The organism is Streptomyces sp. NPDC001848, from assembly GCF_042891915.1.
In the GTDB taxonomy this organism is placed as follows: domain Bacteria; phylum Actinomycetota; class Actinomycetes; order Streptomycetales; family Streptomycetaceae; genus Streptomyces.
Map to the genome: position 1 here is coordinate 330,423 of NZ_JBIATP010000009.1, position 44,237 is coordinate 374,659.

Genomic DNA, 44,237 nt, shown 5'->3' on the forward strand with positions numbered 1-44,237 from the left:
CCCCGGCGGCGGCCCTGCTCGTGGCATCGGCGATCGTGGCGGGCCGGCTGCTGCGGCGGCGGCGCTGAGGGCCACGGGCAGGCCCCCGAGCCACCGCACGCCACCTTGATCCGCCCAGTAGGGTCGGGCTCGTGAGTAACGACGAGATCACGTTGGCCGCGGGAGACGCGGAAGTCGTGCTGGCGCCGGGGAACGGCGGGCGCGTACGGAGTCTGCGCATCGGCGGGACGGAACTGCTGCGGCAGGGGGAACGGTTCGGCTGCTTCCCCATGGCCCCCTGGTGCGGTCGCATCCGGGACGGCAGGTTCCGCGACGGCGGCACCGTCCAGCAGATGCCCCTGAACGCCGCGCCCCACGCCATCCACGGCACCGTCCGCGACGGCGTCTGGCGCGTCGCCCGCGCCGAGCCCACCGAGGCCGTCCTCACCTACGACCTGGTCGCCCCCTGGCCCTACGCCGGCCGCGTCACCCAGCTGGCCACGCTCACCGGGGACGCCCTCACGCTGACCATGTCCGTGGAGACGTACGACGACTCCTTCCCGGCCCAGATCGGCTGGCACCCCTGGTTCCACCGCAACCTCGGCGGCGAGGACGTCCGTATCGACTTCGAACCCGCCTGGCAGGAGGAGCGCGGCGACGACCACCTGCCCACCGGCAACCGCATCGACCCCAAGCCCGGCCCCTGGGACGACTGCTTCGGCATGCCCGGCGGGGTCGACGTCACCCTCACCTGGCCCGGGCAGCTGGAGCTGAAGGTCACCAGCCGTGAGGAGTGGGTCGTGGTCTACGACGAGCAGTCCGAGGCGGTGTGCGTGGAACCGCAGACCGGCCCCCCGAACGGCCTCAACACCCTTCCGCGCCTGGTCACCCCCATCGAGCCGCTCGAGGCCGCGACCACGTGGACCTGGCGCCGCATCTAAGCTGGCTGCCATGAGCGACGTTCGCGGCGAGCTGCTGCAGCAGATCAAGGACAAGGCCGTGGTGCACGGCAAGGTGACCCTGTCGTCGGGCAAGGAAGCCGACTACTACGTCGACCTCCGCCGCATCACCCTCGACGGCGTGGCCGCCCCCCTGGTCGGTCAGGTCATGCTCGACCTGACCGCCGACCTGGACTACGAGGCGGTCGGCGGCCTGACTCTGGGCGCCGACCCGGTGGCGACCGCGATGCTGCACGCCTCCGCCGCGCACGGGAAGACGCTCGACGCCTTCGTCGTCCGCAAGGCGGGCAAGGCGCACGGCCTGCAGCGCAGGATCGAGGGCACGGAGGTCGCGGGCCGTCGCGTGCTGGCCGTCGAGGACACCTCCACCACCGGCGGCTCGGTGCTCACCGCCGTCGAGGCGCTGCGGGAGGCCGGCGCCGAGGTCGTCGCGGTCGCGACGATCGTGGACCGGGCGACGGGTGCTGCCGAGGCGATCGCCGAAAAGGCCGGTGTTCCCTACCTGTTCGCGTATTCGAAGGACGACCTGGGTCTGGACTAGGACACGGGGTTATCCACAGGCTGGACAGGGTGTCCGAAGCATCCGGTCACGTCTGGAAAGATGGGGCCGACGAGGACGTCACTCCCTAGGTCAGGGCCGTAAGTACGCAGAACGCAACCCGCACAACAAGGAGCGGACAGATGCCCATCGCAACCCCCGAGGTCTACAACGAGATGCTCGACCGGGCGAAGGCAGGCAAGTTCGCCTACCCGGCCATCAACGTGACCTCCTCCCAGACCCTGCACGCGGCCCTGCGCGGCTTCGCGGAGGCGGAGAGCGACGGCATCGTCCAGATCTCGACGGGTGGCGCCGAGTTCCTGGGCGGCCAGTACAGCAAGGACATGGTCACCGGCGCGGTGGCCCTGGCCGAGTTCGCCCACATCGTCGCCGAGAAGTACCCGGTCAACATCGCGCTGCACACGGACCACTGCCCGAAGGACAAGCTCGACGGCTACGTACGTCCGCTGCTGGCGATCTCCGAGGAGCGCGTGAAGGCCGGCCAGAACCCGCTGTTCCAGTCGCACATGTGGGACGGCTCCGCCGAGACCCTGGCCGACAACCTGGCGATCGCCCAGGAACTGCTCGCCCGCACCGCCGCCGCCAAGATCATCCTTGAGGTGGAGATCACCCCGACGGGCGGCGAGGAGGACGGCGTCACCCACGAGATCAACGACAAGCTGTACACCACGGTCGACGACGCGGTCCGCACCGCCGAGGCCCTGGGCCTGGGTGAGAAGGGCCGCTACCTGCTGGCCGCGTCGTTCGGCAACGTGCACGGCGTGTACAAGCCGGGCAACGTCGTGCTCCGCCCCGAGCTGCTGAAGGAGCTGAACGAGGGCGTGGCCGAGCGGTTCGGCAAGGAGTCGCCGTTCGACTTCGTCTTCCACGGCGGTTCCGGCTCCACGGAGCAGGAGATCCTGACGGCGCTGGAGAACGGCGTGGTCAAGATGAACATCGACACGGACACGCAGTACGCCTTCACGCGCCCGGTCGCCGACCACATGTTCAAGAACTACGACGGCGTCCTGAAGGTCGACGGCGAGGTCGGCTCCAAGAAGACCTACGACCCGCGCACCTGGGGCAAGCTGGCGGAGGCGTCGATGTCGAAGCGAGTGCTGGAGGCCTGCCAGAACCTCCGCTCGACCGGCACGAAGATCAAGTAACACCGGTCGGCGGGGTGCCGGCAGCGGCACCCCGCCGGCGCCGGGTCGCGCGACCCCACCCGCGGGCAACCCCGGCTCCAGGCACCGCAAACCTGGATCGAACGCACCCGACGCGGGATGATCCCAGCATGGCGGCTACCGCGCAGCAGACCCCCGTCGTGAGGCTCGCCTCCCCGCAGGGGAAGTGGATCCTCCTGACCACGGTGCTCGGCTCCAGCATGGCCCTGCTGGACTCCACCGTCGTCAACGTCGCCCTGCCCCGCATCGGCCGCGCCCTCGACGCGAGCCTCTCCGCCCTCCAGTGGACCGTCAACGCGTACATGCTCACGCTCGCCGGTCTCATCCTCCTCGGCGGCGCCCTCGGCGACCGCTACGGCCGCCGAAGGATCTTCGTCCTCGGTGTCCTGTGGTTCGCCACCGCCTCCCTCCTGTGCGGCCTTGCGCCCACCGCGGGCGTCCTCATCGTCGCCCGCGCCCTCCAAGGCGTCGGCGGCGCCCTCCTCACCCCCGGGTCGCTCGCCCTCATCCAGGCCACCTTCCACCCCGACGACCGCGCCAAGGCGGTCGGTCTGTGGTCCGGCTTCGGCGGCATCGGCGCCGCCGTCGGCCCGTTCCTCGGCGGCTGGCTGGTGGCCGGCCCCGGCTGGCGCTGGGTCTTCCTCCTGAACGTCCCGCTGGCCCTCCTCTGCGCCCCCATCGCCGTACGCCACGTCCCCGAGTCCGCCGCCGGCGGTGCCCACAGCCGTCGCTTCGACGCCCTGGGTGCCACCCTCGGCGCCCTCTCCCTCGCCCTGGTGACGTACGCCCTCATCGAGGCCCACGGCGGCTCGCTCCCGGTGGCCCTCACCGCGGTCGCGGGCCTCGCCGCCGGCGTCGCCTTCGTCCACGTCGAACGGCACCGCCCCGACCCGATGATGCCGGTGGACATCTTCGCCTCCCGCCAGTTCACGGCGGTCAACCTGGTGACCCTGTGCGTGTACGCGGCCTTCGGCGGCTTCTTCTTCCTCACCGCCCTCCAGCTCCAGGTCGTCTCCGGCTACTCGCCCCTGCAGGCCGGTGTCGCCCTGCTGCCCACCACCGTCCTGATGCTGCTGTTCTCGGCCCGCTCAGGCGCCCTGGCCGAGCGCATCGGACCTCGTGTACCACTCACCGTCGGCCCCCTGCTGTGCGCGGTCGGCATGCTGCTGATGCTGCGCGTCGGCAAGGGCGCCTCGTACGTCGTCGACGTCCTGCCCGCCGTGCTGGTCATGGGCGCGGGCATGGTCACCCTGGTGGCGCCGCTGACCGCCGGAGTGCTCGCCTCGGTGGACACCGACCGGGCCGGCCTGGCCAGCGGCATCAACAACGCGGCGGCCCGCGCGGCCGGTCTGATCGCCGTGGCCGCGCTGCCCCTGCTCACCGGGATGGGCCCGGAGGCGTACCGCGTGCCGGGCGCGTTCGACGCCGCCTTCCGCCGGGCGATGCCGCTGTGCGCGGGCGTCCTGGTGGCGGGCGCGGCGCTCGCCTTCGCGACCGTGCGCCGTCCGGCCCCGGAGGGCCGCCACCCCGAGTGCCGCATGCACTGCTCCGTGACCGCCCCACCGCTCGAGCCGCCGCGCGGTTCGACGGGGTCCGGGGCCGGTCCGGCCTCCTGAGCAGGTACCGAGGGCGGGCGACCTGCGGGCACGGTCGATGGCGCACACTGAACCCATGACCCTTCACGAGAACCTTCTCGGGGGCCCGCCCCCGACGCACCTCCCCGACGACCCGGAGCCGCGCGAGCTCCTGGCGAGCGGCACGGCGCCCGCCGAGGTCGCCGCCCGGTACCCCGCCTCCTCGCTCGCCTGGGCGCAGCTCGCCGACGACGCGTTCGAGCGGGGCGCGGTCGTCGAGTCGTACGCGTACGCCCGTACGGGCTACCACCGCGGCCTGGACGCCCTGCGCCGCAACGGCTGGAAGGGCCACGGACCCGTCCCCTGGGAGCACGAGCCCAACCGTGGGTTCCTGCGCGCCCTGCACGCCCTCGCGCGCGCCGCTCAGGGCATCGGCGAGCAGGAGGAGTACGAGCGCTGCACCCAGTTCCTGAAGGACTCCTCGCCGACGGCCGCCCAGACCCTGGGCTAGCCCCGACGCGTGGTCAGGCCCGCCTGTGACCAGGCGGGCCTTGCGGTGTCCGGGGGTATTGCGCAGGATGCCTGTGGGGACCGGGGCCCCCGTGCCGGCATCGGCAGGGGCGGACCGCTACCCGGAGTAATACAGGAGACAGCGATGTCCCAACAGGCTCACCAGGCCCCTCGCACCGCCGAGGCTCATGAGCCCGAGACCCCGCATCTCGCCCCGAAAATCGATTGGAGCCGGGGCACGACCCCGTACGAGGACTACGTCAAGGCGGACGTGCTCACCCACCTCCAGCACACCCTCTCCGACGACCCCGGAGAGATGGTCTTCCTGGTCACGACCCAGGTGATGGAGCTGTGGTTCACCGTCATCGTCCACGAGTGGGAGACCGCGGCGCGCGCCCTGCGCGAGGACCGGGTGCCGGTGGCGATCGACGCGCTGAAGAGGTCCGTACGGGAGCTGCAGGCGCTGAACGCGTCCTGGCGGCCCCTGGCGCAGCTGACGCCCGCCCAGTTCAACTCCTACCGTTCCGCCCTCGGCGAGGGCTCCGGCTTCCAGTCGGCGATGTACCGCCGAATGGAGTTCCTGCTCGGCGAGAAGTCCGCGTCCATGCTGGTCCCGCACCGCGGCGCGCCCCGCGTCCACGCCGAACTGGAGAAGGCGCTGCACGAGCCGTGCCTGTACGACGAGGTGCTGCGGCTCCTCGCCCGGCGCGGGCACCCCGTCCCGGACGCGGTGCTGCGGCGCGACGTCGCGCAGCGCTACGAGCCGTCGGAGGAGGTCGAGGCGGTCTGGGCGGCCGTCTACTCGGGTGACCCGGACGACGAACTCGCCCGGCTGGGCGAGGTGTTGACCGATGTGGCGGAACTGGTGTGGCGCTGGCGCAACGACCATCTCGTCGCCACCCGGCGCGCGATGGGCGCCAAGCCCGGCACGGGCGGCTCGGCCGGGGTGGCCTGGCTGGAGAAGCGGGCCCAGAAGAACGTGTTCCCCGAGCTGTGGACGGCGCGATCCCATGTCTGAACTGTCGGAACTCGCCGTCAAAGCACAGAAGTTGGACGCGTCCGACGAACTCGCTCCGAAACGCGCGGAGTTCGTGCTCGACGAGGTGGTCTACCTGGACGGCAACTCGCTGGGCGCGTTGCCCGCCGCCGTGGCGGACCGCATGGGGGACGTCGTGCGCAGGCAGTGGGGACGCCTGCGGATCCGGTCCTGGGACGAGAGCGGCTGGTGGACGGCGCCGGAGCGGATCGGCGACCGGATCGCGCCGCTGGTCGGGGCCGTGCCCGGGCAGATCGTGGTGGGCGACTCGACCAGCGTCAACGTCTTCAAGGCGCTGGTGGCGGCGGTGCGGATGGCCCGGGGGACGGACGCCGGCCGGGACGAGATCGTGGTCGACGCGACGACGTTCCCGACGGACGGGTACATCGCCGCATCGGCGGCGCGGATGACGGGCTGCACACTGCGTCCGGTGGCCCCGGCGGAGGTGCCCGGGGCGCTGTCCGGCCGTACGGCGGCCGTGCTGCTGAACCACGTCGACTACCGCACCGGCCGGCTGCACGACCTGCCCGGGCTGACGGCCGCCGTGCACGCGGCGGGCGCGGTCGCGGTCTGGGACCTGTGCCACAGCGCGGGCGCGCTGCCCGTGGGCCTGGACGAACACGGGGTCGACCTGGCGGTCGGCTGCACCTACAAGTACCTCAACGGAGGGCCCGGTTCACCGGCGTACCTGTATGTGCGGCGGGAGCTGCAGGACCGCTTCGACTCACCGCTGCCGGGCTGGAACTCGCACGCGGAACCCTTCGGCATGCGGACCGACTACGAACCGGCCCCCGGTGCCCTGCGCGGTCGCGTCGGCACCCCGGACATCCTGTCCATGCTCGCCCTGGAGGCGGCGTTGGAGGTGTGGGACGGCGTCTCGATCGACGCGGTCCGCGCCAAGTCGCTGGCGCTGACGGACTTCTTCCTCGAGTGCGTGACGGCCTACGTCCCGCCCGGCACGGTCGAGTCCCTGACCCCGGTCGCGCACGACGAGCGGGGCAGCCAGATCGCGCTGCGCTGTCCGGACGCCGGGGACGTGATGAAGCGGCTCATCGCCGCCGGGGTGGTCGGCGACTTCCGGCCGCCGGACGTGCTGCGGTTCGGGTTCACACCGCTGTACGTGGGGTTCGGGGACGTGGAGCGGGCGGCTCGGGTGCTGGCGGAGGTGGTGGCCTGACCGGCGGTTCCACGGGGGCGGGGCCCGTCGGGGCGCCCGCCCCGCCCACCGCAGGGAACAGCAGAACCGTTTGCTCCTCACCGAGCGTGACAACCCCCTGCTGACGCACGTCACCCGCCTGGTACCGTCCCCGCGAGGCCGGTACCCTTCGGCCGCCGCGCACGAATCCCGTTCTGCCGCTGAGAGGTTGGAGCATGCCGGACGACGCCGCCCCCCGCGATGCCGCCGAAGAGGCGTCCGCCTTCTCGCACCCGCCGGTGGACCCCGACTCCACCGCCGGCTACGGCGACCACCCGGACCAGGTGATCGACTTCTACGCCCCGCGGCAGCCCGAGCCGGCCGGTGCCGCGGGCGCCCCCGGACTCGCCCCCCTGGTCGTCCTGCTGCACGGCGGCGCGTGGCGTGCGCCGTACGACCGCCGGCACGTCTCACCGTTCGCGGACTTCCTGGCTCGCCGGGGCTTCGCCGTGGCGAGCGTCGAGTACCGCCGGGGCGCCCTCATCCCGTCCCAGGCCGACGGGTCCGCCGACCCGGGCGGCGGTACGGGGCCGGTGGCGGGCCGCTGGCCGGACACGTTCGACGACGTGGCGGCGGCGTTGGACGCGCTTTCCGGGCTGGTGCGCGAGGCGCTGCCGCAGGCGGATCCGCGCCGCACGGTGATCACCGGGCACTCGGCGGGAGGCCACCTGGCGCTGTGGGCCGCGGCCCGGCACGTCCTGCCGCCGGACTGCCCGTGGCGCACGGACCGCCCGGCCCCGCTGCGCGGTGTCGTGGCGCTCGCCCCGATCGCGGACTTCCACGTCGCCGAGAAGCTGGAGGTGTGCGCCGGCGCGGCGGTCCAGTTCCTCGGCGGCCGGGACCGGTTCGAGGAGCGCCGACCGTACGCGGACCCGGCGCTGCTGCTGCCCACCGGTATCGCCACGACCCTGGTCCAGGGCCGGACGGACGTCGTGGTCCCGCAGGCGGTCGCCGAGGCGTACGCGGAGGCGGCGGCGAAGGCGGGTGAGGTCGTCGGCCTCACGCTCCTCGAGGACGTCGGCCACTTCCCCCTGATCGACCCGGCGGCGGACGCGTGCGCGGTGGTGGTGGAGGAGATCGCCCAGCTGGCGTGGTAGCCGCAGCGCCGCGCCCCGCGCCGTCCCTTGAGCCGCCTTTTGCGCCGTCCTCGGCTGTACCCGGTCATACCCGTAGTACCTGAGAGCTGGCTCCCAAGTGAGCTCCGCGGCATGACGCCGACGACGGGTGACGCTCCGTAACTTCCTTTCCGTGATGGCCCGATCCGGCCGCGCGGACGAGAGCCGGCCCGCCCCGTAGTACCTGAGAAGGATTCCCGGGAACCCCTCTCACTGGTGACGACCGCGCCCCCGTCCCGGGCCTACCTTTTCCCCGTGACCGAGACGACCCAGACGCAGACGCCGCCGGACGGCGCGTATGCCCCGTACACGCCGCGCAGCCCGGAGTACCGGGCGGCCGTGGACGCCCTGCGCGGGATGCGGCAGGACCTGTTCCACGGCGCCTTCGCCTACCGCCCGCTGCCCCGCATGAGCGTCGACGGCCCCCTGACCGGGCGGCTGTCCGGGCGCCTGCGGGAGTACGCGGCCTGGACCCCGCACGCCGTGGTGGCCGGGGCCGGCCTGCTGGCCATGCTGGTCGCCACGGGGAACGGCGGCGGCGGACTGACGGACCTGCTGTGTGGCTTCTTCGCCCTCGCCCCGGTGCTGTTGACGCTGGTCCGCCCGGTCGGAGCCTTCTGGCTGTCGTTCGCGGGGACCGCGGCCTCGACGGTCCTGGGTTCCTACTGGAGCGCCTGGCCGTGGACGCCCGGCAGCTTCATCTCCCATCTGACGGTGCTGACGGTCGTGGCGATACGCACCCGGCCGCGTACGGCGGCATGGATGTGGGTGGCCACCGCGGCCTACGCCTTCTTCGCCGAGACCGTCTTCGGCTGGAACCACTACGACGGCGACGCCCCGGCCATGCTCGTCGTCTCCGCCCTCGTGCTCCTCGCGGTCACCGTCCGGCACATACGCCGTGCCGCCGAGCAGGAGGTCACCGCCCAGCAGACCGAGACCGCGCACGAGCGTTCCCGGCGCACCCTGCTGGAGGAGCGCACGACGATCGCCCGCGAGCTGCACGATGTGGTCGCCCACCACATGTCGGTGGTGGCGATCCAGGCGGAGGCCGCGCCCTACCGCGTGGAGAACCCGCCGCCGGAACTGGAGAAGGCCTTCGCCACGATCCGGGAGAACGCGGTGGCGGCCCTGACCGAGCTGCGCCGTGTCCTCGGCGTCGTCCGGGCGGAGGACTACGAGGCCCCGGACGCACCCCAGCCCACCCTGGCCGACCTGGACGCCCTGCTGGCGAACGTGCGCGAGGCGGGACTGAACGTGGAGAAGGCGGTCACGGGCGCGGTGCGGGAACTCCCGCAGGGCGTCGAGCTGTCGGCGTACCGCATCGTCCAGGAGGCCCTCAGCAACACACTGCGGCACGCGCCGGGCGCCACGGCACGGGTGGAGATCGGCTATGTGCTCGGCGGGCTGGGCCTGCGCGTGGTCAACGGCCCGGCGCCGCATGTCACGCTGACCAAGTCGACGCACGGCGCGGGACACGGCCTGACGGGCATGCGGGAGCGGGTCTCGATGCTGGGCGGGGAGATGACGGCGGGGGAGACGGACGACGGAGGCTATGAGGTGACGGTGTTCCTGCCGGTGACCACCGCGGAGGCCACCGCGTGACGGAGAGCGCCATCCGGGTACTGATCGCCGACGACCAGATGATGGTCCGCGAGGGCTTCTCGGTGCTGCTCGGGGCCATGCCGGACATCGAGGTGGTCGGGGAGGCGGTCAACGGGAGGGAGGCCGTCGAGCGGGTCCGCGAACTCGGCCCCGACGTCGTGCTGATGGACATCCGGATGCCGGAGCTGAACGGCATAGAGGCGACCCGGGAGATCGTCGCCGCGGACGGTTCGGCGAAGGTACTGGTGCTGACCACGTTCGACCTCGACGAGTACGTGTACCAGGCGCTGCGGGCGGGAGCCTCCGGCTTTCTGCTCAAGGACGCGTCGGCGCGGCAGCTCGCCGACGGGGTGAGGGTGGTGGCGGCCGGGGAGGCCCTGCTGGCGCCCTCGGTCACCCGGCGGCTGATCACGGAGTTCTCCCGCCTGGCGGACCGGCCGGCGCTCCTGCCGACGGCCCGGGCGGCGTACGGGGACCTGACGGAACGGGAGACCGAGGTGCTGGTCCTGATCGCCCAGGGGCTGTCGAACGCGGAGATCGCGGAGCGGCTGGTGGTCGCCGAGTCCACGATCAAGACGCACGTCAGCCGCATCCTGGTGAAGCTGGGCCTGCGCGACCGCACCCAGGCGGCGGTGTTCGCGTACGAGGCCAGACTGGTGACCCCGGGGTGAGCCGCCCTTCGGGGTGAGACACCCTGGTCAGCGGGCGTCCGCTCGGTTAGCGTCCCGGCATGGCAGCTGCATCCGACCTCGCGTTCGACCCCTGGGACCCGGCGTTCGTGGCCGACCCCTACCCCGCGTACGCCGAACTGCGCGCGCGGGGCCGCGTGCACTGGTTCGAGCCCACCGGCCAGTGGCTGGTGCCGCACCACGCGGACGTGTCGGCGTTGCTGCGGGACAGGCGGCTGGGCCGGACGTACCAGCACCGGTTCACGCACGAGGACTTCGGCCGGACGGCGCCGCCGCCCGAGCAGGAGCCGTTCCACACACTCAACGACCACGGCATGCTCGACCTGGAGCCGCCGGACCACACCCGCATCCGGCGCCTGGTGTCGAAGGCGTTCACGCCGCGGACGGTGGAGCAGCTGAAGCCGTATGTGCACGGGCTCGCCGGCGAGCTGGTGGCGCGGCTGGTGGAGGCGGGCGGCGGCGATCTGCTGACGGACGTCGCCGAACCGCTGCCGGTCGCGGTGATCGCCGAGATGCTGGGCATCCCGGAGGCGGACCGCGGACAGCTGCGCCCCTGGTCGGCGGACATCTGCGGGATGTACGAGCTGAACCCGTCGGAGGAGACGGCACGCAAGGCGGTGCGGGCGTCGGTGGAGTTCTCGGAGTACCTCCGGGAGCTGATCGCCGAGCGCCGCACGGAGCCGGGCGAGGACCTGATCTCGGGTCTGATCGCCGCGTACGACGAGGGCGACCGGCTCACCGAGCAGGAGATGATCTCCACCTGTGTGCTGCTGCTGAACGCGGGCCACGAGGCCACGGTGAACGCGACCGTGAACGGCTGGTGGGCGCTGTTCCGCCACCCGGACCAGCTGGCGGCCCTGCGCGCCGACCACGCGCTCGTCCCGTCCGCCGTGGAGGAGCTGATGCGCTACGACACCCCGCTGCAGCTCTTCGAACGCTGGGTGCTGGACGAGATCGAGATCGACGGGACGGCGATCCCACGGGGTGCGGAGATCGCGATGCTGTTCGGCTCCGCGAACCACGACCCCGCGGTGTTCGACGCCCCGGAGAAGCTGGACCTGACGCGCAGGGACAACCCGCACATCTCCTTCAGCGCGGGCATCCACTACTGCATCGGCGCCCCTTTGGCCCGTATCGAGCTGGCGGCGTCCATGTCGGCGTTGCTGGAGAGGGCGCCGACGCTGCGACCGACGGCGGAGCCGGAGCGGAAGCCGAACTTCGTGATCCGGGGTCTGAAGGGGCTGAGCGTGGAGATCGGCTGACCACCGCGCCCTCACCTTCCGGGAGGGCGGGCCGCAGGCAACGTGAGCCCCCAGGCCCCCTCCCGCACCACCCACGTCCGCGTCCGCACCGGCCCCGACACCACCGCATCCGCGCGGTACCGGAAATCGGCCCCGGACACCGTCACCCGGCGCCCCACCGCCAGCAGCGGCGACGCCTCCGCGCCCACCGAGACCGGCCGTACCTCCACCTCGGCCACCCCCGGATCCCCCGGCGTCACGGACACCGCCTCCACCGGCTGGTCCAGGTCCACCAGCGTCTTGCCGTCCACCTCCACCCGCAGCCGGGACGGCCCCGGTCCCGGGCGGGGTGACGGCAGGCGCGTGGGACGCACCGCCAACGTCCGTACCAGCGACTGACACGTCCGCAGCCACGGACGCCCCGAGCTCGCCGACGAGGCCGGCACCGGCTCGGCCCCCGCCGTCTCCAGCGCCGGAAGCGGAGGGATCCGCAGATCCCCGAGCACCACGCCGTCACTGTCGTCCACCAGCAGGTCCAGCCGTCGCTCCACCCCGTCCAGAACGGCCCGTGCCGCCGCCACCGCCCCCGTCGGCACCCCCAGCGACCGCGCCAGTGACTGGGCGGCGCCCACCGGTACCAGCGACAGGGCCGTCGTGCCCAGCTCACGGCGCCGGTGCAGGAACCTCACCGCCCGCAGCAGCGCCCGGTCGTCACCGACCACCACCGGCCGGCGCGACCCCCGGCGGTCCAGCGCCCGGGCGAATTCCTCCGGCCCGTCCGGGAGGCACACCTTGGTCGCCGCGCCCGCGCTGAGCACGTCTTTCGCGATCCGTACCGACTCCCCGTCGCTGTGACGGGCGACCGGGTCGATGACCACCAGGAGCTGGTCGGAAGTCGCCACCTCGGTCCTGCCTCACTTCCTCGGGTAGCATCTCTGTGCAAGAGCCCCTTGCGCTATTGCGTCAGGGGCTTCGTCTATTCCGGGGCATCCGGTCGACGGTTTGCGGCCAACGACGGTCGCGTGCACGCGGCGGTGGACCCTCCGCGTACGCCCCCGACCCTGGACATGCCCCGCCCGGAAGGGGTGTACGCGCGTGCCCGCACTTGTGCTGCTCGGTGCTCAGTGGGGTGACGAAGGCAAGGGAAAGGCCACCGACCTGCTCGGTGGCTCGGTGGACTATGTGGTGCGCTACCAAGGCGGCAACAACGCCGGCCACACGGTGGTCGTGGGTGACCAGAAGTATGCGCTCCACCTCCTCCCTTCCGGAATCCTGTCGCCCGGATGTACGCCCGTCATCGGCAACGGCGTCGTCGTCGACCCGTCGGTCCTGCTCTCCGAGCTGAGCGGTCTGAACGAGCGCGGTGTCGACACGTCCAAGCTGCTGATCAGCGGCAACGCCCACATCATCACGCCGTACAACGTCACCGTCGACAAGGTGACGGAACGCTTCCTCGGAAAGCGCAAGATCGGCACGACCGGCCGCGGCATCGGCCCGACCTATGCCGACAAGATCAACCGTGTCGGCATCCGGGTCCAGGACCTGTACGACGAGTCGATCCTGACCCAGAAGGTCGAGGCGGCCCTCGACGTCAAGAACCAGATCCTCACCAAGCTGTACAACCGGCGCGCGATCGCCGTGAACCAGGTGGTCGAGGAGCTGCTGGGCTACGCCGAGAAGATCGAGCCGTACGTCGCCGACACGGTCCTGATCCTCAACCAGGCCCTGGAGGAGAACAAGGTCGTCCTGTTCGAGGGCGGTCAGGGCACGCTGCTGGACATCGACCACGGCACGTACCCCTTCGTGACCTCGTCCAACCCGACCGCGGGCGGTGCCTGCACCGGCGCCGGCGTCGGCCCGACGAAGATCAGTCGCGTCATCGGCATCCTCAAGGCCTACACGACCCGCGTCGGCTCGGGCCCCTTCCCGACCGAGCTGTTCGACGAGGACGGCGAGGCGCTGCGCCGGATCGGCGGCGAGCGGGGTGTGACGACGGGCCGCGACCGCCGCTGCGGCTGGTTCGACGCGGTGATCGCCCGCTACGCGACCCGGGTCAACGGCCTGACCGACTTCTTCCTCACCAAGCTCGACGTGCTCACCGGCTGGGAGCAGATCCCGGTCTGTGTCGCGTACGAGATCGACGGCAAGCGGGTCGAGGAGCTCCCGTACTCCCAGACGGACTTCCACCACGCGAAGCCGGTGTACGAGATGCTGCCGGGCTGGCAGGAGGACATCACGAAGGCCAAGACCTTCGCGGACCTCCCGAAGAACGCCCAGAACTACGTCAAGGCCCTGGAGGAGATGTCCGGCGCCCCGATCTCCGCGATCGGCGTGGGCCCGGGCCGCGACGAGACCATCGAGATCAACTCGTTCCTGTAAGTCCCTTACATCCCCGTCCAGTTGGGCCGGTCATGGACATCCTTGACCGGCCCATGGGCTGCTCCTGGTTCCGCGCAGACGGAGGGACCGGAACTATCTACGCGGGTAGTGCCGTCTCTCTCCGCTCTCCAGACCAGGAGCCCCGTATGCCCGTCAGCCCCATGAACAGACGCGAGTTCATGCAGAAGTCGGCCGTCACCGGTGCGGCGGCCGCCGTCGCGGGAGCGGTCGGCACCGGTACCGCCGAGGCCGCCGACGACAGGCCCGAGAGGACGCCGCGCACCTGGTCGTTCTCCATCCTCGGCACCACCGACCTGCACAGCCACGTCTTCGACTGGGACTATTACAAGGACGCCGCCTACCGCGACAAGGCAGGCAACTCCGTCGGTGTCGCGCGTGTCGCCACGCTCATCAAGCAGCAGCGCGAGGCCAAGGGCGAGGACCGGGTGCTGCTCGTCGACGCGGGCGACATCATCCAGGGGACCTCGCTGGCGTACTACTTCGCCCGCGTCGACCCGATCACCGGCGAGGACGGGCCCAAGCACCCCATGGCCGTCGCCATGAACGCCATGCGATACGACGCCGCCGCGCTCGGCAACCACGAGTTCAACTACGGCATCGACGTGCTGCGCAAGTTCGAGAGCCAGTGTCACTTCCCGCTGCTCGGTGCCAACGCCCTCGACGCCAAGACCCTGCGCCCCGCGTTCCGCCCGTACACCGTGAAGCGCATCCGCGTCCCCGGCGCCCCCGACATCAAGGTCGGCATCCTCGGGCTCACCAACCCCGGTATCGCGCTGTGGGACAAGGACAACGTCAGCGGGAAGATGGTGTTCCCGGGCCTGGTCGAGCAGGCGAAGAAGTACGTGCCGCGACTGCGCGCGCTGGGCTGTGACGTGGTGTTCCTGACGGACCACTCCGGCCTCGACGGCTCCTCCTCGTACGGAGACGAACTCCCGTACGTGGAGAACGCGTCGAACCTGGTCGCCGAGCAGGTGCCGGGCATCGACGCGATCCTGGTCGGCCACACCCACGTCGAGGTTCCCTCCTACACGGTCAAGAACGAGGAGACCGGCGAGGAAGTCCTCCTCTCCGAGCCCTACTGCTGGGGCTACCGCCTGAGCGTCTTCGACTTCGAGCTCGAACTGCACTGCGGCCGCTGGAAGGTGACCAGCAAGACGGCCCGGACCCTCAACCCCAACACGGTCGACGAGGACCCGGAGATCAAGCGGCTCCTTCAGGCCGACCACGAGCTGGTGGTGAAGTACGTCAACACGCCCGTGGGCACCTGCACGGCGGACCTGTCGGCGGCGGAGTCCTGCTGGAAGGACGTCCCCATCATGGACTTCATCCACCAGGTGCAGATGGCGACGGTCGCCTCCGGGCTGTCCTCCGCCGACGCCGCGCTGCCGCTGATCTCCGTCGCCGCGCCGTTCAGCCGTACCGCCGACATCCCCGCGGGCAGCGTGACGATCAAGGACATCGCCGGCCTCTACATCTACGACAACACCCTGTACGGCAAGAAGCTCACCGGCGCTCAGCTCAAGGACTATCTGGAGTACGCGGCGAAGTACTACCACCAGGTCCCGTCCGGCACGAAGGTCGACACCGCGACCCTCACCAACGCCAACAACTTCTGGGACTACATGTACGACACCGCCGCCGGGGTCGACTACGAGATCGACATCGCGCAGCCCGAGGGCTCGCGCATCAAGAACCTCTCCTACAAGGGCGCACCGGTCGCCGACGACCAGGTCTTCGTCGTCGCCGTCAACAACTACCGCGCCAACGGCGGCTCCGGTTACCCGCACATCGCGTCCGCCGCCATCGCCTACAGCTCCACCAACGAGATCCGCCAGCTGATGATCGACTACGTGACGTCCAAGGGAACCCTGAACCCGGCGGACTTCGCGGACGTCAACTGGAAGCTGACGCAGGACGGGACGCCGGTGTTCTAGGCGCCCGCCTTCTTCCTGGCGGGGCCATTCACTCGCTCCGCCAGGAACGCCGGTCCGGCCAGGTCGGGGACCAGGCGGGCCGGTTCGCCGAGCGTCAGCTCCACGAGCCGGGCGGCCACCTCCCGCGCGTCGACCTGCCCGACGGCCCGGGGATCAGCTGAACGCGCTCGCGTGTCCTTCGTCCGCTGTGCCCTGACCGAGAGGCGTGTCCGCACAGTCGGGGCAGGCGGGCGGGAGGCCGAGGCAGGCGTGCAGAGCGAGGCTCAGCCTGCGGTCGACGGCCTCGCGCTCGGCGGCGTGATCCGGGACCTCGGGCGGTGGTGTCAGCGCGTAGGGCAGGGCGGTGGCGAGGACGGCGAGTGTGACCGTGTCCCGGGTGGTGCCCCTGGGCAGGTACCCGGTCACGTGCCGGTGCAGCCAGTCCCAGGCGGTGCGGTGCCAGACGGTTGCCGGACGCAGCACGGCGGCGTGCACCAGCTCCGGGGCGGTCAGGGCCATGGTCCTCACCACGGGGTGCTCACGCAGCAGGCGCGCCGCACGCACCACGACGCGGACGGCGAGACACCGTGGCGGTGGCAGCGGGCCGGGTACCTCGCGGGCCACATGCAGCAGGCGCTGGAGCTCGGCCAGTGTGGCGTCCCGGATCAGGACCTGCGGGCCGGCCCAGTTCCGGTAGAGGTAGGAGCGGTTGCAGCGGGCCAGGCGGGCGACGTGGGTCACGCCGACCCGCCGTGGGCCGTACTGGGCCAGCGCGTCCAGGGTCGCGCGGTACACCGTGCCCGTCCCGGGCTGCCAGACGGAGGAGGTCGATCGGCTCACGCCGGGCAGCATGGCAAGGGAGGGGTGGTACCAGGTCGGAAAAGTGCGACAGAAGTGGAGAAAGTTTTGCGGTTTTTCCGGCTATTGGGTGAGGGGGCGGCAGGCGTCCCCGTGGTCAGCAGCCGGTCGTCCAGGTGTGCGAGGCGCCCTGGTCGTTCGCGGCGGCGTTGTAGCCGACCTCCTGTCCCGGAGCGAGGCAGATCGTCACGTGGCCCAGCAGCTCACGCGCGGAGTACACCTTGACGTGGTCCTTGACGCCCGGACCGGAGATGCCGTGGTTCGCCCACGAGGAGTCGTGCCAGGCCATGTCCCCCTCCCACCAGTGGTCGTCCCCGCTGTGCTCGATCTTCAGGCCCTGGAAGTTCGCTTCCGTCCACACACAGAAGTTGCCGCTGCCACAGGGCACCGCCTGCGCGGAGGCGGAGCCGGCGAGCACGGCCCCGGCGGACAGGGCGGCGGCGGCGAGAAGGGCGGCGAGGCGCTTGTTCATGCTGACGGATTTCCTTTCGCGGTGAGGAGAGAGATGGCCTCGGCGAGGGCATGGGCACGCAGCCGCTGCCACTCGGCGATCTCGGCGCGGTGCCGGGAACGGACCTCGGCCAGGGAACGGTGGGTCTTATCGGCCTCGGGCTGAAGGTTGTTCACGATCACCGACGTACGGAACCACCGGCGCTGGTCGCCGTAGAGCCGCTGCTGGGCCGCCGCGAGGCAGCCGTCGGTGTGGGCGCGGACCACATAGCCCGTGGGGAGGCGAAGGGACAGTTCTGCCGTGTCCGCGCCGAACAGGGCGTCGGAGACACGCCGTTGCTCGGCAGCCGGAGGCGTGGGCTGCCCCGGGCGGGGCGGCGCCAGGCCCTGACGGGCGAGGCAGTCGCCGGTGAGCTTCTCAGTGGCGGCCTTGATGACATCGTCGGGGGATGGACTGGGTGGTGCGTTCCCCGTTGCCGTACAGGCGGTGAGGAACAGGCCGGAAACGAGGAGTGCGGCAACGGCCGTCGTACGCGGGAACATCTGCGTTCACCCGGGCTGGCACCCCATCGTGGTGTCGCTGACCCCGTCGAACTTGGTCGCCCACTCCCAGTTGTTGGAGTAGTCGTCCGGGTAGATCGCGCGGTACAGGCAGCTGCCGGGCTGGTAGCTGATCGCGTACACGGTCACGGAGGCACGCGAGTCGAAGGAGTACGCGTGCCGCTTCACCCGGGTATCCGCTTCCCGATACCCGGGCGGCGCGTAGTCCCAGGCGCCGCCGGGTCCCATCTGGTTCGGGTCCGGCCAGAAGTACACATGCCCGGGAGGCACTGCGGCAGCGGCGTGCATGGGCGGGGCGGAGACCGGGCCGAGGGCAGCCAAAAGGGCAGAGGCGATGACGAGGTGACGCATGGCCGGGGCATGCCCGTGGGCTTCCGCCCGTATGCGGTGCGTGTGTCCGGTTCACCCCTTCCGGGGATCAAGGGGTACGAACACCCTTGAGGAATGCGCCCCATGCGCCGGGGGAGGCGGTGACGACGGGGCCGCCGGGCTTCTTGGAGTCGCGAACGCGGATAGCGTTGGCGCAGGCGGCGACCTCCACGCATTGACCGCCGCTGTCGTTGCTGTAGCTCGACTTGAACCACCGCAGTGTGCTGATCATCGCTGCTCTTCTCCTGCCAACCGCTGGATGAGGCTCAGGGAGTCGTCCGGGCTCAGAGCCTGTGTGCGGATCTTCGCATAGCGGTGCGAGAGTTGGGCCACCTTGGCGGGATCACTGACCAGCACGCTCTCGTCCTCGATCTCCATGTAGACCACGTGGTGGTGCTCCTTCGTCTCCACCAGGACCATGTCACCGCGCGTGCCCGCGTGGGCGCCGCGCAGACCGCGTTCCAATGGCAGCACTTGGATGCTGACGTTGTCCCGCTCCGCGGCCTCTGCGAGCCAGCGCAGTTGCTCGCGCAGCACCTCCCAGCTGCTGAACGGCCGCCGTAACACCGACTCGTCGAGGATCAGCTCGATCATGGCGGTGGGATCCCGATCGAAGAGCGCCTTGCGAGCCATACGCGCCTCCACCAGCTCTTCCACCTTGTCGTCGGCGAGCTTCGGGTAGCCGCCGCCGATCAGAGCTCGGGCGTAGCTCTCAGTCTGGAAGAGACCGTCGACCACGTACGTCTGGTACGAGGACAGGGTCACGGCCTCCGCCTCCATCAGGGCGAAGTTCTTGAACTGTGGCGGGTACTTGTCGAGCAGTACGTACTTGCGCGCCTTCTCGAAGACGCCCAGTCCCCCGCCGAGCGCCTCCTCCAATTTGACGAGCATCTTGTCGCTCGCCGGCTGGGCACACGTCTCCATCGCGCTGACCGCCGACCCGGTGTAGCCGATCTTCCTTCCCAACTCCTCCTGCGAGAGCCGCTGTTGCTCGCGCAGCGCCTTGGCCAGGGCAGCGACCAGATGCGCCGTCCCGCCCGCCTCCACCTTGTTCACAGCCCGCGCCATTGCGGTCACCCCCGAACTCAACCGAACTCAACCGGTCGCAAGCAGCCCTGGCCGGTTCCCGACCGTTGTCACCGGTCGACACAGAGTTATGGAAGACGCTAGCCCGGCCCGCCGAAAATGGCCGCGTGAATACGCAAAGTGACCTGGACTGGATCCCCACCACCGGCATCCAACTCCGCAAGGCCGGCGTCCGGTTCGACGCCCTCCGTATCGACGGCGACCGGGGCCGCTCCCTCGCCGACCGCCTCGCCCGCATGACGGGCGGAGCCCCGGGTCCCGTCATCGAGGAGGACAACGGAAGACGTGCCGTCTACTTCCTCGTTCCGGTCGGCAGCACCTCCCACCGCTCCTGGCCCGACGGAGTCACCCGCCTCACCGCCGGTCCGAACCGCATCTCGTACATCCCGATCCCGGCCCTCGACGGCCTGACCTGGCCCCTGAGTTGGCGCTACCGGCCGACGGCGTCGGGTGACCTCGTCCACACGCTGCTCCTGCGCTCGGCGCTGGATGGCGGGGGGTGAGGCTACGCCTCGGACGTTGTCATGCGTACAGGTCGGGATCGGGCGTGATCTGCCAGATGGTGACCAGCTCCGCGTGCTTCGCGCCCTCGTCGACGTCCTGGTAGGCGGGACCGTGGAGGTAGAGGGCTTCGGCTGCCCTGACCAGTTCGTCGGCCTTCTTCTCAACTTCGTCGAGGAAGGTGAGCGGCGCACCGGCTGTCACCGTCTCCTCGTCCGGAACGTACTCCCACGTCCAGCTCACGCGGCGCGCACCGCCCTGGCGGCGTCGCGGTAGATACTGCTCGCTGTGATCAGGTGTCCCCGCGCCTCGTCCGGTGTGTTCGCGGTCCGGGCAAGGTATTCGGCGCGATGGTAGGCCTTCGCCGTCTCGGGGTGCCGCTCGATCTCGATCAAAGCGGCCCAGTGGCTCAGGTAGGCGTGGAGGGGCTTGATCGAGTCGTGTTCAAGCGCCTCCGCGAGTGCCTGTTCCTTGGCCTGGTCGTAGGCGGCGAGGAGGTGAGGTGCCACGACGGCGCAGGCCGCGCGCAGGGCCGCCGGAGTGCGGTCCGGGCGGGGGATCACCGGAGTCTCACCGTACTCGGCGTGCTGTGCGCTCACGCTGCTGGCCCCTTCGCGTCTCGGATACGGGCCCGGACCCGTAGGGAGGGCCGGGACATACCGGGACTCTAGCGCGCCTTGCGCTGCGGGAGGCCGGTGAATCCGCCGCGGGAGCCGTGGGAACGGGGGCGCACTGGCGTGGGCACTGCTGCGGGGCAGGCCGCGCGCTCATGGCTGACACCACGATCAAGGTCGACCCCGCCGTTCGAGACCGTCTCCAGGAGCTGGCACGGGATCGCGGGATGAGCATGCGGGACCTCGTGGCGGAGCCGGCCGGGACCACACCCACCAAGGAAGAGCTGCGCGGTGGAGTGGCCGCGCGGCCGTCCCGTCCTGACCAGGACACCCACCCGGTACCGAGGCACGGGTATTCGCACCATCCGCATCGTCGAGAGCTGACGACGAGCCGGCGAGGGGCGCCCACCCGGGAGCCTCTCCCGGCCTCAGCTGAACACGATCATCGACCCCTGCGCCAGGCTCCGGGTGGCCGCCGCGTGCAGGCCCAGCCAGACGTGGCGTTCGCGGGCGAACGGGCTCGGGTCGTACGGGGCCGGAAGGGCGGGTTCCTCCAGGGCCGTGGGGGCGAGCGGGGGCTCCGGGGCGGCCGGGGGGTTCGCCGGGTCGATGCCGATCGACGGGGCCACGAGTTCCAGCTCGCGGAGCAGCGCCTGGGCGGATCCCAGCGGTCCACCGCCGGCGAGGAGTTCGTCGTTCGACAGGGGCTGCGGGAAGTCCACCGGGACGTAGGCGCCCGCGTGGTCGTAGTGCCACACCAGGTGCGACTGCTGGGCCGTCGACTCGAACATCTCCAGCAGCTGTTCGTAGTCGCCGCCCAGCTCGTCGACCGGGGTCACGGCGAGGCCGCACACCTGGAGCAGATAGGCGCGGCGCAGGAAGTGCAGCGCGTCGTAGTCGAAGCCCGCGACCGGGGCCACCTCGCCGGTCAGGCCCGGCATGTACTGGTACACCGGCACCGGCGGCAGTCCGGCCTCGCCCAGCACCTTGTCGTAGAGGGCGAGTTCCTCGGCGAACGGGTTGTCGGGGGTGTGGCACAACACGTCGACGAGCGGGACCAGCCACAGGTCACAGGCCAACAGTAAGCTCCTCGGGTTATCGGTGTGGTGCAGGAAGCGTAATGGGCGTGCGGGCGGCCGGTCGCGCTCAGCCGTGCAAGCCGTGCAGGTCCCATACCCATACCCCGCCCACCCACTTACCGGGCCGACCCACCAGCTTGTCCACGGTCTGACGCAACGGGTCCTGGTACTCCTGCGGCGGCAGCACCAGCACCCCCGCCTGCCAGTACGCGAAGTCGGCGCGGGCCTGCGCCCGCCAGTTGTCGCCGATGGTGGGCTTCACGCCGGTGAAGCTGATGTCCCGCAGCATTGCGGAGGTGAAGCGGGGCTTGGCGCCGTAGATGCCGATGCGCTCGGTGCCCCAGGGGCCGTTGAAGTACCCGCCGGGCAGTGTGAACGCGAAGTGGGCCGCGGTCTGCCAGTGCAGCGCCTCCGCGTTGCCCGAGTCGGGCAGCGGGACGGGCACCAGCGTCTCGTCCCCGTGGACGTACGACTTCCATGCGCCGTCCGTGATGAAGGCCGGTACGGGCGCGCGTTCCACCGCCGGCAGCGGGGCCGGGACGATCGGGATGAGCGCGGCGGCGACCGCCGTGAGGCCGAGGAACTGGTTGCCGGGGTGCGGTGTCCGTGCCAGCCGCTCGATCGCCACCGCCAGCAGCAGGCCGAGCGCCGGCGCGCAGATCATGGCGACCCGGCCCTCGATGACGGACTCGAACAGCGGCAGGTGCGCGAACAGCGCCCAGGGGCCGGGGGCCGTGGTGTGTGACAGGGGGAACCGGAAGCGCGGGCCGAGGGACAGGAAGGCGGCGGCGAAAGCGGTGAAGCCGAGCGCCTTCACCAGGGCGTGCTCCCACAGCCGTACGACGATCGCGAAGGCGAGGGCCACCAGCGGCCAGCCGTAGAAGGCGTTCTGCTCGGTCGTGTTCAGGGCGAGGGCGGTCGCCGTGTCCTCGTCGCCCGCGACCAGCGAGTCCTTGGCGAAGGCGAGCAGCGAGAGGGGGCTGTTGCCCGTGAAGCGGCCGTGGAAGACGTTCCGGTAGCTCTGCGGGCCGAAGAACTGCCAGTACAGGGGGAGTGCCACCAGCGGCAGGGACACCGCTGCGGCGACCGCCAGGCCCTTCAGCAGCGGGCGCCAGGCCGCCTTCGCCACGTCCCGGCGCGCCACCGCGTACGCGCCGGCGAACAGCCCCATGCCGAGGGAGGCGAGCAGCAGCGGCTCCTCGCCGAGGAAGATCTGGTACGTCGCCATCAGGCCGAGGACCACCCCGTCCCGCACCACCCGCGCGCCCGTGCACAGCCGCAGCACGCGTTCGATCATCAGCGGGATCACGAACAGGACGACGAAGTTGGGGTGCGCGGCGGCGTGGCTGACCATCGGGGGCGCGAACGCGGCGAGCGCGGCGCCGGTGAAGGCCGCGCCCCGGTGCCGTACCACCCGTCGCACGATCAGCCGGTACCAGGCGGCGGCCGTGGCGGCCAGCCCGAGCGTCATCACCAGGGCGAGGGCGACCGCGGGGCCGACGAGCAGGGTGAGCGGCGTGAGCGGAACGGTCAGGCCGAACATGACCGTGTTGGCCATGAGGTTCACCCCGTCGGGGAAGCCCTGGAGGGTGGTGAAGAGGGGATTGCGCAGATGGGCCACGTTGTGGGCCGTCACCGCGAAGAACCACTCCCACTGGTTCTGGTCCTGCATCGAGTCCGGCAGATAGCGGTGGTCCGGGTCCACCCAGCGGCCCGCGTACAGGCCCACGGCCATCAGCAGGAACACGACGACCGCGAGGACGTCGGCCGGGCGGACGGAACGCGCCCTGAGCAGGGCCAGCTCGCCCGCCGTGCGGACGTAGTCGAGGGGGAGGACCTTGGAGCCCGGCTGGTGCGCCCAGCGCACCGGTACCTCGGTCACCGGCCACTCCGAGCGCCGGAAGTGCCGGAGTATCTCCACGTCGATGCCCCAGCCGTGCAGCCGGGAGGCGGCGAACGCCTCGCGGGCGCGGTCGCCGTCGTACAGCTTGAAACCGCACTGCGTGTCCCGTACGCCCGGTACGGCCGTCCGGCGTATGAGCACGTTCCCGGCGCGGCCGAGCAGCCGGCGCGTACGGCTCTGGGGCCGCTCGATGACGGCGCCCGGCACCGCGCGGGAGCCGATCGCCGCCGCGTACCCCTCGGCCAGCGCCTTGTCGAGGACCTCCAGCTCCTCGATCGGGGCGGCCAGGTCGGCGTCCGTGACCAGCACCCGGCGGCCGGAGGTGGCGAGGACGCCCAGGCGCAGGGCGTGGCCCTTGCCGCGGTTGCGGTCGCCGGCGACGAGCCGCACGCGGTCATCGCCGACGCCGACGGCGATGACGAGGTCCCGGGTGCCGTCGGTGGAGCCGTCGTCGACCACGACGACCTCCCACGTCCCGAAGCGGCTCTCGTTGGCGCGCAGGTACGCGGTGATCGCGGCGAGCGTGGGCCCGAGCCGCTGCTCCTCGTTGTGGGCGGGGACGACGACGGACAGGTCGATGGAGAAGGCCGGCATGTCCTCTAAGACGTCCGTGGCCTGCGCTGTGCTCATCCGGCGGCCAGGCGCTCGAGGAGCGCGAGCGAGTGCGCGTTGTACGCGGCGACCACGGCGTGTGCGGCGACGGGGTCGCGGCGGGCGAGGGCGTCGACGAGTTCGGTGTGCCCGGCCCACAGCCGGCCCTTCAGATCGGTGACCCGGCGCAGGTGCTGCACCGTGCACACCCAGGACTGCACGCGCAGCCGGTGCAGGAAGTCGGCGAGGTAGGGATTGCCGTACAGGGCGCTCAACTCGCGCCAGAAGCGCAGGTCGTAGCCGATGAGGACGTTCAGGTCGCCGGCGGTGGCGGCGCGCGCGGCCTCCTCGCCGCGGCGGCGCACCGTGGCGAGGGCGGTGGTGCGGTGCGGCTCGTCCGCCGCGGTGCCGCAGTCGCCGCCGCCGTGGACGAGGCGGTGGAAGATGCCGTCGGTGACCAGGCTGCGGGCCTCGATCATGTCGCGGTAGTCGTCCAGGGAGTAGGCGCGGACCTCGAAACCCCGGTGCTGGACGGCGTCCACGAGACCCTGCGCCGACAGGTCCACCAGCGCCTCGCGGACGGGGGTCGCGGAGACGCCGTACTGCTCGGCGATCTCCTTCACCGTGAACTCCTGCCCGGGCTGCAACCGGCCGGCCAGCACCTCGTCGCGGAGCGCGTCCGCGATCTGTTGCCGCAGGGTGCTACGAGTGACGGCGCCATTGCCGGGCATCGTTGTCTGGGTCCCCCCATCCGCGTACGGGTGCGTGTTCCTGCCGGAGACACGTCACCTTACGCGGTGGGGGACCCATGAGCGTCCCACGTGCGGTGGAGGCCGCTCAGACCGTGTACTCGTCGGCCACCGACAGCGCCGCGTCCAGGGCGGCGAGGCCCTCCTTCGCCTCCGCCTCGGTGATCGTGCAGGGCGGGACGACATGGGTGCGGTTCATGTTGATGAAGGGCCACAGGCCGTGCGCCTTCGCGGCGGCGGCGAAGGCGGCCATGGGGGCGTTCGCCTCACCGGCCGCGTTGTAGGGCACCAGCGGTTCCCTGGTCTCGCGGTTCCGGACCAGTTCCAAGGCCCAGAACATGCCGACGCCGCGCACCTCGCCCACCGACGGGTGCCGCTCGGCCAGCGCGCGCAGCCCCGGCTCGATGACCTGCGCGCCGACCACGGCGGCGTTCGCGACGACGCCCTCCTCGGCCATCACGTTGATCGTGGCGACCGCGGCGGCGCAGGCCAGCGGGTGACCGGAGTAGGTCAGACCGCCCGGATAGGGGCGCCTGCCGAAGGTCTCGGCGATCCGCTGGGAGATGGCGACACCGCCGAGCGGCACATAGCCGGAGTTCACGCCCTTGGCGAAGGTCATCAGGTCGGGGACCACGTCGAACAGATCGGCCGCGAACCATTCTCCGGTGCGCCCGAAACCGGCCATCACCTCGTCCAGGACGAAGACGATCCCGTACTTGTCGCACAGTTCGCGCACGCCCGCGAGGTAGCCGCGCGGCGGGACCATGATTCCGGCGGTGCCCGGGATGGTCTCCAACACGATCGCGGCGATCGTGCCGGGACCCTCGAAGGCGATGGTCGTCTCCAGGTGCTCCAGCGCCCGCTCGCACTCCTGCTGCTCGGTCTCGGCGTAGAACCGCGAGCGGTACAGGAACGGCGCCCAGAAGTGCACCACGCCCGCCGCACCGCTGTCGGAGGCCCAGCGGCGCGGGTCGCCGGTGATGTTCACGGCCTGCTGGGTGCCGCCGTGGTAGGAGCGGTAGGCGGACAGCACCTTGGGCCGGCCGGTGTGCAGGCGCGCCATGCGCACGGCGTGCTCCACCGCGTCGGCGCCACCGTTGGTGAAGAAGATCTTGTCGAGGTCGCCCGGGGTGCGCCGGGCGACCAGCCGGGCGGCCTCCGAGCGGGCCTCGACGGCGAAGGCGGGCGCGAACGTGGCCAGGGTCGCGGCCTGCTCCTGGATCGCGGCGACGACCTTGGGGTGCTGGTAGCCGATGTTGGTGAAGACGAGCCCGCTGGTGAAGTCGAGGTAGCGATTGCCGTCGTAGTCCCAGAAGTACGACCCCTCCGCACCGGCGACGGCGAGCGGGTCGATGAGCTCCTGCGCTGACCACGAGTGGAAGACGTGCGCACGGTCCGCGGCCTTGACGGCGGCGCCTGCCTGGGGGTCGGTCCGAGGGATCATGCGGCGAGGCTAGGAGCGGGGGAGGCCGGCCGAACATGGGCGGGATGTCTGCGGTGGAGGGGATTCCGCGACAGGTTGTCGGGTGCCGGGCGCCTCACCGCGGCCCGTTACGGAACCGTGGGCACCGCTGCTGCCGACTCCTCCTGCGGCGGCACTATTCTCTGGCTGTCGCACGCACAGGGGGGCAGGTGAGGCGGCGATGGAACGGCTGGGGGCCGGGGATCCACAGAGAGTCGGGGCCTATCGGTTGCTGGCGCGGCTCGGGGCCGGCGGTATGGGGAGCGTGTATCTGGCCCGGTCCGACCGGGGCCGCACGGTCGCGGTGAAACTCGTGCGGCGGGAGCTGGCCGAGCAGGAGGAGTTCCGGGCCCGCTTCCGGCAGGAGGTGCAGGCCGCGCGGCGGGTCGGCGGCTACTGGACCGCGCCCGTCCTCGACGCCGACACCGAGGCCGACATCCCCTGGGTGGCCACCGGGTACGTCGCCGGGCCGACCCTCCAGACCGTCGTCTCGCAGGACCACGGTGCCCTGCCGGAGCGCTCCGTGCGCGTACTGGCCGCCGGGCTCGCCCACGCCCTGCAGGACATCCACGCCGCCGGGCTGATCCACCGCGACCTGAAACCGTCCAACATCCTGGTGACCATCGACGGCCCCCGGGTCATCGACTTCGGCATCGCCCGCGCGCTGGAGACCCTCACCGGCGCCGGGTTCACGCGCACCGGGGCCCTCGTGGGGTCGCCCGGGTTCATGGCACCCGAGCAGGTGCGGGGCGACCGCATCACGCCCGCGTGCGACGTCTTCTGCCTGGGCTCCGTGCTCGCGTACGCGGCCACCGGCACCCTTCCCTTCGGGAGTACGAACAGCGGGGTGCATGCCCTGATGTTCCGCATCGCACAGGAGGACCCGGACCTGGGGGGCATGCCGGAGGGGCTGGCCGACCTGGTACGGGGCTGCCTGCGCAAGGACCCGGCCGCGCGGCCGACCCCCGCGCAGATCCTGGACCGCACGGGCGCCGACGACACGCTCAGCGAGGGCCGCAGCCGCGAGCCGTGGCTGCCGGGCGCCCTGGTCGTCCAGCTGGGGCGCCACGCGGTGCGGTTGCTGGAGACGGAGGATCCGGAGCCCCCGGAGGGCCTGAAGGGCTCAGAGGGCTCAGAGGGTCCCAGGGGCTCAGAGGGTCCTGAGGGTCTCAGGAGCTTGGGAGATCCTGAGGGTCCCAGGAGCTTGGAAGGTCCCTTGGGTCCGGAGGGCTCGGAGGGCTCGGAGGGTCTTGAGGGTCTCGGGGGCTTGGAAGGTCGCTTGGGTCCGGAGGGCTCGGAGGGCTCGGAGGGTCTTGAGGGTCCTGGGGGCTTGGGAGGTCCGTTGGGTCCGGAGGGCTCGGAGGGCTCGGAGGGTTCGGAGGGCTCGGAGGGTCTTGAGGGTCCTGGGGGCTTGGGAGGTCCGTTGGGTCCGGAGGGCTCGGAGGGTTCGGAGGGCTCGGAGGGTCTTGAGGGTCCCGGGGGCTTGGAAGGTCCGTTGGGTCCTGAGCGCTCTAAGGGCTTGGAGGGCCTGGAGGGTCCTCAGGGCCTGGAGGGTTCGAAGGGTTCGAAGGGTTCGAAGGGTTCGAAGGGTCCGGAGGCTCCGGGGGGCTCGGAGGCTCCGGAGGAGGAGGGAGCCGGGGCTCCGAAGGCCGTCGATGCGCCCACGGCTCCGGCAGCCCTGGCAGCCACCACGATCCCGGGGCCCGCCCCCGCCTCCGGCGCCCCCCACGACGCGGTACCGCCACCGCCCGGCGTCTTCGGGCCGCCGCAGCAACACCCCCGGCCGCCCGCCCTCGGAGGCTGGGGCGCGCCGCCGTACGGTCCGCCGCCGTACGGCGACCCGGCGCCCGCGCGGCGCAGCGACCGTTTCACCGTCGCGCTGATCGTCGTCGCCCTGGTCGTCGCGCTCGGCGCGGGCGGTTCGGTGTACGCCGTGCTGCGTGGGGACGGGACCGCAACCACCGGCGGCGGCAGCCCCTCCCGGGCCTCCGCCACGCCCACGGCCCCCGGCCGGAGCACGCCCGGGCAGTCGTCCCCGTCGGCCGTGGCGTCGGCGCCGGCTTCGGCCGGCCCCGGCTCCCCGGGCGCCGTCCCCGGCGCCTACCTCGGCACCTGGACCGCGACGATCGACAACGGCACCGGGCACAACTCCCGGCGCCTGGTCATCCAGCAGGGCGAGGTGGGCGACACGGTGCTGTCGCTGACCGCCGACGGCGACACGTACCACTGCGTCTTCCGGGCCGAGCTGGCCGAGAAGCCGACCCCGAACGGCCCGTTGAGGATCGGCGCGTCCACGGTCACCACCGGTCGGCCGACGTCGTCGTGCGCCCCCGGCGGCGCGACGGAGCTGACGCTGCTCCCGGACGGCCGCCTCAAGCGGGTGAACACGGCCAACGGGGAGGCCCTGACCTACACGAAGGCCGGGTAGCCACCGGGCCCGGTGGGCACAGGGCCGGTCACCGGGCCTCCGGTGGCCGCTGCCGCGGCATGTTGGGCCGTGCGCCCGGCGGCGGGAACCTCCCGGGCAGGGTGCCCTCCTGGCGAGGTGCCGTCGCCCCCGACGACTGCATCGCCAGCGGCGCCGAGCCCGTGCGGAACTCGGCCATCCAGTCCGCCGTCTCCGCCCGCACCAGCTCCGTCACGTCCTCGGAGAACCGCCGCAGCACCGACAGGCACCGCTCCGCCGCCTCCGCCGCGGTTCCCTCCGTCGGCCCCAGCACCTCCCGCACGCTCTCCGACGCCCAGTCGAACTGCAGCGCCTGCAGCCGCCGCCCGACCGCCTGTGCCGTCGCGACGTCGCGCATCCACCCGGACGTCACCCCGAAGTAGCGGTCCGCGGCCACACACGCCACCCCCACCAGCAGCGACAGATACGCCCACGGCGCCACCCCGTCCGCCACCCCGGTCAGATCCAGCAGCGGCAGCGCGGCCCCGCACACGGCCCCCAGCGCCGCGCCCGCGCGCAGCGCCTGCGCCCCCCGCCGCTTCCACACCCGGTTCGCGAGGTACCAGGCCGCCGTCTCCAGCGCCCGCCGCTCCACCCACCGGTACAGCTCGTCGAGCCGCTGCGCGGGCTCCCCCCAGTCGCCGTGCGGGAACGGCCGGCCGATGAGGTCGCCGGGGGCACCGGGGTCGCCCGCGTCACCCGGCCGCAGCCCCGCCGCTCCGTCGCCCCGCCCGTCCTGGAGCGGACCCTCGGGCTGCATCTCCGGCTGACTCACCCGGCACTCCCTACCTACGGCTATGACGTTCCGCGATGCACATTCCCCTGCACGTCCCGCGGTACGTGCGCTGCTCACTTCGTGCACCCCCGCAGTGTGCTCGTGACGCATGGTGCTGAAGCGCCGCACCCTTCCTACCGCCGGGCGGGTGGCGGACGACCGGGTTTCGGGGCTTTTCCGCCCGGAAGGGGGCCTTGGTCGGGTATACGACGCTCGGCAAACTCACTCGAAAGAGTGCCTCCGTGGGCGGGAACCGAGTCCGGACGGGCTACCTCGGCGCGCGCCCCGGTGACCACGTAGGCTCGTGCCGAGGCGGCAAACCCCGCCCTGACATCCGTACGCACACACGCACATCCGAAGCCGAACCGTACGAAGGCAGGAGCTGATCGTGTTTCCCGGTGGTGGCCAGCCCAACATGCAGCAGTTGCTCCAGCAGGCCCAGAAGATGCAGCAGGACCTCGCCAACGCGCAGGAGGAGCTGGCGAGGACCGAGGTCGACGGTCAGGCGGGCGGCGGCCTGGTGAAGGCCACGGTCACCGGCGCCGGCGAGCTGCGCGCCCTGGTCATCGACCCCAAAGCGGTGGACCCGGAGGACACCGAGACCCTCGCCGACCTGATCGTCGCGGCCGTCCAGGCGGCCAACGAGAACGCTCAGGCCCTCCAGCAGCAGAAGCTCGGCCCGCTGGCCCAGGGCCTCGGCGGCGGCATCCCCGGCCTGCCGTTCTGAGCCCACCGGGCGGCCGAGCCCGGGGAAGGGCGTCCACCGACCCGTCCCTTCTGCGAAAGGCAAGGGCCAACTACCGTACGTACGAGGAAACCGAGCCCGGCTACCGTACGTACCGAAGCTCTTCAGGAAAGGCAGTCCGTTGTACGAAGGCGTGGTCCAGGACCTCATCGACGAGCTGGGGCGGCTGCCCGGCGTCGGTCCCAAGAGCGCGCAGCGGATCGCCTTCCACATCCTGCAGGCCGAGCCGACGGACGTGCGCCGCCTCGCCCAGGCGCTGCTCGAGGTGAAGGCGAAGGTCCGCTTCTGCGCGACCTGTGGCAACGTCGCACAGGAGGAGCTGTGCGGCATCTGCCGCGACGCCCGCCGCGACCCGTCGGTGATCTGCGTGGTGGAGGAGCCGAAGGACGTCGTCGCGATCGAGCGGACCCGCGAGTTCCGGGGCCGCTACCACGTGCTCGGCGGCGCGATCAGCCCCATCGAGGGCGTGGGCCCGGACGATCTGCGCATCCGTGAACTGCTCGCCCGACTGGCCGACGGCACGGTCACCGAGCTGATCCTGGCCACGGACCCGAACCTGGAGGGCGAGGCCACGGCCACGTACCTCGCCAGGATGATCAAACCCATGGGCCTGAAGGTCACCCGCCTGGCCAGCGGCCTCCCGGTGGGTGGCGACCTGGAATACGCGGACGAGGTCACCCTCGGCCGCGCCTTCGAGGGGAGACGACTCCTAGATGTCTGACGCCACGCTGCACGCGACGACGCAGGACCCGGACGACTTCGCCGTCCAGATCGCGGACCAGATCGAGAGCTTCCTGGTCGCCGTGACGGAGGTCGCGAAGGGCGACGAGCCGGACTCGGCCGTGCCGTTCCTCCTGCTGGAGGTCTCCCAGCTGCTGCTGGCCGGGGGCCGCCTCGGCGCGCACGAGGACATCGTCCCCGACGAGCGCTACGAGCCGGACCCGGGCCCCGAGCCGGACGTGGACGAGCTGCGCGAACGGCTCGCCGCCATGCTGGACCCGGTCGACGTCTACTCGGAGGTCTTCGACCCGTACGAGCCGCGCAAGGCCCCGGTGCCGGCCCGTATCTCCGACGACCTGGCGGACGTGATCACGGACCTGCGCCACGGCATGGTCCACTACCGGGCCGGCCGCACCACGGAGGCCCTGTGGTGGTGGCAGTTCTCGTACTTCTCCAACTGGGGCGCCACCGCCTCCGCCACGCTCCGGGCCCTGCAGTCCGTGGTCGCGCACGTCCGCCTGAACCAGCCCCTGGAGGAACTGGACGGCCTCGACACCGACCAGGACCTCGGCGACGAGACCCTCGCGGAGGAGGCCGGCCGGGTCATGGCCAAGGAGATCGCGGACCCGCTGGGGCTGCGGCCGGTGAAGTAGCCCGGCGGGCCACGGGCCGGGCGCTCACACGAGCCCGGCGACACCCTTTCCGAGGGTGCTCAGACCTCCGGCCAGCGCGAGCAGCAGGACGAGTGCCCGGGCGCGCCGCTCGGGCACGCGTCCGGCGAGCGCCCTGCCGATCAGGGCACCTGCCGCCAGGGCGAGGACGGCGAAGACCCAGACGGGCGCGGTGAGCCGGGGCGGGCCGTTGGACGCCACGGACACCGCGTTCACGACGACGCCGTAGAACTGCGCGTTCGGCACGAACTCCCGCACCTTCCAGTCCGCGTTCAGGGCGTACAGGGAGACGGGTGGTCCACCGACCCCGGCGGCCGAGTTCATGAACCCGCCGAGGCCTCCGGCGACGACGGCTCCCCGGCCGCCGCGCAGGGCGGGCACCCGCAGGCCCCGCATGACCAGCACCACCGCGACGGTCACGAGCGCCCCCATGGATGCCAGCAGCAGAGGTTCCGGCAGCCGCCGGGCCACCCACGTCCCGGCGGGCACGGTGATCACGGCGGCGACGCACAACGGCGCCATCACCGGGGCCCGCACCCTGCGCCACCCGTCGGCGATGCCGACGACACTGATGGCGCCGGCGGCGCAGTTGGCGAGCACGACGCCCTCGGCGGGACCGAGCAGCAGCACGAGCGCGGGCACGGCGACGAGAGCGAACCCCATCCCGGTCAGCCACTGCACACACCCGCCGAGCAGCACGATCCCGGCCAGCAGCACGTCTCCGGCCCACCCATGTGTCACAGGTCGGCATCCTCGCGCCCCGGCGTCACGGTGTCCATGACACGGTGGATCGAGAGGTACGGCGTTCCCACGCCCGTGCTGTGACTCGCGGCACGTTGCGCGTACCGGCTCGGCGCTGGGGCAGGTGCCGTGCTGAGCGGCCTGGGGCGGCGGCGGAAAGCGGCGGTGAAAAACCGCCGTACGGCCGTCGTACGTCCGAAGAAAACCGGGATGATCCGCCTATGAGCGGGACATCTCACCATGCGGTATCCCGGAAGGGAAATACGGCCGCTCGATAGACTGAGCCGACCGCACCTGCGTCTCGCAGGCGCGGGAAAGAGACGGACTGAGCGAGGAGCGCACGTGGGCCTTGTCGTGCAGAAGTACGGAGGCTCCTCCGTAGCCGATGCCGAAGGCATCAAGCGCGTCGCCAAGCGGATCGTGGAAGCGAAGAAGAACGGCAACCAGGTGGTTGTCGTGGTTTCCGCGATGGGCGACACGACGGACGAGCTGATCGATCTCGCCGAGCAGGTTTCCCCGATCCCTGCCGGGCGCGAGCTCGACATGCTGCTGACCGCCGGAGAGCGGATCTCCATGGCGCTGCTGGCCATGGCGATCAAAAACCTGGGTCACGAGGCCCAGTCGTTCACCGGCAGCCAGGCAGGTGTCATCACCGACTCGGTCCACAACAAAGCCCGGATCATCGACGTCACGCCGGGTCGCATCCGGACCGCGCTGGACGAGGGCAACATCTGCATCGTCGCCGGTTTCCAGGGCGTCAGCCAGGACAAGAAGGACATCACCACGCTGGGCCGTGGCGGCTCGGACACCACGGCGGTGGCCCTCGCGGCCGCCCTCGACGCCGAGGTGTGCGAGATCTACACCGACGTCGACGGCGTGTTCACCGCGGACCCCCGGGTGGTGAAGAAGGCCCGGAAGATCGACTGGATCTCCTTCGAGGACATGCTGGAACTGGCTTCCTCCGGGTCCAAGGTGTTGCTCCACCGCTGTGTGGAGTACGCCCGCCGCTACAACATCCCGATCCACGTCCGCTCCTCCTTCAGCGGGCTGCAGGGCACGTGGGTCAGCAGCGAGCCAGTCGTTCAGAAGACACAGCAGCAAGGGGAAACGAAGGTGGAGCAGGCCATCATCTCCGGTGTCGCGCACGACACCTCCGAGGCCAAGATCACGGTCGTCGGCGTGCCGGACAAGCCGGGCGAGGCCGCCTCGATCTTCCGCGCCATCGCCGACGCCGAGATCAACATCGACATGGTCGTGCAGAACGTGTCGGCCGCGTCGACGGGCCTGACGGACATCTCCTTCACGCTCCCGAAGAGCGAGGGACGCAAGGCGATCGACGCCCTGGAGAAGGCGAAGACCGCGATCGGCTTCGACTCCCTGCGCTACGACGACCAGATCGGCAAGATCTCCCTCGTCGGCGCCGGGATGAAGACCAACCCGGGCGTCACGGCGGACTTCTTCACCGCGCTGTCCGACGCGGGCGTGAACATCGAGCTGATCTCGACCTCCGAGATCCGCATCTCGGTCGTCACGCGCAAGGACGACGTGCCCGAGGCGGTCCGTGCGGTGCACACCGCGTTCGGTCTGGACTCCGAGAGCGACGAGGCGGTCGTCTACGGAGGCACCGGGCGATGACCGGGCTCCCCCGTGGGGGGACGAAGCCGACGCTCGCGGTCGTGGGTGCGACCGGGGCCGTCGGTTCGGTCATGCTCCAGATCCTGTCCCAGCACGCGGACATCTGGGGCGAGATCCGTCTGCTCGCCTCGCCGCGCTCGGCCGGCCGCAAGCTGGCCGTGCGCGGCGAGGAGGTCGAGGTCGTGGCGCTCTCCGAGGAGACGCTGCTCGGCGTCGACGTGGCGATGTTCGACGTGCCGGACGAGGTCGCGGCCCACTGGGCGCCCGTCGCCGCCTCGCTGGGCGCGACCGTGGTGGACAATTCGGGCGCGTTCCGCATGGACCCCGATGTCCCGCTGGTGGTGCCGGAGGTCAACCCGCATGCCGCCCGGGTGCGTCCGCGCGGCATCATCGCCAACCCCAACTGCACGACACTGTCGATGATCGTGGCCCTCGGCGCCCTGCACGCCGAGTTCGGGCTGCGTGAGCTGGTCGTCTCCTCGTACCAGGCCGTCAGCGGCGCGGGCCGCGCGGGCATCGACACCCTGCGCCAGCAGCTGTCGCTGGTCGCGGGCACCGAGCTGGGCACCAAGCCCGGTGACGTGCGGCGCGTGGTGGGCGACAACACCGGGCCCTTCCCGGAGCCCGTCGCGCTGAACGTCGTGCCGTGGGCCGGGTCGCCGCGCGAGGACGGGTGGTCCTCGGAGGAGATGAAGGTCCGCGACGAGTCCCGCAAGATCCTGGGGCTGCCCCAGCTGCGCGTGGCCGTCACCTGTGTCCGGGTGCCGGTGGTCACCACGCACTCGCTGACCGTCCACGCCTGCTTCGAGGGCGAGGTCACGGTGGACCGGGCGCGCGAGATCCTCGCCACAGCGCCCGGCGTCGTGCTGTTCGACAATCCGGAGGCGGGCGAATTCCCCACACCCGCGGACGTGGTGGGCACCGACCCCACATGGGTCGGCCGGGTCCGGCGGGCCCTGGACGACCCGACGGCGCTCGAACTCTTCGTGTGCGGCGACAACTTGCGCAAGGGCGCCGCACTGAACACCGCGCAGATCGCCGAACTGGTGGCGGAGGAGCTGGGCGCCACCGCGTAGTGCCCCGACAGGCGGCCGACGGCCTGAAACCGGTGGCCGTTGGCTGAAACGTTTGTAGGATCTGTGTGGGTTGCACGGACCATCCCGTGGTCCGGACCTTGAATCGAACCCTTTCGGCGTTCGAAGATTTCACTCCCCGCCCTCGCAACCGTGCGCAGGGCGGGGAGCGTCTTTGCGGTCGCCTTCGGGGGCTGAGCACCACCACACACGGGGCATAGGGGAAGAGCTGGTACGCATGAGGGCACTTGACGCACGGTCCGGTGTGCTGGGGGGCGCAGGAAGGGGCGTGCACAGGGACGTGCTGCGTGGCGCGAACGTGATGCCTGTCGCGTACAACCCTGGTGGGGGCAGACGTGTCCAACTGGCGTGGCAGAGGTACTCGAATTCACCGCGGTACAGGCGAGGGGCCCGGCTCTCCGTCCGCCCCGCATGCCCGGCGCGCCCGGCGGCATGCCGGTGATCGCCCCCATGCCCGCAGCGCGGCCCGCCCGCATACCGAACCAGCGCGAGGACGCCGAGGAGACGGCGGTCGCCGGCACCACGGTCGACCATCTCACCGAGACCTACCGCGCCCACTACCGCTCCCTGCTGGGTCTGGCGGCGCTCCTCCTCGACGACACCGCGTCCTGCGAGGACGTCGTCCAGGAGGCGTTCATCCGTGTGCACTCCGCGCGCAAGCGCGTGCGCGACCCGGAGAAGACGCTCGCGTACCTCCGCCAGACCGTCGTCAACCTCTCGCGCTCCACGCTGCGCCGCCGCATCCTCGGCCTGAAGCTGCTGACGAAGCCGATGCCGGACATGGCGAGCGCGGAGGAGGGCGCGTACGACCAGTTGGAGCGCGACTCGCTGATCAAGGCGATGAAGGGCCTGCAGCGCCGTCAGCGCGAGGTCCTGGTACTGCGCTACTTCGCCGACATGACCGAGGCTCAGGTGGCTCAGACGCTGGGGATATCGCTGGGTTCGGTGAAGGCGTACGGCTCGCGCGGCATCGCGGCGCTCCGTGTCGCCATGGGGGCACCGGCATGAGCAAGTACGAGGAGCGGCGCGCCGCCCCCTGGGGGCGCGACTCCCACGAACGACACGAACCGTACGAGTGGCACGAGCCGACGGACCGGCCCGGGCCACTCGAGGCCGACCACGAGCAGCACGCTGGGAACGGAACCGTGAACCACCGCCCCGACGACCAGGCCCGTGCGGACACCGGGCGGGACCGCGCCGCCGCGGACCACCTCTTGGAAGCCTTCGGCAGGGACGCGGACGGTACCGGCGACGGCCTCGGGGCCGGGCGGGACCGGCTCCTGGCGGCGCTCGGGGGCGGCGGGGCCGGGTCGGGCTCGGGCGGCGGGGGCGAGGACCTGCCCGGGGACGGCGACGGGACGCCCGAGGGGCTCGGCTCGGACGAACTGGCGCTGCGGCGGATGCTGCACCAGGCCGTGGGCGACATCGAACCGCGTGAGGGCAGCCTCGACCATCTGCGGCGTGCGGTACCCGCCCGGCGGGCCCGCAAGCGGCAGGCCGTGGTCGGCATGGCGGCCGCTGCCCTGTTCATCGGCACCGCGATCCCGGCCCTCGTCCATGTCTCGAACGCCACCGGTTCGAACGCCGACCCGTCCATCGCCGGCCAGGCCTCCGAGGCCCAGGGCGGCGCCGGCCAGGGCAAGGGACCGGACGGCGGCTCCAGCGGCTCGGCCGGCTCCGCCGGGACGTCCAAGGAGACCGGCAAGGGGAGCCAGAAGGGCAAGGAGGACAAGGGCAAGGGGGTGTCCGACGGGGCCACCGGCGGGACGAACCCGTCGGCCTCCGCGCAGACCGCACCTCCGTGTACCGCTGCCCAGCTCAGCCAGGTGACCGCCACGGCGGGCACCCCGGACTCCACCGGCGCGGTCTACGGCACGTTCCGCATCACCAACACCTCCACCACGAGCTGTACCGCCTCGGGCAGCGACAACGTCACCGCAGCGCCCCAGGGCGCGGCGGATCCCACCAAGATCACCGTGGTGAAGCACGTGACCGGCGACCCGGCCACCAACCTGCCCGACCCCGGGCAGGAAGTCACCTCCCTCGTGCTCAAGCCCGGAGCGGCGTACGAGGTCAGGTTCGCCTGGGTTCCCTCGGAGACCTGCCCGACCGCGGGCAGCGGCACCGGGGGCGGCACGGGCGCCTCACCCGACCCCAGCCCCACGCAGAGCACGAGCACGAGCGGCGGCGGCTCAAGCCCGGACAGCAGCGGCGCGGCACCGCAGCTCATGACGGAGGACGGCGTGGCCGACGGCAGCGTGACCGTCTCCCTCACGCCGGGCACCGGTTCCGCGACCTCCTCGACGACCGTCGCGAACGCCTGCGCCGGCACGGTCTACCGGACGGGGATGCTGGCGGGGTCCTGACCTCCGCTACCACAGGAACCGGCTCGGCCCGAGGCCGGTCGGCCCCGCGTCAGGCCTTGACGGTCGGCGAGGGCGCGGCCTCGGGCGCCCGGCCGGTGTCCGGGCCTTCTGGTACGAGGCCAAGCTGTGCGTCGCGGGCGTACTCCACCTCGCGGCGCAGCAGGCGGAACCACATGAAGAGGGTGAAGCCGGCGAAGACGAACCACTCCCCGGTGTAACCCAGGTTCTGGAACGCCTTCAGGTCGAGTCCGCTGCCCGCCGGCGCAGTCGCCGGTACCGCCTTCATCCCGCTGTCGGCCTTGGTGAGGGTGATCCACGCGTCGTACAGGTCGTACGGCACCAGGTTCACCAGCGTCGCCGTGCTGATCGCTCCGGTCTGGCCGGCGGGCAGTCCGCCTGCCGCGCCGACCCCGTTCGCCCCGGGGCTCTCCGAGGCCTGCAGGGCACCCGTGACGGTGACCTCGCCGGCCGGCGGCGCCGGGGCCTTCGCGGGGTCGGCGTCACCCGGCAGCCAGCCCCGCACCACCGGCAGCGCCTTGCCCCCGTCGGTCCGCAGCATGGTCAGCACGTAGAACCCGCGCCTGCCGTCCAGCTCCCGGCCCGGCACCAGCAGCTGCTGCCCGTACCGCCCGGTGGCCGTGGCCTGCTTCCCCGACGTCCTCTGGGTCACCGGCAACAGCTCGCGCAGCGGCCGGGCCGGCTCCTTGCGGGCCGCGGAGGCCTGCTCGCTCGCCAACCGGTGGTCCTGCACGCGGGCCTCGAACCGGCTCAGCTGCCACGACCCCATGAAGATACAGAAGGGGATGGCGAGCAGGACGAAGACGTTGATCCCCCACCAGCGGGGCGTCAGCAGAAACCGGTACACGCCATCAACGGTACGGTGCCGCCACCGGGCCCCCGCCCGTGGGGCCCGCCGTCAGGCCGCCGCATCACCCCCCAGATGCCGCGCCGCGAAGTCCAGCTCCAGCCGGACCTGCTTGATCCGCTCGTCGACCACCAGTGAGCCGTGCCCCGCGTCGTACCGGTACACCTCGTGCACCGCGCCTCGCGCGGCGAGCCGGTTCACATAGTTCTCGACCTGGCGGATCGGGCAGCGCGGGTCGTTCACCCCCGCCGAGATGTACACCGGTGCCTTCACCGCGTCGACGTACGTCAGCGGCGACGACGCCTCGAACCGCTCCGGCACCTCCTCGGGCGTGCCCCCGAGGAGCGTGCGGTCCATCGCCTTCAGCGCCTCCATCTCGTCGTGGTACGCCGTGACGTAGTCCGCGACCGGAACCGCCGCGATCCCGATCGTCCACAGGTCCGGCTGGGTGCCGAGGCCGAGCAGCGTCAGGTAGCCGCCCCACGAGCCGCCCGTCAGCACCAGCCGCTCGGGGTCCGCGAGCCCCGACGACACCGCCCACTCCCGGACCGCCGCGATGTCCTCCAGCTCGATCAGCCCGACCCGGTGCTTGAGCGCGTCCGTCCACTCGCGCCCGTACCCCGTCGAACCGCGGTAGTTGACCCGCACCACCGCGTACCCGTGGTCCACCCAGGCCGCCGGGCCCGCGGCGAACGAGTCGCTGTCGTGCCAGGTCGGACCGCCGTGGATGTCGAACACCGTCGGCAGCGGGCCTCGCGCTCCCGGCGGCCTCTGCACCAGCGCGTGGATACGGCCGCCCGGCCCGTCCACCCACACGTCCTCCACCGGCACCGACCCGGGCGCCTTGAACCCGGGAGGATCCAGCACCACCCTGCCGGAGGTGGACCGGACCACCGGGGGCTCGGCCGCGGACGACCACAGGTACTCCACGGTCCCGTCGGGCCGGGCCGTCGCCCCGGACACCGTGCCCGGCGGTGTCGGCACCCGTACCAGCTCGCGGGTGGCCAGGTCGTAGCGGAACAGCTCGCTGCGCGCCTCGAAACCGTGCACGATCAGCAGCGCGGAGCCGTCCGGATACCACTCCGCGGCCACGTCCCCCGGCAGGTCCAGCTGCAGGTCCGTCTCCTCGCCGGAGGCGACGTCCCACACCAGCGGCTCCCACCGGCCGCGCCGCTGGTGCCCGATGAGCAGCCGGGTGTCCCCGTCGACGGGCGCGAAGCCCAGGACCTCCAGGCCCAGCTCGACCGTGCCGCCCTTGGTGTCGTCCAGTTCCGCGACCGTCGAACCGTCCGGCCGCAGCACACGCAGCGCGGAGTGCATGGCGTCGCCGTGCTCGGTGTGCTCGATGGCGATCAGCGAGCCGTCATGGGAGAGGTCGCCCACCCCGGCCGACTCGCGGTGCCGGTAGATCTCCACCGGATCCCGGCCCGCCCGCACCAGATGGATCGTGGAACCGTCCTGGTCGGTGGAGCGGCCCACGACCGCCGTCCGCCCGTCCCGCGCGATCGCGAGACCCGCCGGATACGACGGTTGGAGTCCGGGAGCCGCCGGCTCATCCGTCCCGGCACCCGCACCGGAGTCACCGGGCAGGAAGCGCTGGCGTCTCCAGATCCCGAACTCGTCGCCGTCCGTGTCGTCGAACCACCAGATCCACTCGCCGTCCGGCGAGAGCACGCCCTCCGTCGTGCCGTTCGCCCGGTCCGTGACCTGGCGTTGCTCGCCCGTGACGCGGTCCCAGGCGTACAGCTCGTACGTCCCCGTCGCGTTGGAGACGAACAGCGAGCGGTGCGGCGCGTCCTCCGCCCAGTCCGGCAGCGACACCCGCGGCGCCCGGAAGCGCTTCTCCCAGTCCGGCATGTCCCCGCCGCGCTCGGGCGAGGTGGACCCGTTGCTCTCAGTCATGGCCCCATAGTGCCTGGCCGGGCCGACTTCCCGCGGGCGAGGTCCCCAGCCTGTGGATAACCCCGCTCCACACCCGCGTCAGGCCGGGGGTGTCGAGCAGACCCGGTCGGCCCGGGCCGGGATCAGGCCCCGGCCGGGATCAGGCCCCGGCCGGCTCCCGGCGCCTGCGTCCCAGCAGGTCCGCGAGACCCCGCCGCGTCGCCGCCAGCACCACCCGGTCCTCCGCGCGCAGGACGTAGGTGGGCGGCAGGTCCCAGACCAGGCCCGAGGCGCGGTCCGGCGTGCCCGTCTCCGGGTTCGGCGGCTGGTCGCGCTCCTCCGGCCCCGAGGTGTCCAGGGCGAGCACCCGCCACGCCCCGGCGCGGAACGCCTCGGCGACCGTCTTCCCCTCCAGCTGCGGATGCCCGGCCACGTCCACGGCGGCGAACAGCAGCACCCGCCGCTCCACCGGGATCGCCCCGAGGATCTGCCGGCCCAGCATGGCCCCGGCGAACGCGGGGGCGGCCAGGTGGGACACGCTGCGGCTGCGTGTCTGTGCGTGCGGGTGCGCGGCACGCAGGGTGCGGTAGACGGCCGTGGCGAAGTCGTCGTCGTACAGGCGCAGGACGACCCGCAGGTCGGGCCGTACCGAGCGGGCGTACAGGACGGCCTCGAGGTTCGTCGTGTCGGAGCTGGTCAGGGCGAGCAGCGCGTGCGCCCGGTGGATCTTGGCGGCTTCCAGCACGCCTTCCTGAGTCACGTCCCCGAGCACGACCGGCACCCGCAGCCGCCGGGCCGTCGCCAGGCCCCGCGCCTCCGGGTCGCCCTCCACGCACACCACCGGGATCCTCAGTTCCCGCAGCCGGGTCATGACCCGGGTGCCGATCTTGCCGACGCCGAGCAGCACCACGTGTCCGGACAGCCCGCGCGGCGGTCTGCGCAGCGCGGTTCCGCTGCGGAAGGTGCCGAGGGCTTCCAGTACGGCCGCCAGCAGCACCGGCAGCAGCAGCAACCCGACGAGTGAGGACAGCAGTTGCAGGATCTGCCGTCCGACGGGCTCCCCGATGGCCGGGTTGTCGATCGCGAACAGGTCCAGCAGCGTCAGGTAGGTGGCCCGCAGCGGAGGTTCGCCGGTGACCGCCATCGACGCGATCGCGAGCCCGACCACACAGCCCACCAGTCCCGCGACCGACCAGCGCAGCCGCCGTGACAGCAGCGAGCCGAGCGGTACGACGCTGCGGCCGGCGGCCAGCGCCGGACCGGTGTAGGAGACGGTCTCCAGGACGATGGTGCCGCGTCCGGTGGCCTCCCGCACCGTCCTTTCGTCGGGCAGGAGTTGCGGTCCCTGGTCGCCGCCGGCCTCGGAACCGTCGGCCCCGGCACGGTCGTTGTCGGACAGCAGCGCCAGGGTGCACAGCCCGGGGTCGGTGACCTGACCCGGCCGCGGCGGCGGGCGCTCGACGGCCCGCAGCATCAGCCCGTCCGTCTGCACCACTTTCGTGGTGCCGGCGACGGCGCTCGCGGCCAGGGCGGGGGCGGCGGTGTCGGCGTCGGACAGCACGGTCGTGGACGCGTCGAACGCCTCGGGGTCGCCGGTTCCGCCGGACGCCAGGGCCGCCGCCTGGTCGAGGAGTGCCTCGATGTGCTGCCCGAGCCGCCGGTTGTACAGGCGCAGCACGAGCCGCAGCCGCGGGTTGAGGCGGCGGGCGGTGAGCGCGGCGCGGATGTTGGTCTCATCGTCGTCATAGACGAGCGCCAGTGCCGCCGCCCGGTCCACGCCGGCCTCCGCGAGCACGGCCTCGGACGCCTCGGCGGCCTCGATCATCCGCAGGGAGCCGGAGGGTTCGGCGCTGCGGCCGCCGCCGGATCCGGTGCTGCGCCCGTCGGTACCGTTGCCGTTGCCGTTGCCCGCCGCGCGCGTGACGGCGGCGGAGACCCGGTCGAGCAGCGCCGAGGCACGGGCCCGGCCCACCACCGGCTGCGGCGCGACCCGGAGGGCGGGCGGGACCACGAGCGTCACCTGCTCGCCGTAGGCCCCGCGCAACTCGGCGGCCAACCGGTGCGCGAGCCCGTCGTCCCCGCACACCACCATGTGCGGGACCCCGTCACCCGACCCGTTCTGCTGCGGAATCCCTGCCCCCACGAGGAGGAAGACTGCCCTACGGGGCGCGCTGGTTCCACAGGGGCACCTGAGGCGGCGGCATCCGGGACGGTGACTCATTCGCCCGCACGGGTGACCCCCTCATCCGTGCAGGTGACGGCGGCGACGGTGAAGAGCGGGGCTGCTGTCCTTGAGTCATACTCGTGGTGAGCTCGACCGGCGTCCTCGACCGCGCCCGCGGGACGAGCCGTCACCGGCCTGACCAGTCCCCGAGGGGGCCATCATGGCTGTGGAAATCCCGCCCTTGGTCAAACCCTCCCGCCTCAGGCGCCGAGGGGGTCTACTCGGCGAATGCCTCGCGGAGTTCCTGGGGACGCTCGTCCTCATCGCGTTCGGATGCGGTTCGGGCGCCGTGGCCGTCGCCGCGCTGCCGGGATCCGGCCGTACCGCGGGACCCACCACCTTCTTCCTGAGCTCCGGCGACTGGCTCCTGATCACCTGGGGCTGGGGCCTGGCCGTCACGTTCGGCGTCTACGTCGCGGGTGGCGTCAGCGGCGCCCACATCAATCCGGCGGTCACGCTGGCCTTCGCGGTGCGCCGCCGGTTCCCCTGGGCCCGGGTGGTCCCGTACTGGTTCGCGCAGTTGGCCGGCGCGTTCGTGGGGGCGGCGCTGGTGTACGCCGTCTACCACGACGCGATCAACACCTTCGACCACGCCATGACCGGCCCGAAGACGAACGGGCACACCCTCGCCACCTTCTCGATCTTCGGTACGTTCCCCGCGCCGTTCTTCCACGGCGGCACATGGGGCCCGCTCGTGGACCAGATCGTCGGCACGGCCTTCCTGGTCATGTTCGTCGTGGCGGTCATCGACCTGCGCAACACGGGCGTGCGGGCCAACCTGGGGCCCTTCGTGATCGGCCTCGCGGTCACCGCCATCGGCATCTCCTACGGCGCGAACGCCGGGTACGCCATCAACCCCGCCCGGGACTTCGGACCGCGCCTGTTCACCTGGCTGGCGGGCTGGCAGAGCCTCGCGCTGCCCGGCACGCTGCCCGGCGCCTTCAGGGACTACTGGTGGATCCCGATCGTCGGTCCTCTCGTCGGCGGTGTGGTCGGGGTCCTGGTCTACGACCTGTTCATCAGCGACGTGCTGCACATCCGGGCACAGCGCGCCGAGCCGCCGGAACCCGGGCGGACCCGTCCGGTGGAGACGACGGACGAGGAGTGACCGACCGGCGGACGGAAATGACCTGGCGATCGCCACCTCGACCCGACTCCGCCACCTCAGCCGGACTCAGCCGGAGGCCGGATGCCCACCGGTCGCCCGCAGCAGGAGGACGGCGATGTCGTCGGTGTGCCGACCGGTGGGCCAGATGTGGCGGACCAGGCCGTCGATCAGCTCATCCAGCGCGTTGTCGCGGACGTCGGCCAGGTACCGGGCCAGGGCCGCGGTGGTCCTGCCGGTGTCGGTGCCGGGGACTTCGACGAGGCCGTCGGTGAAGAAGGCCAGCAGGGCGTCGGCGGGCAGCGGCACCCGGGTGACGGGGTAGTCGAAGTGGATGTCGACACCGAGCAGCGGCCCGGGCTCCACCTCCAGCAGGCGGACGTCGTCGGGGCCCTGGCACAGCAGCGGCGGAACGTGACCGGCGCTGGCGAGAGCGATCTCCCGGCGGGCCAGGTCGAGATGGGCGTAGAGGCAGGAGACGAGCAGGTCGGAGTTCAGGTCGGTCAGGAGCCGGTTGGTGCAGGCCAGGACCTCGTCCGGAGCCGCCCCGGCGGTGGCGTGGGCGTGGATGGCGGTCCGCACCTGGCCCATGAGGGCGGCCGCAGCCATGCTGTGACCCTCCACGTCGCCGATGACGGCGGCCGCGGTGGTGGCGTCAAGGCGCAGCAGGTCGTAGAAGTCGCCGCCGACCTCCACTCCGCGGGTCGCGGGCAGGTTATTGGAGTACGCGCAGGTTCCCCCGGCCCCGCCTGACGCCTCATAGCCGCATTTCAGCAGGCAGATGGCACTCTCAGCCCCGTTCACTCGATGG

General features: G+C 71.8%; 43 protein-coding genes. 23 read left to right on the forward strand and 20 right to left on the reverse strand.

Annotated elements, in window-relative coordinates:
• Window positions 1–131: 131 nt before the first annotated feature.
• From ACFYZJ_RS20895 to ACFYZJ_RS20945, 11 genes are all read left to right on the forward strand, one after another.
• Complete coding sequence (locus tag ACFYZJ_RS20895) at window positions 132–920, forward strand: aldose 1-epimerase (RefSeq protein ID WP_388570198.1); 789 nt, start codon at window positions 132–134, stop codon at window positions 918–920.
• A 10-nt stretch (window positions 921–930) separates the two neighbouring features.
• The gene (gene pyrE / locus ACFYZJ_RS20900; RefSeq protein ID WP_388570200.1) at window positions 931–1,479 is read left to right on the forward strand and encodes an orotate phosphoribosyltransferase; all 549 of its coding nucleotides are present in this window, start codon (window positions 931–933) and stop codon (window positions 1,477–1,479) included.
• A 140-nt stretch (window positions 1,480–1,619) separates the two neighbouring features.
• A complete protein-coding gene (gene fbaA / locus ACFYZJ_RS20905; protein ID WP_388570203.1) occupies window positions 1,620–2,642 on the forward strand; it encodes a class II fructose-bisphosphate aldolase in 1,023 nt (340 codons plus the stop codon).
• A 128-nt stretch (window positions 2,643–2,770) separates the two neighbouring features.
• Window positions 2,771–4,276, forward strand: a complete 1,506-nt coding sequence (locus ACFYZJ_RS20910; protein ID WP_388570206.1) for an MFS transporter — start codon at window positions 2,771–2,773, stop codon at window positions 4,274–4,276.
• A 55-nt stretch (window positions 4,277–4,331) separates the two neighbouring features.
• Complete coding sequence (locus ACFYZJ_RS20915) at window positions 4,332–4,745, forward strand: DUF3151 domain-containing protein (protein WP_388570208.1); 414 nt, start codon at window positions 4,332–4,334, stop codon at window positions 4,743–4,745.
• Between the two features lie 144 nt (window positions 4,746–4,889).
• Window positions 4,890–5,762: a tryptophan 2,3-dioxygenase family protein gene (locus ACFYZJ_RS20920; RefSeq protein WP_388570210.1), complete on the forward strand. Its 873-nt coding sequence runs from the start codon at window positions 4,890–4,892 to the stop codon at window positions 5,760–5,762.
• A 1-nt stretch (window position 5,763) separates the two neighbouring features.
• On the forward strand, window positions 5,764–6,957 hold the full coding sequence (kynU, locus tag ACFYZJ_RS20925) for a kynureninase (protein ID WP_388570324.1): 1,194 nt from the start codon (window positions 5,764–5,766) through the stop codon (window positions 6,955–6,957).
• A gap of 194 nt (window positions 6,958–7,151) precedes the next feature.
• Window positions 7,152–8,072 carry an alpha/beta hydrolase family protein gene (locus tag ACFYZJ_RS20930; protein ID WP_388570213.1) on the forward strand — a complete coding sequence of 307 codons (921 nt, stop codon included), beginning with the start codon at window positions 7,152–7,154 and terminating at the stop codon, window positions 8,070–8,072.
• A gap of 273 nt (window positions 8,073–8,345) precedes the next feature.
• Window positions 8,346–9,692 (forward strand): sensor histidine kinase, encoded by a 1,347-nt coding sequence (locus tag ACFYZJ_RS20935; protein ID WP_388570216.1) that lies wholly within the window; start codon window positions 8,346–8,348, stop codon window positions 9,690–9,692.
• Entirely contained in the window at window positions 9,689–10,363 is a 675-nt protein-coding gene (locus ACFYZJ_RS20940; RefSeq protein WP_388570219.1) for a response regulator, read from the forward strand. Before ACFYZJ_RS20935 ends, ACFYZJ_RS20940 begins: the two co-directional genes overlap by 4 nt.
• 59 nt (window positions 10,364–10,422) lie before the next feature.
• Window positions 10,423–11,643, forward strand: coding sequence for a cytochrome P450 (locus ACFYZJ_RS20945; protein WP_388570222.1), 1,221 nt, complete (start codon window positions 10,423–10,425; stop codon window positions 11,641–11,643).
• Between the two features lie 11 nt (window positions 11,644–11,654).
• Here ACFYZJ_RS20945 and ACFYZJ_RS20950 read toward each other — a convergent pair whose 3' ends face one another.
• Window positions 11,655–12,524 (reverse strand): diacylglycerol kinase family protein, encoded by an 870-nt coding sequence (locus ACFYZJ_RS20950; RefSeq protein ID WP_388570225.1) that lies wholly within the window; start codon window positions 12,522–12,524, stop codon window positions 11,655–11,657.
• 193 nt (window positions 12,525–12,717) lie between these two features.
• Here ACFYZJ_RS20950 and ACFYZJ_RS20955 point away from each other — a divergent pair, with 193 nt between their 5' ends.
• Together ACFYZJ_RS20955 and ACFYZJ_RS20960 are read left to right on the forward strand one after the other, a co-directional pair.
• On the forward strand, window positions 12,718–14,001 hold the full coding sequence (locus ACFYZJ_RS20955; RefSeq protein WP_388570228.1) for an adenylosuccinate synthase: 1,284 nt from the start codon (window positions 12,718–12,720) through the stop codon (window positions 13,999–14,001).
• A gap of 146 nt (window positions 14,002–14,147) precedes the next feature.
• Window positions 14,148–15,956, forward strand: coding sequence for a bifunctional metallophosphatase/5'-nucleotidase (locus tag ACFYZJ_RS20960; RefSeq protein ID WP_388570231.1), 1,809 nt, complete (start codon window positions 14,148–14,150; stop codon window positions 15,954–15,956).
• On the opposite strand, the gene ACFYZJ_RS20965 is transcribed toward ACFYZJ_RS20960, so the two are convergent.
• The 7 genes from ACFYZJ_RS20965 to ACFYZJ_RS20995 form a co-directional block, all read right to left on the reverse strand.
• Window positions 15,953–16,075, reverse strand: a complete 123-nt coding sequence (locus ACFYZJ_RS20965) for a hypothetical protein (RefSeq protein WP_388570233.1) — start codon at window positions 16,073–16,075, stop codon at window positions 15,953–15,955. The genes ACFYZJ_RS20960 and ACFYZJ_RS20965 overlap by 4 nt on opposite strands.
• 34 nt (window positions 16,076–16,109) lie before the next feature.
• A complete protein-coding gene (locus ACFYZJ_RS20970) occupies window positions 16,110–16,775 on the reverse strand; it encodes a hypothetical protein (protein ID WP_388570236.1) in 666 nt (221 codons plus the stop codon).
• Window positions 16,776–16,890: 115 nt separating this feature from the next.
• On the reverse strand, window positions 16,891–17,265 hold the full coding sequence (locus tag ACFYZJ_RS20975; protein ID WP_388570238.1) for a peptidase inhibitor family I36 protein: 375 nt from the start codon (window positions 17,263–17,265) through the stop codon (window positions 16,891–16,893).
• Window positions 17,262–17,786: a hypothetical protein gene (locus ACFYZJ_RS20980; RefSeq protein WP_388570241.1), complete on the reverse strand. Its 525-nt coding sequence runs from the start codon at window positions 17,784–17,786 to the stop codon at window positions 17,262–17,264. Before ACFYZJ_RS20980 ends, ACFYZJ_RS20975 begins: the two co-directional genes overlap by 4 nt.
• Window positions 17,787–17,792: 6 nt before the next feature.
• Window positions 17,793–18,155: a hypothetical protein gene (locus tag ACFYZJ_RS20985; protein ID WP_388570243.1), complete on the reverse strand. Its 363-nt coding sequence runs from the start codon at window positions 18,153–18,155 to the stop codon at window positions 17,793–17,795.
• Between the two features lie 67 nt (window positions 18,156–18,222).
• On the reverse strand, window positions 18,223–18,405 hold the full coding sequence (locus ACFYZJ_RS20990) for a DUF397 domain-containing protein (RefSeq protein ID WP_388570246.1): 183 nt from the start codon (window positions 18,403–18,405) through the stop codon (window positions 18,223–18,225).
• Window positions 18,402–19,250, reverse strand: a complete 849-nt coding sequence (locus ACFYZJ_RS20995) for a helix-turn-helix transcriptional regulator (RefSeq protein WP_388570248.1) — start codon at window positions 19,248–19,250, stop codon at window positions 18,402–18,404. Before ACFYZJ_RS20995 ends, ACFYZJ_RS20990 begins: the two co-directional genes overlap by 4 nt.
• Before the next feature lie 116 nt (window positions 19,251–19,366).
• Between ACFYZJ_RS20995 and ACFYZJ_RS21000 the strand changes: the two genes are divergently transcribed.
• Window positions 19,367–19,762, forward strand: a complete 396-nt coding sequence (locus tag ACFYZJ_RS21000; RefSeq protein ID WP_388570251.1) for a hypothetical protein — start codon at window positions 19,367–19,369, stop codon at window positions 19,760–19,762.
• A gap of 19 nt (window positions 19,763–19,781) precedes the next feature.
• On the opposite strand, the gene ACFYZJ_RS21005 is transcribed toward ACFYZJ_RS21000, so the two are convergent.
• From ACFYZJ_RS21005 to ACFYZJ_RS21030, 6 genes are all read right to left on the reverse strand, one after another.
• Entirely contained in the window at window positions 19,782–20,003 is a 222-nt protein-coding gene (locus tag ACFYZJ_RS21005) for a hypothetical protein (RefSeq protein ID WP_388570253.1), read from the reverse strand.
• Entirely contained in the window at window positions 20,000–20,359 is a 360-nt protein-coding gene (locus ACFYZJ_RS21010; protein WP_388570255.1) for a DUF6247 family protein, read from the reverse strand. Before ACFYZJ_RS21010 ends, ACFYZJ_RS21005 begins: the two co-directional genes overlap by 4 nt.
• Before the next feature lie 443 nt (window positions 20,360–20,802).
• Window positions 20,803–21,453: a hypothetical protein gene (locus ACFYZJ_RS21015; RefSeq protein WP_388570258.1), complete on the reverse strand. Its 651-nt coding sequence runs from the start codon at window positions 21,451–21,453 to the stop codon at window positions 20,803–20,805.
• 67 nt (window positions 21,454–21,520) lie between these two features.
• Window positions 21,521–23,986 carry a glycosyltransferase gene (locus tag ACFYZJ_RS21020; protein ID WP_388570260.1) on the reverse strand — a complete coding sequence of 822 codons (2,466 nt, stop codon included), beginning with the start codon at window positions 23,984–23,986 and terminating at the stop codon, window positions 21,521–21,523.
• A complete protein-coding gene (locus ACFYZJ_RS21025; protein WP_388570263.1) occupies window positions 23,983–24,678 on the reverse strand; it encodes a GntR family transcriptional regulator in 696 nt (231 codons plus the stop codon). The genes ACFYZJ_RS21020 and ACFYZJ_RS21025 overlap by 4 nt, the downstream gene beginning before the upstream one ends.
• 106 nt (window positions 24,679–24,784) lie before the next feature.
• Window positions 24,785–26,140 (reverse strand): aspartate aminotransferase family protein, encoded by a 1,356-nt coding sequence (locus tag ACFYZJ_RS21030; RefSeq protein WP_388570265.1) that lies wholly within the window; start codon window positions 26,138–26,140, stop codon window positions 24,785–24,787.
• 199 nt (window positions 26,141–26,339) lie between these two features.
• Between ACFYZJ_RS21030 and ACFYZJ_RS21035 the strand changes: the two genes are divergently transcribed.
• On the forward strand, window positions 26,340–28,586 hold the full coding sequence (locus tag ACFYZJ_RS21035) for a serine/threonine-protein kinase (RefSeq protein ID WP_388570268.1): 2,247 nt from the start codon (window positions 26,340–26,342) through the stop codon (window positions 28,584–28,586).
• Between the two features lie 28 nt (window positions 28,587–28,614).
• On the opposite strand, the gene ACFYZJ_RS21040 is transcribed toward ACFYZJ_RS21035, so the two are convergent.
• Window positions 28,615–29,379: an SLATT domain-containing protein gene (locus tag ACFYZJ_RS21040; RefSeq protein ID WP_388570270.1), complete on the reverse strand. Its 765-nt coding sequence runs from the start codon at window positions 29,377–29,379 to the stop codon at window positions 28,615–28,617.
• Window positions 29,380–29,767: 388 nt separating this feature from the next.
• On the opposite strand from ACFYZJ_RS21040, the gene ACFYZJ_RS21045 reads away from it, so the two are divergent.
• From ACFYZJ_RS21045 to ACFYZJ_RS21055, 3 genes are all read left to right on the forward strand, one after another.
• The gene (locus tag ACFYZJ_RS21045; RefSeq protein ID WP_388570273.1) at window positions 29,768–30,106 is read left to right on the forward strand and encodes a YbaB/EbfC family nucleoid-associated protein; all 339 of its coding nucleotides are present in this window, start codon (window positions 29,768–29,770) and stop codon (window positions 30,104–30,106) included.
• Window positions 30,107–30,245: 139 nt separating this feature from the next.
• Window positions 30,246–30,845 carry a recombination mediator RecR gene (gene recR / locus ACFYZJ_RS21050; protein ID WP_103837909.1) on the forward strand — a complete coding sequence of 200 codons (600 nt, stop codon included), beginning with the start codon at window positions 30,246–30,248 and terminating at the stop codon, window positions 30,843–30,845.
• The gene (locus ACFYZJ_RS21055) at window positions 30,838–31,497 is read left to right on the forward strand and encodes a DUF5063 domain-containing protein (RefSeq protein WP_388570276.1); all 660 of its coding nucleotides are present in this window, start codon (window positions 30,838–30,840) and stop codon (window positions 31,495–31,497) included. The genes recR and ACFYZJ_RS21055 overlap by 8 nt, the downstream gene beginning before the upstream one ends.
• Before the next feature lie 24 nt (window positions 31,498–31,521).
• Here ACFYZJ_RS21055 and ACFYZJ_RS21060 read toward each other — a convergent pair whose 3' ends face one another.
• The gene (locus ACFYZJ_RS21060) at window positions 31,522–32,256 is read right to left on the reverse strand and encodes a TSUP family transporter (protein WP_388570279.1); all 735 of its coding nucleotides are present in this window, start codon (window positions 32,254–32,256) and stop codon (window positions 31,522–31,524) included.
• Between the two features lie 342 nt (window positions 32,257–32,598).
• Between ACFYZJ_RS21060 and ACFYZJ_RS21065 the strand changes: the two genes are divergently transcribed.
• The 4 genes from ACFYZJ_RS21065 to ACFYZJ_RS21080 all read left to right on the forward strand — a co-directional run bounded on the left by ACFYZJ_RS21065 (window position 32,599) and on the right by ACFYZJ_RS21080 (window position 37,351).
• Entirely contained in the window at window positions 32,599–33,891 is a 1,293-nt protein-coding gene (locus tag ACFYZJ_RS21065) for an aspartate kinase (protein ID WP_388570282.1), read from the forward strand.
• Window positions 33,888–34,967: an aspartate-semialdehyde dehydrogenase gene (locus ACFYZJ_RS21070; protein WP_388570285.1), complete on the forward strand. Its 1,080-nt coding sequence runs from the start codon at window positions 33,888–33,890 to the stop codon at window positions 34,965–34,967. The genes ACFYZJ_RS21065 and ACFYZJ_RS21070 overlap by 4 nt, the downstream gene beginning before the upstream one ends.
• 429 nt (window positions 34,968–35,396) lie before the next feature.
• Window positions 35,397–35,993, forward strand: coding sequence for a SigE family RNA polymerase sigma factor (locus ACFYZJ_RS21075; RefSeq protein WP_388570287.1), 597 nt, complete (start codon window positions 35,397–35,399; stop codon window positions 35,991–35,993).
• Window positions 35,990–37,351 (forward strand): hypothetical protein, encoded by a 1,362-nt coding sequence (locus ACFYZJ_RS21080; RefSeq protein WP_388570290.1) that lies wholly within the window; start codon window positions 35,990–35,992, stop codon window positions 37,349–37,351. The genes ACFYZJ_RS21075 and ACFYZJ_RS21080 overlap by 4 nt, the downstream gene beginning before the upstream one ends.
• Before the next feature lie 49 nt (window positions 37,352–37,400).
• On the opposite strand, the gene ACFYZJ_RS21085 is transcribed toward ACFYZJ_RS21080, so the two are convergent.
• The 3 genes from ACFYZJ_RS21085 to ACFYZJ_RS21095 form a co-directional block, all read right to left on the reverse strand.
• On the reverse strand, window positions 37,401–38,216 hold the full coding sequence (locus ACFYZJ_RS21085; protein ID WP_388570292.1) for an SURF1 family protein: 816 nt from the start codon (window positions 38,214–38,216) through the stop codon (window positions 37,401–37,403).
• Window positions 38,217–38,267: 51 nt separating this feature from the next.
• Window positions 38,268–40,118, reverse strand: a complete 1,851-nt coding sequence (locus ACFYZJ_RS21090) for a prolyl oligopeptidase family serine peptidase (protein ID WP_388570296.1) — start codon at window positions 40,116–40,118, stop codon at window positions 38,268–38,270.
• Between the two features lie 139 nt (window positions 40,119–40,257).
• Entirely contained in the window at window positions 40,258–42,189 is a 1,932-nt protein-coding gene (locus ACFYZJ_RS21095) for an NAD-binding protein (RefSeq protein ID WP_388570325.1), read from the reverse strand.
• A gap of 292 nt (window positions 42,190–42,481) precedes the next feature.
• Here ACFYZJ_RS21095 and ACFYZJ_RS21100 point away from each other — a divergent pair, with 292 nt between their 5' ends.
• Window positions 42,482–43,429, forward strand: coding sequence for an MIP/aquaporin family protein (locus tag ACFYZJ_RS21100; RefSeq protein WP_388570299.1), 948 nt, complete (start codon window positions 42,482–42,484; stop codon window positions 43,427–43,429).
• A gap of 66 nt (window positions 43,430–43,495) precedes the next feature.
• Here ACFYZJ_RS21100 and ACFYZJ_RS21105 read toward each other — a convergent pair whose 3' ends face one another.
• Window positions 43,496–44,122: a PP2C family protein-serine/threonine phosphatase gene (locus ACFYZJ_RS21105; protein ID WP_388570302.1), complete on the reverse strand. Its 627-nt coding sequence runs from the start codon at window positions 44,120–44,122 to the stop codon at window positions 43,496–43,498.
• Between the last annotated feature and the right edge of the window lie 115 nt (window positions 44,123–44,237).

What these genes read in the sequence shown, in the direction of transcription:
- ACFYZJ_RS21055 (WP_388570276.1), top strand. Translation starts at nt 30,838, where the DNA reads ATGTCTGACGCCACGCTGCACGCGACGACGCAGGACCCGGACGACTTC.
- ACFYZJ_RS20930 (WP_388570213.1), top strand. Translation starts at nt 7,152, where the DNA reads ATGCCGGACGACGCCGCCCCCCGCGATGCCGCCGAAGAGGCGTCCGCC.
- ACFYZJ_RS20920 (WP_388570210.1), top strand. Translation starts at nt 4,890, where the DNA reads ATGTCCCAACAGGCTCACCAGGCCCCTCGCACCGCCGAGGCTCATGAG.
- ACFYZJ_RS20985 (WP_388570243.1), bottom strand. Translation starts at nt 18,155, where the DNA reads ATGCGTCACCTCGTCATCGCCTCTGCCCTTTTGGCTGCCCTCGGCCCG.
- ACFYZJ_RS21075 (WP_388570287.1), top strand. Translation starts at nt 35,397, where the DNA reads ATGCCCGGCGCGCCCGGCGGCATGCCGGTGATCGCCCCCATGCCCGCA.
- ACFYZJ_RS20975 (WP_388570238.1), bottom strand. Translation starts at nt 17,265, where the DNA reads ATGAACAAGCGCCTCGCCGCCCTTCTCGCCGCCGCCGCCCTGTCCGCC.
- ACFYZJ_RS20910 (WP_388570206.1), top strand. Translation starts at nt 2,771, where the DNA reads ATGGCGGCTACCGCGCAGCAGACCCCCGTCGTGAGGCTCGCCTCCCCG.
- ACFYZJ_RS21100 (WP_388570299.1), top strand. Translation starts at nt 42,482, where the DNA reads ATGGCTGTGGAAATCCCGCCCTTGGTCAAACCCTCCCGCCTCAGGCGC.
- ACFYZJ_RS21090 (WP_388570296.1), bottom strand. Translation starts at nt 40,118, where the DNA reads ATGACTGAGAGCAACGGGTCCACCTCGCCCGAGCGCGGCGGGGACATG.
- fbaA (WP_388570203.1), top strand. Translation starts at nt 1,620, where the DNA reads ATGCCCATCGCAACCCCCGAGGTCTACAACGAGATGCTCGACCGGGCG.
- ACFYZJ_RS20960 (WP_388570231.1), top strand. Translation starts at nt 14,148, where the DNA reads ATGCCCGTCAGCCCCATGAACAGACGCGAGTTCATGCAGAAGTCGGCC.
- ACFYZJ_RS20945 (WP_388570222.1), top strand. Translation starts at nt 10,423, where the DNA reads ATGGCAGCTGCATCCGACCTCGCGTTCGACCCCTGGGACCCGGCGTTC.
- ACFYZJ_RS21020 (WP_388570260.1), bottom strand. Translation starts at nt 23,986, where the DNA reads ATGAGCACAGCGCAGGCCACGGACGTCTTAGAGGACATGCCGGCCTTC.
- ACFYZJ_RS20980 (WP_388570241.1), bottom strand. Translation starts at nt 17,786, where the DNA reads ATGTTCCCGCGTACGACGGCCGTTGCCGCACTCCTCGTTTCCGGCCTG.
- pyrE (WP_388570200.1), top strand. Translation starts at nt 931, where the DNA reads ATGAGCGACGTTCGCGGCGAGCTGCTGCAGCAGATCAAGGACAAGGCC.
- ACFYZJ_RS21080 (WP_388570290.1), top strand. Translation starts at nt 35,990, where the DNA reads ATGAGCAAGTACGAGGAGCGGCGCGCCGCCCCCTGGGGGCGCGACTCC.
- ACFYZJ_RS21095 (WP_388570325.1), bottom strand. Translation starts at nt 42,189, where the DNA reads ATGGTGGTGTGCGGGGACGACGGGCTCGCGCACCGGTTGGCCGCCGAG.
- ACFYZJ_RS21070 (WP_388570285.1), top strand. Translation starts at nt 33,888, where the DNA reads ATGACCGGGCTCCCCCGTGGGGGGACGAAGCCGACGCTCGCGGTCGTG.
- ACFYZJ_RS20915 (WP_388570208.1), top strand. Translation starts at nt 4,332, where the DNA reads ATGACCCTTCACGAGAACCTTCTCGGGGGCCCGCCCCCGACGCACCTC.
- ACFYZJ_RS21025 (WP_388570263.1), bottom strand. Translation starts at nt 24,678, where the DNA reads ATGCCCGGCAATGGCGCCGTCACTCGTAGCACCCTGCGGCAACAGATC.
- ACFYZJ_RS20990 (WP_388570246.1), bottom strand. Translation starts at nt 18,405, where the DNA reads ATGATCAGCACACTGCGGTGGTTCAAGTCGAGCTACAGCAACGACAGC.
- ACFYZJ_RS21030 (WP_388570265.1), bottom strand. Translation starts at nt 26,140, where the DNA reads ATGATCCCTCGGACCGACCCCCAGGCAGGCGCCGCCGTCAAGGCCGCG.
- ACFYZJ_RS21035 (WP_388570268.1), top strand. Translation starts at nt 26,340, where the DNA reads ATGGAACGGCTGGGGGCCGGGGATCCACAGAGAGTCGGGGCCTATCGG.